Annotated in this window: 59 protein-coding genes and 1 pseudogene (2 of these 60 running past the window's edge); 36 read left to right on the top strand and 24 right to left on the bottom strand. The window is 46.3% G+C overall.

Features of this window, described 5'->3' with window-relative positions:
• A protein-coding gene (locus FJD32_RS20210; protein ID WP_088586198.1) for an MFS transporter crosses the window boundary here: on the top strand, positions 1 to 240 show its 3' end. The gene continues 978 nt to the left of window position 1, outside the view; 240 of the gene's 1218 nt are visible here — the last part of the coding sequence; the start codon falls outside the window, past its left edge; the stop codon is at positions 238 to 240.
• 50 nt (positions 241 to 290) lie between these two features.
• Here FJD32_RS20210 and FJD32_RS20205 read toward each other — a convergent pair whose 3' ends face one another.
• The 4 genes from FJD32_RS20205 to arfB all read right to left on the bottom strand — a co-directional run bounded on the left by FJD32_RS20205 (position 291) and on the right by arfB (position 2435).
• Positions 291 to 968 (bottom strand): SDR family NAD(P)-dependent oxidoreductase, encoded by a 678-nt coding sequence (locus FJD32_RS20205; protein ID WP_037428707.1) that lies wholly within the window; start codon positions 966 to 968, stop codon positions 291 to 293.
• A gap of 27 nt (positions 969 to 995) precedes the next feature.
• Positions 996 to 1451: an acetyl-CoA carboxylase biotin carboxyl carrier protein gene (gene accB / locus FJD32_RS20200; protein ID WP_037428704.1), complete on the bottom strand. Its 456-nt coding sequence runs from the start codon at positions 1449 to 1451 to the stop codon at positions 996 to 998.
• A gap of 34 nt (positions 1452 to 1485) precedes the next feature.
• On the bottom strand, positions 1486 to 1920 hold the full coding sequence (gene aroQ, locus FJD32_RS20195; protein ID WP_037428701.1) for a type II 3-dehydroquinate dehydratase: 435 nt from the start codon (positions 1918 to 1920) through the stop codon (positions 1486 to 1488).
• A 101-nt stretch (positions 1921 to 2021) separates the two neighbouring features.
• Positions 2022 to 2435 (bottom strand): alternative ribosome rescue aminoacyl-tRNA hydrolase ArfB, encoded by a 414-nt coding sequence (gene arfB, locus FJD32_RS20190; RefSeq protein WP_037428698.1) that lies wholly within the window; start codon positions 2433 to 2435, stop codon positions 2022 to 2024.
• Between the two features lie 149 nt (positions 2436 to 2584).
• On the opposite strand from arfB, the gene FJD32_RS20185 reads away from it, so the two are divergent.
• The 7 genes from FJD32_RS20185 (at position 2585) to FJD32_RS20155 (ending at position 10400) form a co-directional block, all read left to right on the top strand.
• Positions 2585 to 2950, top strand: a complete 366-nt coding sequence (locus FJD32_RS20185) for an STAS/SEC14 domain-containing protein (RefSeq protein ID WP_023268861.1) — start codon at positions 2585 to 2587, stop codon at positions 2948 to 2950.
• 36 nt (positions 2951 to 2986) lie between these two features.
• Positions 2987 to 3190, top strand: coding sequence for a DUF3012 domain-containing protein (locus FJD32_RS20180; protein ID WP_037428695.1), 204 nt, complete (start codon positions 2987 to 2989; stop codon positions 3188 to 3190).
• A gap of 163 nt (positions 3191 to 3353) precedes the next feature.
• Positions 3354 to 3803, top strand: coding sequence for a hypothetical protein (locus FJD32_RS20175; RefSeq protein ID WP_037428715.1), 450 nt, complete (start codon positions 3354 to 3356; stop codon positions 3801 to 3803).
• 222 nt (positions 3804 to 4025) lie between these two features.
• Positions 4026 to 5378: a TolC family protein gene (locus FJD32_RS20170; RefSeq protein ID WP_037428692.1), complete on the top strand. Its 1353-nt coding sequence runs from the start codon at positions 4026 to 4028 to the stop codon at positions 5376 to 5378.
• Complete coding sequence (locus FJD32_RS20165) at positions 5378 to 6682, top strand: efflux RND transporter periplasmic adaptor subunit (protein ID WP_088586197.1); 1305 nt, start codon at positions 5378 to 5380, stop codon at positions 6680 to 6682. Before FJD32_RS20170 ends, FJD32_RS20165 begins: the two co-directional genes overlap by 1 nt.
• A gap of 47 nt (positions 6683 to 6729) precedes the next feature.
• Positions 6730 to 9948 (top strand): efflux RND transporter permease subunit, encoded by a 3219-nt coding sequence (locus FJD32_RS20160; protein WP_088586196.1) that lies wholly within the window; start codon positions 6730 to 6732, stop codon positions 9946 to 9948.
• Positions 9949 to 10076: 128 nt separating this feature from the next.
• Entirely contained in the window at positions 10077 to 10400 is a 324-nt protein-coding gene (locus FJD32_RS20155) for an antibiotic biosynthesis monooxygenase (RefSeq protein ID WP_037413966.1), read from the top strand.
• A gap of 85 nt (positions 10401 to 10485) precedes the next feature.
• Here FJD32_RS20155 and mscL read toward each other — a convergent pair whose 3' ends face one another.
• Together mscL and FJD32_RS20145 are read right to left on the bottom strand one after the other, a co-directional pair.
• Positions 10486 to 10896: a large-conductance mechanosensitive channel protein MscL gene (gene mscL / locus FJD32_RS20150; RefSeq protein ID WP_037413967.1), complete on the bottom strand. Its 411-nt coding sequence runs from the start codon at positions 10894 to 10896 to the stop codon at positions 10486 to 10488.
• 204 nt (positions 10897 to 11100) lie between these two features.
• Positions 11101 to 12033, bottom strand: a complete 933-nt coding sequence (locus FJD32_RS20145; RefSeq protein WP_088586195.1) for a LysR family transcriptional regulator — start codon at positions 12031 to 12033, stop codon at positions 11101 to 11103.
• A gap of 97 nt (positions 12034 to 12130) precedes the next feature.
• Here FJD32_RS20145 and FJD32_RS20140 point away from each other — a divergent pair, with 97 nt between their 5' ends.
• The 4 genes from FJD32_RS20140 (at position 12131) to FJD32_RS20125 (ending at position 15777) form a co-directional block, all read left to right on the top strand.
• Positions 12131 to 13186, top strand: a complete 1056-nt coding sequence (locus FJD32_RS20140) for an HlyD family secretion protein (protein ID WP_055648665.1) — start codon at positions 12131 to 12133, stop codon at positions 13184 to 13186.
• A gap of 13 nt (positions 13187 to 13199) precedes the next feature.
• On the top strand, positions 13200 to 14807 hold the full coding sequence (locus tag FJD32_RS20135; RefSeq protein WP_055648664.1) for a DHA2 family efflux MFS transporter permease subunit: 1608 nt from the start codon (positions 13200 to 13202) through the stop codon (positions 14805 to 14807).
• 125 nt (positions 14808 to 14932) lie between these two features.
• Positions 14933 to 15406, top strand: a complete 474-nt coding sequence (locus FJD32_RS20130; protein ID WP_088586194.1) for a GNAT family N-acetyltransferase — start codon at positions 14933 to 14935, stop codon at positions 15404 to 15406.
• A gap of 44 nt (positions 15407 to 15450) precedes the next feature.
• A complete protein-coding gene (locus FJD32_RS20125) occupies positions 15451 to 15777 on the top strand; it encodes a putative quinol monooxygenase (RefSeq protein ID WP_037413979.1) in 327 nt (108 codons plus the stop codon).
• Positions 15778 to 16543: 766 nt separating this feature from the next.
• Here the strand turns inward: FJD32_RS20125 and FJD32_RS20120 are convergent.
• Entirely contained in the window at positions 16544 to 17269 is a 726-nt protein-coding gene (locus tag FJD32_RS20120) for a FadR/GntR family transcriptional regulator (protein ID WP_088586193.1), read from the bottom strand.
• Between the two features lie 252 nt (positions 17270 to 17521).
• Between FJD32_RS20120 and FJD32_RS20115 the strand changes: the two genes are divergently transcribed.
• Positions 17522 to 18457 (top strand): OprD family outer membrane porin, encoded by a 936-nt coding sequence (locus tag FJD32_RS20115; protein ID WP_226871828.1) that lies wholly within the window; start codon positions 17522 to 17524, stop codon positions 18455 to 18457.
• Positions 18458 to 18466: 9 nt separating this feature from the next.
• Here the strand turns inward: FJD32_RS20115 and FJD32_RS20110 are convergent, their stop codons facing one another.
• A complete protein-coding gene (locus tag FJD32_RS20110; RefSeq protein WP_205403058.1) occupies positions 18467 to 19675 on the bottom strand; it encodes an IS4-like element IS10A family transposase in 1209 nt (402 codons plus the stop codon).
• Between the two features lie 110 nt (positions 19676 to 19785).
• Between FJD32_RS20110 and FJD32_RS20105 the strand changes: the two genes are divergently transcribed.
• The 3 genes from FJD32_RS20105 (at position 19786) to FJD32_RS20095 (ending at position 22600) form a co-directional block, all read left to right on the top strand.
• Entirely contained in the window at positions 19786 to 20121 is a 336-nt protein-coding gene (locus FJD32_RS20105) for an OprD family outer membrane porin (protein WP_240199974.1), read from the top strand.
• A 400-nt stretch (positions 20122 to 20521) separates the two neighbouring features.
• On the top strand, positions 20522 to 22189 hold the full coding sequence (locus FJD32_RS20100; protein WP_037413985.1) for an FAD-binding protein: 1668 nt from the start codon (positions 20522 to 20524) through the stop codon (positions 22187 to 22189).
• Positions 22190 to 22255: 66 nt separating this feature from the next.
• Positions 22256 to 22600, top strand: a complete 345-nt coding sequence (locus tag FJD32_RS20095) for a cytochrome c3 family protein (protein ID WP_140907782.1) — start codon at positions 22256 to 22258, stop codon at positions 22598 to 22600.
• Between the two features lie 113 nt (positions 22601 to 22713).
• Here FJD32_RS20095 and FJD32_RS25280 read toward each other — a convergent pair whose 3' ends face one another.
• A complete protein-coding gene (locus FJD32_RS25280; RefSeq protein ID WP_258195922.1) occupies positions 22714 to 22848 on the bottom strand; it encodes a hypothetical protein in 135 nt (44 codons plus the stop codon).
• A gap of 46 nt (positions 22849 to 22894) precedes the next feature.
• Here FJD32_RS25280 and FJD32_RS20090 point away from each other — a divergent pair, with 46 nt between their 5' ends.
• From FJD32_RS20090 to FJD32_RS20050, 9 genes are all read left to right on the top strand, one after another.
• On the top strand, positions 22895 to 23239 hold the full coding sequence (locus FJD32_RS20090; RefSeq protein WP_037413988.1) for a metalloregulator ArsR/SmtB family transcription factor: 345 nt from the start codon (positions 22895 to 22897) through the stop codon (positions 23237 to 23239).
• A 35-nt stretch (positions 23240 to 23274) separates the two neighbouring features.
• Positions 23275 to 23793: an arsenate reductase ArsC gene (locus FJD32_RS20085; protein WP_088586191.1), complete on the top strand. Its 519-nt coding sequence runs from the start codon at positions 23275 to 23277 to the stop codon at positions 23791 to 23793.
• Between the two features lie 9 nt (positions 23794 to 23802).
• Positions 23803 to 24822 carry an ACR3 family arsenite efflux transporter gene (gene arsB / locus FJD32_RS20080; protein WP_088586190.1) on the top strand — a complete coding sequence of 340 codons (1020 nt, stop codon included), beginning with the start codon at positions 23803 to 23805 and terminating at the stop codon, positions 24820 to 24822.
• A gap of 41 nt (positions 24823 to 24863) precedes the next feature.
• Entirely contained in the window at positions 24864 to 25859 is a 996-nt protein-coding gene (locus FJD32_RS20075; protein WP_088586189.1) for a permease, read from the top strand.
• A gap of 9 nt (positions 25860 to 25868) precedes the next feature.
• Entirely contained in the window at positions 25869 to 26105 is a 237-nt protein-coding gene (locus FJD32_RS20070; protein WP_037413994.1) for a thioredoxin family protein, read from the top strand.
• 190 nt (positions 26106 to 26295) lie between these two features.
• A complete protein-coding gene (locus tag FJD32_RS20065) occupies positions 26296 to 27309 on the top strand; it encodes an ArsJ-associated glyceraldehyde-3-phosphate dehydrogenase (RefSeq protein WP_088586188.1) in 1014 nt (337 codons plus the stop codon).
• 9 nt (positions 27310 to 27318) lie between these two features.
• On the top strand, positions 27319 to 28587 hold the full coding sequence (arsJ, locus tag FJD32_RS20060; RefSeq protein WP_088586187.1) for an organoarsenical effux MFS transporter ArsJ: 1269 nt from the start codon (positions 27319 to 27321) through the stop codon (positions 28585 to 28587).
• A 136-nt stretch (positions 28588 to 28723) separates the two neighbouring features.
• On the top strand, positions 28724 to 29461 hold the full coding sequence (locus FJD32_RS20055; protein ID WP_226871922.1) for a DUF2927 domain-containing protein: 738 nt from the start codon (positions 28724 to 28726) through the stop codon (positions 29459 to 29461).
• A gap of 117 nt (positions 29462 to 29578) precedes the next feature.
• Positions 29579 to 31021 carry an MBL fold metallo-hydrolase gene (locus FJD32_RS20050; RefSeq protein ID WP_088586185.1) on the top strand — a complete coding sequence of 481 codons (1443 nt, stop codon included), beginning with the start codon at positions 29579 to 29581 and terminating at the stop codon, positions 31019 to 31021.
• A gap of 44 nt (positions 31022 to 31065) precedes the next feature.
• Here FJD32_RS20050 and FJD32_RS20045 read toward each other — a convergent pair whose 3' ends face one another.
• Both FJD32_RS20045 and FJD32_RS20040 read right to left on the bottom strand, forming a co-directional pair.
• Positions 31066 to 32421, bottom strand: a complete 1356-nt coding sequence (locus FJD32_RS20045) for a flavohemoglobin expression-modulating QEGLA motif protein (RefSeq protein WP_069453686.1) — start codon at positions 32419 to 32421, stop codon at positions 31066 to 31068.
• Positions 32422 to 32923: 502 nt separating this feature from the next.
• Positions 32924 to 33100 (bottom strand): hypothetical protein, encoded by a 177-nt coding sequence (locus tag FJD32_RS20040; RefSeq protein ID WP_011621344.1) that lies wholly within the window; start codon positions 33098 to 33100, stop codon positions 32924 to 32926.
• A 309-nt stretch (positions 33101 to 33409) separates the two neighbouring features.
• Between FJD32_RS20040 and FJD32_RS20035 the strand changes: the two genes are divergently transcribed.
• The 4 genes from FJD32_RS20035 to rimK all read left to right on the top strand — a co-directional run bounded on the left by FJD32_RS20035 (position 33410) and on the right by rimK (position 38781).
• Complete coding sequence (locus FJD32_RS20035; protein ID WP_037428657.1) at positions 33410 to 35563, top strand: CHASE domain-containing protein; 2154 nt, start codon at positions 33410 to 33412, stop codon at positions 35561 to 35563.
• Positions 35560 to 35994, top strand: a complete 435-nt coding sequence (locus FJD32_RS20030) for a response regulator (protein ID WP_037428655.1) — start codon at positions 35560 to 35562, stop codon at positions 35992 to 35994. The genes FJD32_RS20035 and FJD32_RS20030 overlap by 4 nt, the downstream gene beginning before the upstream one ends.
• Positions 35995 to 36003: 9 nt before the next feature.
• Complete coding sequence (locus FJD32_RS20025) at positions 36004 to 37725, top strand: GGDEF domain-containing response regulator (protein WP_037428652.1); 1722 nt, start codon at positions 36004 to 36006, stop codon at positions 37723 to 37725.
• A 150-nt stretch (positions 37726 to 37875) separates the two neighbouring features.
• Complete coding sequence (gene rimK, locus FJD32_RS20020; RefSeq protein ID WP_037414013.1) at positions 37876 to 38781, top strand: 30S ribosomal protein S6--L-glutamate ligase; 906 nt, start codon at positions 37876 to 37878, stop codon at positions 38779 to 38781.
• 45 nt (positions 38782 to 38826) lie between these two features.
• On the opposite strand, the gene FJD32_RS20015 is transcribed toward rimK, so the two are convergent.
• From FJD32_RS20015 to FJD32_RS20000, 4 genes are all read right to left on the bottom strand, one after another.
• Positions 38827 to 39519 carry a TorF family putative porin gene (locus tag FJD32_RS20015; RefSeq protein WP_037428649.1) on the bottom strand — a complete coding sequence of 231 codons (693 nt, stop codon included), beginning with the start codon at positions 39517 to 39519 and terminating at the stop codon, positions 38827 to 38829.
• Between the two features lie 288 nt (positions 39520 to 39807).
• Positions 39808 to 40131, bottom strand: coding sequence for an HU family DNA-binding protein (locus tag FJD32_RS20010; RefSeq protein WP_219848070.1), 324 nt, complete (start codon positions 40129 to 40131; stop codon positions 39808 to 39810).
• A gap of 96 nt (positions 40132 to 40227) precedes the next feature.
• Positions 40228 to 41025: a response regulator gene (locus FJD32_RS20005; RefSeq protein WP_037428647.1), complete on the bottom strand. Its 798-nt coding sequence runs from the start codon at positions 41023 to 41025 to the stop codon at positions 40228 to 40230.
• A gap of 73 nt (positions 41026 to 41098) precedes the next feature.
• Complete coding sequence (locus FJD32_RS20000; protein ID WP_037428713.1) at positions 41099 to 41482, bottom strand: hypothetical protein; 384 nt, start codon at positions 41480 to 41482, stop codon at positions 41099 to 41101.
• A gap of 123 nt (positions 41483 to 41605) precedes the next feature.
• Here FJD32_RS20000 and FJD32_RS19995 point away from each other — a divergent pair, with 123 nt between their 5' ends.
• A complete protein-coding gene (locus FJD32_RS19995) occupies positions 41606 to 42115 on the top strand; it encodes a DUF4240 domain-containing protein (protein ID WP_037428645.1) in 510 nt (169 codons plus the stop codon).
• 6 nt (positions 42116 to 42121) lie between these two features.
• Here the strand turns inward: FJD32_RS19995 and FJD32_RS19990 are convergent, their stop codons facing one another.
• The 3 genes and pseudogenes from FJD32_RS19990 to FJD32_RS19980 all read right to left on the bottom strand — a co-directional run bounded on the left by FJD32_RS19990 (position 42122) and on the right by FJD32_RS19980 (position 44271).
• Positions 42122 to 42436, bottom strand: a complete 315-nt coding sequence (locus tag FJD32_RS19990) for a hypothetical protein (protein ID WP_037414024.1) — start codon at positions 42434 to 42436, stop codon at positions 42122 to 42124.
• Between the two features lie 336 nt (positions 42437 to 42772).
• Positions 42773 to 43788, bottom strand: a pseudogene (locus FJD32_RS19985) (IS110 family transposase).
• A gap of 174 nt (positions 43789 to 43962) precedes the next feature.
• Positions 43963 to 44271: a hypothetical protein gene (locus tag FJD32_RS19980; protein ID WP_037430176.1), complete on the bottom strand. Its 309-nt coding sequence runs from the start codon at positions 44269 to 44271 to the stop codon at positions 43963 to 43965.
• 270 nt (positions 44272 to 44541) lie between these two features.
• Between FJD32_RS19980 and FJD32_RS19975 the strand changes: the two genes are divergently transcribed.
• The gene (locus FJD32_RS19975; protein ID WP_037430174.1) at positions 44542 to 45066 is read left to right on the top strand and encodes a DUF3016 domain-containing protein; all 525 of its coding nucleotides are present in this window, start codon (positions 44542 to 44544) and stop codon (positions 45064 to 45066) included.
• A 13-nt stretch (positions 45067 to 45079) separates the two neighbouring features.
• On the opposite strand, the gene FJD32_RS19970 is transcribed toward FJD32_RS19975, so the two are convergent.
• Both FJD32_RS19970 and FJD32_RS19965 read right to left on the bottom strand, forming a co-directional pair.
• Positions 45080 to 46834, bottom strand: a complete 1755-nt coding sequence (locus FJD32_RS19970; RefSeq protein WP_037430172.1) for a GGDEF domain-containing protein — start codon at positions 46832 to 46834, stop codon at positions 45080 to 45082.
• A gap of 98 nt (positions 46835 to 46932) precedes the next feature.
• Positions 46933 to 47241, bottom strand: a complete 309-nt coding sequence (locus FJD32_RS19965) for a hypothetical protein (RefSeq protein ID WP_037414094.1) — start codon at positions 47239 to 47241, stop codon at positions 46933 to 46935.
• Positions 47242 to 47289: 48 nt separating this feature from the next.
• On the opposite strand from FJD32_RS19965, the gene FJD32_RS19960 reads away from it, so the two are divergent.
• Complete coding sequence (locus tag FJD32_RS19960) at positions 47290 to 48186, top strand: TraB/GumN family protein (protein ID WP_037430171.1); 897 nt, start codon at positions 47290 to 47292, stop codon at positions 48184 to 48186.
• A gap of 140 nt (positions 48187 to 48326) precedes the next feature.
• On the opposite strand, the gene FJD32_RS19955 is transcribed toward FJD32_RS19960, so the two are convergent.
• On the bottom strand, positions 48327 to 49115 hold the full coding sequence (locus tag FJD32_RS19955; protein ID WP_088586184.1) for a methyltransferase domain-containing protein: 789 nt from the start codon (positions 49113 to 49115) through the stop codon (positions 48327 to 48329).
• 658 nt (positions 49116 to 49773) lie between these two features.
• On the opposite strand from FJD32_RS19955, the gene FJD32_RS19950 reads away from it, so the two are divergent.
• On the top strand, positions 49774 to 50604 hold the full coding sequence (locus tag FJD32_RS19950) for a MaoC/PaaZ C-terminal domain-containing protein (RefSeq protein WP_080612392.1): 831 nt from the start codon (positions 49774 to 49776) through the stop codon (positions 50602 to 50604).
• A gap of 69 nt (positions 50605 to 50673) precedes the next feature.
• On the opposite strand, the gene FJD32_RS19945 is transcribed toward FJD32_RS19950, so the two are convergent.
• Complete coding sequence (locus tag FJD32_RS19945; RefSeq protein ID WP_037430162.1) at positions 50674 to 51564, bottom strand: aldo/keto reductase; 891 nt, start codon at positions 51562 to 51564, stop codon at positions 50674 to 50676.
• A gap of 239 nt (positions 51565 to 51803) precedes the next feature.
• Between FJD32_RS19945 and FJD32_RS19940 the strand changes: the two genes are divergently transcribed.
• On the top strand, positions 51804 to 53516 hold the full coding sequence (locus tag FJD32_RS19940) for a formate--tetrahydrofolate ligase (protein WP_088586183.1): 1713 nt from the start codon (positions 51804 to 51806) through the stop codon (positions 53514 to 53516).
• An 81-nt stretch (positions 53517 to 53597) separates the two neighbouring features.
• On the opposite strand, the gene FJD32_RS19935 is transcribed toward FJD32_RS19940, so the two are convergent.
• Positions 53598 to 55250, bottom strand: coding sequence for a mechanosensitive ion channel domain-containing protein (locus FJD32_RS19935; protein ID WP_122040766.1), 1653 nt, complete (start codon positions 55248 to 55250; stop codon positions 53598 to 53600).
• Between the two features lie 221 nt (positions 55251 to 55471).
• On the opposite strand from FJD32_RS19935, the gene FJD32_RS19930 reads away from it, so the two are divergent.
• Positions 55472 to 55801, top strand: coding sequence for a hypothetical protein (locus FJD32_RS19930; protein ID WP_037430156.1), 330 nt, complete (start codon positions 55472 to 55474; stop codon positions 55799 to 55801).
• 84 nt (positions 55802 to 55885) lie between these two features.
• On the opposite strand, the gene FJD32_RS25275 is transcribed toward FJD32_RS19930, so the two are convergent.
• Positions 55886 to 56011 (bottom strand): hypothetical protein, encoded by a 126-nt coding sequence (locus tag FJD32_RS25275; protein ID WP_011621366.1) that lies wholly within the window; start codon positions 56009 to 56011, stop codon positions 55886 to 55888.
• A gap of 244 nt (positions 56012 to 56255) precedes the next feature.
• Here FJD32_RS25275 and FJD32_RS19925 point away from each other — a divergent pair, with 244 nt between their 5' ends.
• Positions 56256 to 56304: the 5' portion of a hypothetical protein gene (locus FJD32_RS19925; RefSeq protein ID WP_037430153.1), read on the top strand. Its footprint extends 242 nt past the window's final position; only the first 49 of its 291 coding nucleotides appear in the window; the start codon lies at positions 56256 to 56258; its stop codon lies beyond the right edge, outside the window.

Here is a 56304-nt window from a genome sequence, read left to right as displayed (position 1 = left end):
TTAATGGATGTGGCCCCCGATGGGCAAGCCATGACGGGCGCTTTAGTACAATGTGCCTTTAACCTTGCTAATGCCATTGGCCCTTGGGTTGGCAGCTTAGTGATCTTATCTGGCCAAGGTATTGCCGCGACTGGCTATGCCGCAGCACTTTTATCCCTCGGCGGTTTAGTCATGTGGTGGTTAACCCACAGAGAGAGCCGCCGCGCTGACAATCTTTGTACTGCAAACTGCATTGATTAAGCTGACCATGACGGCGCAGCTCTATATCTGCGCCGCCTATCGGTTAACTCTTAACTTCTTTGAATGGTGATATCGGCGATATAACCGTGCTCAGTAGCGAGTAGCGCTTGTTTTAGCATGCCTGCGGCCTCATCGGCGGACATAAAGCTTGAGGTATCTAGACTCTTACCACTGCTTGGCCAAAAGCCGGTATCCATACCGCCGGGATAAACTGCTATCAACTTCATCGGACTTTGCTTGAGCTCCAAACGTACCGATTCGATAAAGCCCCGCACCGCCCACTTGGCGGCGCAGTAGGTCGATTCACCCGCTTTGGCGGCGAGGGCGGCGGTGGACATAACGATCACCACCTTAACCGCTTGCTGCTTATAGCGTTTCACCAATTCACGCACCAGCAGAATCGTTGAGGTGACATTGTTATTCAGCAGCGCTTGGATTTCGCTCGCACCTTGGGTTTCCAGTGCGCCAAAGTAACCACTGCCAGCGCAGTGGATAACCGTATCGGGGGCATCGGTAAGGCCATCGAATAGCGCTTCGACACTCGCTTCGTCTGCTAAATTGGCACTGATGGCGCTAATGCTTTGATTCGAAAATGGGCTGAGGGCATTAGCCACAGTATGAAGACGGTTGGCATCGCGTCCCGTCAGTGTAAGTGCTTGGTTATCCTTGGCATACAGGGCGGCTAATGCTGCGCCTAAGCCACTGCTTGCGCCAGTAATCAGTATCATCTTTACCTCTAAATTCTATTTCGAAGTCTAAGTTTCGATCAGAGTGAACAGCGGCTGGTCGAAGGCGACCTCATCTCCGTCTTTCACCCAAATAGCGCCGACTATACCGTCACGCTCGGCCTCGATGGGATTTTGCATTCGCATGGCTTCGATAATGCAAAGCGTGTCGCCGCGAGCCACCCGTTGACCGATGCGCACCAAGGGCGCCTCGGTTTGGCCTTGCGAGGTATGGAAGGTGCCCACCATGGGCGATACTTGCACAAAACCTTCAATCACAGGTAAGGCGTCACGGGTTTTGGCAGGCTTTGGGCTCGATGCAGTGGAAGGCGGAGGATTATGCGCGCCTTCGAGTGTGCTTACTGTATGTGGGCCGTAGCGGGTGATGCGAATGGACTCTTCCCCTTCGGTAATCGCCAGTTCTGCAATCCCAGATTCCTGCACTAATTCAATCAGTTTTTTGATCTTTCGAAGGTCAACCGCCATGGCTTGTGGCTCCCTGTACTCACGCTAATCGCGTTTATGCCTTCAATCTCTTAATCGCCGCCGCGAGGGCAAACTCATAGCCCTGGGCGCCGAAACCACAAATCACCCCAATGGCCTTATCGGACAAATAGGAGTGGTGGCGGAATGGCTCGCGGGCATGGACATTGGATAAATGCACTTCAAAGAAGGGAATATCCACCCCGAGCAGTGCGTCACGCAGGGCCACACTGGTGTGGGTAAAGGCTGCGGGGTTGATAATAATCATCTGCGCATCGGTAGCATGGATCGCGTTGATCAGTTCAAATTCGGCATTCGATTGAATATGCTCAAGTTCAACACCTGCTGCTTGAGCTTGTTCACTCAAAATGGCAACGATATCGGCTAAGGTTTGATGACCGTAAACACTGGGTTCGCGGCGGCCAAGGAGGTTTAAATTGGGGCCATTGATGAGCAGAACTTTATGATTCATTACGCTTTCCTTTTACGACATGCCTTAACGGGTTGAATGCCATTAACTTAACCTGTTCGGGCGGATTTTGCATTATGAATATCGTTACTGTGCAAGCTGGGTTAATCCAACTTAATCTGGCGCATAGCCTTAGTGGCACCACGTTGTTTTTTGGTGTCTAAGCGTTTGGTTTGGCTGCTTTTGGTCGCACGGGTGGGGATACGTTTTTTGGGCACTTCGGCCACGCTGGCAACTAGGGCGATAAATTGTTCCAATGCGGTTTGCCGATTCGCCTCTTGGCTGCGGCTCGCCTGACATTTGATAATGATTTTGCCGCTGGCGGTAATCCGATGATCGGCTTTTTGCAGCAGGTGCTGCTGATAAAACTCGGGTAATGACGAGTTTCTGATATCAAAAATCAATTGGGCGGCGGTGGAGACTTTATTGACATTCTGCCCGCCAGCGCCGCTTGAGCGGATAAATTGCCACTCGATTTCATTTTCCGGAAGTTCCACACGGTTTGAGATTTTTATCATGGCAGACTTAGGGTTTTGTCCAATTGCTTTGAGAAGCGAGCAATAACTGCTTATGGCTTTTCAATAGATTTGTTATCATCGGGCGCATTCTTGCAGGGCAGGCGTGGTTGCCCGTTCGCAAAATAGTGTTCTCGTTTCGGAGTGCCTTTATGTTATGCCAAATCCCCGATATTGCTAAGGGTGTTATCAGTCTTTTCGCCAGTGGTCGACTCTCTTCAACCGATTATCGTACCCGCTTACAGCCGGCCATTAAGAGTTACCGCAAGGATTGGGGACAGGTTTGCCTGTATATTGAGGCGGACGTCTTACTTGAAGGTTGGGAATTTGAGTCGCTAACGGGCAGTGGTGAAGTCCAACTTCCTAATTTTGAAGCTTTAGTATTTGTTGGCGGCCCAGATTGGGTGGGTAACGCTGTGCGCTTACTCGGCCCCTTTATGCAGGGCGAAGTGGCTTGGTTCCCCTTGGAGCAGAAAGCCAAAGCCATTGCGTGGATCGCTAAACGTTCAACTTTTTAATGACCCATGGTGGGTATAACTTATAGGGAATTAACTATGTCTTTGTTGAAAACTATGACTGCCAAACCGACCGCTAAATTAGGCGCTATCGCCCTAGTGTTGGCCTTTACCGCAGGCTTAAGTGCCTGTGCGCCAGAGGTAGGTAGTGATGCTTGGTGTAAACAAATGAAGGAAAAACCTAAAGGTGATTGGACTGCGAACGAAGCGGCCGATTACGCCAAACACTGCGTGTTTAAGTAAGTTTTTCAAGCGAATAGTGTCACAGCTTGACAGATTAATCCTTGCAAGCTGTGAACTTATGCTTAAAATCCCTGTCTTAAGTTTGCACAAGCTATTGCTGAATTATGACTAAATCGTCCAAAGGTGATATTTGATTTCGACCGCTAAGCCATTCTTTAGCCGAATGGTGACCCTACTGATAGCCATTATCGTGCTGCAATTTGCGGGCGCGAATTTGGGTGCCCATCAGTTACATGCGGGCAATGGCGTAGAAGAAGCCGAGAATCATCCCCACCTACAATTTAGTGCTCCTGTGACCACCTTAGCTCAATGTGTGGATTGTGTGTGCCCCAATGAGCAGACTCCCGGATTCAGCACCGAGCAGTTTGGTGAAGCCGCATTCAATGCGGGCGTATCGACTGCCAGTGCTAGTAGCCACTCTCATTTAGTGCAAACCACTGAAATTCAAAACTTTGACCTTTGCCTTGATTGCCAATGCCATGGCGGCCATGTGGCGTTACTATCTCATTTTGAAAGCCAAACCCTAACGGCATTCGAAACGGCTTACATGCCAACGGATTTAGCCTATTTCCCTCCAGATCAATTACCTAAGTACCGCCCACCCATCGCTTAACCCTCAATATCTGCTTATTTCTGGTTGCGTATCTATTGTTCGGGCGCGCCGCAATAAGCCCTTAATTTATCCCCAAAGCAAAGGTTTTATTAACCTCGAACGTGTTTGGCTCGCGCTAGCGCTTTGAGCTTATTCGACATTTTGCCTCTGGGGAGCATTCGATTGGTATCCGCACGTCGATGGCGTAGGGCCAATCCTATTTAGATATTGTTAGGAATTGCGATGAAGAAAACCATTATCGCCCAGACCTTGTTTGGCCTGTTGAGTACGCTAGTGCTCGTTGGTGGACAGGTGAATTACGCTGTTGCAGCAAGCTCAAGCCTAGACGTCAAAGAGCTAGATGCAGTAGCGCAAGGTGAACTTTTAACCCAAGAAACTCAAACCTCGCTGAATCAGTGGTTACCAGAGTTACTCAAGCAAATTAACCAGTTGCCAGAGGTGCAGGCGCAAATTGCTCGGCAGCAACAGGCGGAGCTGGTGATTGCCGCGGCGGATCGCGCCGTCTATAACCCTGAACTTGGACTCAATTATCAAAATGCCGACACAGATACCTACAGCCTAGGGCTGAGCCAAACCATCGATTGGGGCGATAAGCGTGGCGTAGCAACCCGCCTTGCCCAGCTTGAGGCGCAGATCCTGTTAGCGGATATACAGTTAGAACGCAGTCAGATGTTGGCCGAGCGTCTATTAGCGCTGGCCGAGCAGTCGCAAAGCCACAAGGCGCTTACTTTTGCAGAGCAGCAATTAAGATTTACTCAGGCACAGCTCAATATTGCCGAGCAGCGCTTTGCCGCGGGAGATTTGTCTGATGTTGAGTTGCAACTGCTTAAACTCGAACTGGCAAGCAATACCGCCGACTATGCTCTAGCCGAACAAGCGGCCTTAGTCGCCGAAGGTAAAGTGATTGAGTTACTTGGGGTTGATAAGCTCAAGTTTAGGGAGTTCATCTCTGATATTGGCCAATTTGTGTCGATGATTGCCCCGAGAGCGGAATTACCCGCATTGACCAGTGCCCATCAGCAGGTGTTATTGGCAAAGGCCAATGCCATGAAGGTTAAGGCTGATACAGCGGCGGATCCCACCATCAACCTTGGTCTCGAACGGGAAGGCTCTGACAACAAGTTTGGCGTCGGTGTGGCTATCCCCTTGCAGGTTCGTAATAACTACAGTGAGTTACAGTCGGTTGCAGATAAGGGCATCGCTATCGCAGAGCAGTCCTACTTAGCCCGTGAGCGAGTGCTTACTGCTAAACAGGCGCAATTTAACAATGCCTTACCCCGTTTACTGGCTCGTTACCAAGATTGGCGTGAGCGAGTCGCAGCCTCGGGGAGTAAAGCCGCTAAATCCTTAAGTGAACAGTGGCGCTCGGGCGATGTGAGCACCAGTGAGTATTTACAGAGTCGGCGACAACTTGCGGCCAGTTATTTGGTCGGTTTAAACCTCGAAACGGCGATTTATCAGAGCTGGTTAACCTGGATGGGGGACAGCGGTCAACTGCTGCCCTTTATCGATTCGTTAACAGCCACTTCTCCCACTAACGCCGTGCCAGCCAAGTCAATCGTGAGGTCACACTAATGAATTCAACTTTTCCTAAATCTGTTTTTCACTCTTTCGCCAATGTGTCTGCAGCAGGTTTCATATCGGTGTTTACGCCATCACGTTTAGCGTTGGCACTGATGCTCACCTCGTTAACCTTGATTACGCCAACGTCAGCATTTGCTGGTGACGGCCATGATCATGCTGGCGAAAAACAAGTTAACAACGCAGCGAAGAGTACTGCTGCCGAGCAAGCACCGGATGACCATAGCGAGCAAGCGTTAACCTTTACGCCGGCACAGTTGGAGCTGGCGGGAATTCGTTTGTTACCCTTGAGCAGCGATAGCTTAAGTCTTGCCAATTTAAACCTCGATGTTCGAGCAACGGCTTCTTTAGTGGTTGACCGTGATAGAACCGCGACCTTAGCGCCACAGCTCGATGTTCGCGTACAAGCGCGCCATGTGGTACCAGGCCAAGAGGTGAAAAAAGGTGAGCCTTTACTTACCTTGGGTGGCGCAGCCGTTGCGCAGGCACAGGCGGACTACATTAATGCCGCTGCTGAATGGAGTCGAGTCAAGCGCATGAGTGAAGGCGCTGTGAGTGTGAGTCGCAGAATGCAGGCTCAAGTCGATGCCGAACTGAAACGGGCGATTTTAGAGGCGATAAAAATGACCCCTGAGCAAATTCGTACCTTAGAGTCGACCCCTGAAGCTATCGGTAGCTATCAACTGTTGGCGCCTATCGACGGCCGTGTGCAGCAAGATATCGCCATGCTAGGCCAAGTGTTTAGCGCAGGCACGCCATTAATGCAGTTGACCGATGAGTCGCACCTTTGGGTTGAGGCTCAGCTAACGCCTGCCCAGGCAGTCAATGTGAAGGTGGGTGCCCCAGCGCTGATCCAAGTGGGAGATAAAACCTTAGCAGGTAAGATTATCGGCCGCTCCCACGAGCTGGATAGCGTGACACGTACTGAGCAAGTGTTAGTCAGTATGCCTAATCCTGATCATGTGTTGCACGCTGGGCAATTTGCCGAGCTGTACTTTGCCGATGCCTCTCAAAACATGGCTGCGGCGAGTAGCGGGTCAGGTATTTCATCGGGAATTGTATTACCCGATGCAGCGTTAACCCGTAGCAGTGATGGCGATTGGCAGATTTTTATTCAGGATGAGGATGGTTTTGAAGCCATTGAGGTGGAGCTGGTGCAGCGTCAGCGCAGCTTGAGTTTAGTGCGTGGCAGTGAGCTGGATAAAGCACGGCAGGCACAATTAAAGGTGGTAGTTGCAGGGGCATTTTTCTTGGCATCGGAGCAGGCGAAAGCTGGTTTTGATATTCATGCCCACTAATCGCGATGCCTATCACTGTGCCTATGATTCTCGCTTAAGGAATTCTTATGTTGCAAAAAGCAATCGAAGCCGCGATTAAAAATCGGCTATTAGTGGTGTTGGCGCTGCTGGCGGCGGTCGCTGCCAGTGTGGCCATGTTGCCCAAGTTGAATCTCGATGCCTTTCCCGATGTCACCAACGTACAGGTGACCATCAATACCGAGGCTGAAGGTTTGGCTGCTGAAGAGGTAGAAAAACTCATCAGTTATCCGGTCGAATCGGCCATGTATGCTTTGCCAGCGGTGACTGAAGTGCGTTCGTTATCGCGCACTGGCTTGTCCATTGTGACGGTCGTCTTTGCTGAGGGCACGGATATTTACTTTGCCCGACAGCAAGTGTTTGAGCAGTTACAGGCGGCGCGGGAGATGATCCCAAGCGGGGTGGGTGTGCCAGAAATTGGCCCTAACACCTCTGGATTGGGGCAGATTTATCAATATATTTTGCGGGCGGATCCAAGTGCAGGCATCAATGCCGCCGAGCTGCGTAGTCTTAACGACTACCTCGTCAAACTTATCTTGATGCCCGTTGGCGGCGTGACCGATGTGTTATCTTTTGGCGGCGAAGTTCGCCAATATCAAGTGCAGGTCGACCCTAATAAGTTGCGTGCTTATGGCTTGTCGATGGCGCAGGTGAGTGAGGCGCTCGAAAGCAATAACCGTAACGCTGGTGGCTGGTTTATGGACCAAGGCCAAGAGCAACTAGTGGTTCGAGGCTATGGTATGTTGCCCGCCGGAGAGGCAGGGCTTGCCTCAATTGCTCAAATTCCACTCACTGAAGTACGTGGCACGCCTGTGCGAGTGGGTGACATTGCAAAGGTCGATTTTGGCAGTGAGATCCGCGTAGGTGCCGTGACTATGACGCGCCGTGATGAGGCGGGGCAGGCGCAAGCCTTGGGCGAAGTGGTCGCTGGCGTAGTGCTTAAGCGCATGGGCGCTAACACTAAGGCGACGATTGATGATATCGATGCGCGGATTAATCTGATTGAGCAGGCGCTGCCGAAGGGCGTGTCCTTTGAGGTGTTTTACGATCAAGCGGATTTAGTGGATAAGGCCGTTACCACAGTGCGCGATGCGCTGCTGATGGCTTTTGTGTTTATCGTGGTGATCTTAGCGCTGTTCCTTGTGAATATCCGCGCCACCCTGTTGGTGTTGCTGTCTATCCCTGTATCCATCGGTTTGGCGCTGATGGTGATGTCCTATTACGGACTGTCGGCCAACTTGATGTCCCTTGGTGGTTTGGCGGTAGCCATTGGTATGTTGGTCGATGGCTCAGTGGTGATGGTTGAGAATATTTTCAAACATTTAACCCAACCGGATCGCCGTCATTTAGCTGAGGCAAGGGCGCGTGCCGATGGTGAAACTGACCCGTACCATGGTGATGAGGATGGGGGTGTTAACGCTGATGATGACGAACATCAGGGGAATATGGCCGTGCGCATTATGCTGGCAGCGAAAGAAGTGTGCAGTCCTATCTTCTTCGCGACCGCCATCATCATTGTGGTGTTTGCGCCGCTATTTGCGCTGGAAGGAGTTGAGGGCAAGCTGTTCCAACCTATGGCCGTCAGCATTATTTTGGCGATGATTTCCGCCTTGCTGGTGGCATTAATTGCGGTGCCAGCCTTAGCGGTATATCTGTTTAAACGTGGAGTTGTGCTGAAAGAAAGTGTGATCTTAAGGCCGCTGGATAGTGCATATCGCAAACTGCTCAGTGCAACGCTAGCGCGTCCTAAAATGGTGGTACTCAGTGCGGCGCTGATGTTTGTCATGAGCATGACATTGCTGCCTAGACTCGGCACCGAGTTTGTGCCCGAGTTAGAGGAAGGCACGATTAACCTGAGGGTAACGTTAGCACCCACCGCCAGCCTTGGCACCTCTTTGGATGTCGCACCTAAGCTTGAGGCTTTGCTGCTGGAATTCCCCGAGGTGGAGTATGCCTTAAGCCGAATCGGTGCGCCCGAATTAGGCGGCGATCCTGAGCCTGTCAGCAATATTGAAGTCTATATCGGCCTAAAACCCATCGAAGAATGGCAATCGGCCAGTTCGCGTTTGGAGTTGCAACGGCTGATGGAGGAAAAGCTCAGTGTCTTCCCTGGGCTGCTACTCACCTTCTCACAACCGATTGCGACTCGGGTCGATGAGCTGCTTTCGGGGGTTAAGGCGCAGTTAGCGATTAAACTCTTTGGCCCCGATTTAGAAGTCTTATCTGAAAAAGGCCAAGTGCTGACCGATCTGGTGGCGAAAATCCCTGGTGCTGTGGATGTGTCCCTCGAACAGGTGAGTGGTGAGGCGCAGCTGGTAGTGCGGCCTGACCGTTCGCAGCTTGCCCGTTATGGCATCAGTGTTGATCAGGTGATGACACTCGTCAGCCAAGGTATTGGTGGCGCCAGCGCTGGCCAAGTCATCGACGGTAACGCCAGATACGACATTAATTTACGCCTTGCCGCCGAGTTTCGCAGCAGTCCAGATGTGATTAAGGATTTGCTCTTGAGTGGCACCAATGGCGCAATTGTGCGCTTAGGCGAAGTGGCCAGCGTTGCAGTGGAAATGGCGCCGCCGAATATTCGCCGTGACGATGTGCAGCGCCGCGTGGTAGTGCAAGCGAACGTGGCGGGGCGAGACATGGGCTCTGTGGTAAATGATATTTACGCGCTGGTGCCAAAGGCCGATCTACCTGCTGGATATACTGTGATTGTGGGTGGTCAGTATGAGAATCAGCAGCGGGCACAGCAAAAGCTGATGTTGGTAGTGCCAGTCTCAATCGCCTTGATTGCCTTGCTGTTGTACTTCTCCTTCGGCGCGGTTAAGCAGGTATTACTGATTATGGCGAACGTGCCGTTAGCACTCATCGGCGGTATTGTGGCGTTGTTTGTTAGTGGTACTTATCTGTCGGTGCCAAGCTCCATTGGCTTTATCACGCTGTTTGGGGTGGCGGTGCTCAACGGAGTGGTATTAGTGGATTCGATAAACCAACGCAGGCAGAGCGGCGAGTCGCTCTATGAATCGGTTTATGAAGGCACTGTGGGCCGCTTACGACCAGTATTGATGACGGCATTAACCTCTGCCTTAGGGTTAATTCCGATCTTAGTGTCATCGGGTGTGGGCAGTGAAATCCAAAAGCCGCTAGCGGTGGTGATCATTGGCGGTTTGTTTAGCTCAACGGCGTTGACCTTATTGGTATTACCGACCTTATACCGCTGGTTATATCGACACGATAAATTGCTTGACTAGTTGGGGCTGAGTCTTGGCATGATTTTGTGGTAAGTCTCAATGTTAAAGTTTAAAAATCAGCGAGCTATAGTGTGTGATATAGGCTAGGCTTAGCGCTGGTATTAAGGATAAGTATCTCTGGAGAGAGTATGATCGCAGTCATTTTTGAAGTCGTTCCCACGAAAGAAGGAAAGGAAGAGTATCTGCATGTGGCCGCTGAAATGCGCCAGTATTTAGAAGGCCGCAAGGGATTAATTTCGATTGAACGTTTTCAGAGCTTAACCGACGATGGTAAGGTGCTGAGCTTATCGTTTTGGGATGATATGGCCTCTATTACCCAATGGCGTAATCAAATGGCCCACAGCATTGCCGAGCAGACTGGCATAGTTCCTTGTTTGTTTAACGCTTATCGCATCCGTGTCGCCGAAGTGGTGCAAGATTATAGCGAAACCGTGCACGAAGCCGCAGAGTAATCGATACCTGACAGGTTAAAAACAAAACCCATCGAAATCGATGGGTTTTTTATGTTCAATACTCTGCCTAAGTGACTTTTGAGGCTTATTTTTCCTGTTGAGCTTTAAGCAGATCGCGGATCTCAGACAGTAGTTCTTGATCTTTGGTTGGTGCGGGCGGAGCAGAAGGCGCTTCTTCTTGTTTACGTTTTAAGCTGTTAATGGCTTTTAAGCCCATAAAAATCGCGAAGGCGATAATGGTAAAGTCGATAACGGTTTGGATGAATTTACCGTAAGCGATGACGACCGCAGGTGCATCACCTTGGGCAGCGAGGAGCACAACGCTCAGATCACTAAAATTCACCCCCCCTAAAATGATCCCAATCGGCGGCATAATGATGTCGGCCACAAAGGATGAGACTATCTTGCCAAAAGCGGCACCGATGATTATACCCACCGCCATATCGATTACATTGCCACGGGACGCAAAAGCCTTGAACTCTTTAAGTAAGCTCATTAGGTTTCCTCCGAAAATATGATTAAATGTTAAATTTTATTGTATTAACTGTATCAGGAAAACCTTAGGGTCTTTTGCTGCCTGTTACCTTGCCAAGCTTATAGGGGCTTAAGGATTAAGGCAATTCTGAGATTAAGGATTTATTCTGTACTGGCAGATTTCACACTCTCAAGGTTACAGTTGTTAATTTGGGTGTGAATGGGTCTATTTTTGCTGACCGATAAATTCTGGCACTTCTAATACTTGTGATCCCCAGCGTTTAAACAAAGAGGCGTAGATAAACTCGATAAAAACGCGGTATTTGCGCGGCAGATAGGCTCGCTTGGGATAGCTGAGTACCACCTTGGTTTGCACCATAGGATAATCGTCAAGGAGTCGCACTAAATAGCCTTTCTCTATCGCCTCTTGGGCAATAATCGACGGCACGGCCGTAATGCCAAGCCCTGCAATGGCAGCTTCGCGGGCAATGGTGACATTATTCACTGTTAATTGCGTGACGGGCTCAATGACTACCCAAGTTTTACCATCAAATAGCTTCCATGCCCCTTCAATATGGGCCGACTGTAAACGAATCGCTTTATGTTTAGCCAAATCCTGTGGCACTTTGGGCGTGCCATGTTCGGCCAAATATTTAGGGCTGGCCATTAAGGATTTATAGGCGTTAACTAAGGAATAACTTTGTAGGCGGGTATCACTCGAGTCAGCGATTTGGAATAGCAGATCCACACCTTCTTCTATCACATCCACTTTACGGTTAGTGAGCTCGGCTTCTATGGTGATATCGGGATAAAGGGTTAAAAACTGGGCGAAGATCGGCCCAAGAAACAGTTGACCTAATTCAATAGGGCATACGATTCTTAGGTTACCTTTGATTAATTGCTGGTGGGCACTGAGCTGATTTTCGGCGCTTTGAAGATCACTTAAGATCTTATTGATTCGATTGTAATAACTCGAACCCGCTTCTGTGAGTTTGAGTGCGCGAGTCGTTCGGAATAATAGCTGAGTACCCGTATCGGCTTCTAGTTCGGCAATTTTGCGACTGACTGTTGCCTTAGTGAGTCCGAGGGCTTTAGCTGCCCCAGTAAAACTACCTTGCTCTACCACTTGAGCAAATATTTGCACCCGATTGAGATCCATGATTGTTACACCTGTGAAACAGTGGGTTGATTTTTAACTACCTAATAAACTTGATGAGACAGTAGTACACTAGTACTCACTAATCAAGGAGTCATTCATGTCCAAAAGTAAGCTTATTATCGCCGTTCCACTTTTACTCGCCGCCGCTGCGGGTGGCGGCTATTACTGGTGGACGCAAGTACGTTTTATCGAAACCACTGATAATGCTTATGTTGAGGCCGATATCTCCCATGTGAGCGTAAAAGTACCAGGTTATGTGGTGTTATCCGATGTGACCGATAACCAGCATGTGCGTAAGGGCGAGTTATTGGCGCAACTTGAAGATAACCAGTTTAGCGCCAAAGTCAGCCAAGCTGAGGCTGCACTTGCCAGTGCCAAAGCCGATCTACAAACCTTAGCCGCTAAGGTGGATCTGCAACATGCGCTGATCAGCCAAGCGAGTGCGGGTGTGGTGGCGGCGCAGGCTGATAAAATTCGTGCCGAGCAACAATTAAGCCGAGCGAAAAAGTTAAAAGTCAGCAATTACAGCTCACAGGACGATGTCGACCAATTACAGGCGGGTTTTGATTCTGCTGCTGCGCGCCTCGATGAAGCCAAGGCGCTGTTAGTGGCTAAAGAACGTGAGCTTGCTGTGTTTAATGCTCAGCTTAATCAAGCCAGCTCTGTGGTTGAGCAGTCGAATGCGGCATTGGAGCTAGCTAACATTCAGCTCAATGATACCCGTGTGACCGCGCCCTTCTCTGGGGTGATTGGTAAACGCGGCGCGATGGTGGGGCAGTATGTGCAGCCCGGCCAAGCACTCTTTAGTTTGGTTCCGGACGGGGCTGTGTGGATCTCGGCGAACTTTAAAGAAACCCAAATCCAACATATGCAACCCGGGCAGTCGGTGCAGGTCAGTCTCGATGCGTTTCCCGACAAAACCTTTACAGGTGTAATCGATAGTCTGTCGCCAGCGTCCGGAGCCAAATTTAGTCTGCTGCCCGCCGAAAATGCCACGGGTAACTTCACCAAAATCGTGCAGCGTATTCCAGTGCGGATCCGTTTAGAGCTCTCAGAAGAAGAGGCGCGAGTGGTCCCCGGGTTAAGTGCGGTGGTGAAGGTCGATACTGCGTCGCATCCGACGACAACTATCGCTGCAAACGTCGGTCGCTAAGTAGGTCGTTAACATGAGCACAATTGCTGCTGCACCTGAGGCTATCGCCGCGGGGGCTACGCCGAGCGAATATGAGCGCGGTAGTCGCCGTTCGTGGATTGCCGTTTTTGGTGGTTTGATTGGCGCCTTTATGGCGATCCTCGATATTCAAATCACCAATGCCTCGATGAAGGAAATCCAAGGCAGCCTTGGGGCAACGCTTGAGGAAGGCAGCTGGATTTCAACGGCTTATCTGGTTGCCGAGATGATTGCGATTCCGCTCTCGGGCTGGTTAAGCACAGGGCTCTCGGTCAGGCGTTATCTGCTGTGGACCACAGCTGCCTTTATCTTTGCTTCTATCCTGTGTTCGATTTCGTGGAACCTCGAGGCCATGATCGCCTTTCGGGCGTTGCAGGGCTTCTTTGGTGGCGCGTTGATCCCGCTGGCCTTTCGGCTGATCTTAGAATTTTTACCCGAGAATAACCGTGCCGTGGGGATGGCGCTCTTTGGTGTGACAGCCACGTTTGCGCCCTCGATTGGCCCAACCTTAGGTGGTTGGTTAACTGAGCATTTTAGTTGGCATTACCTGTTTTATATCAACGTACCGCCCGGATTGCTGGTGATGGCGATGTTGGCCTATGGTCTCGAGAAACGGCCTGTGGTGTGGGATAAACTGAAAAATGCCGATTTAGCGGGCATTGTCACTATGGCGCTGGGCATGGGTTGTCTCGAGGTTGTGCTTGAGGAGGGCAACCGTAAGGATTGGTTTGGCTCGGATTTGATCCGCAATCTCGCCATCATTGCCGCGGTGAATTTAGTGCTGTTTGTGTGGATCCAGCTCAACCGTAAAGATCCTTTAGTGAATTTACGCTTACTCGGTAAACGTGATTTTGTGCTTTCAACCGTGGCGTATTTTTTACTGGGGATGGCGCTCTTTGGCGCGATCTATTTGATCCCACTTTATTTGTCTCAAGTGCATGATTACACACCACTGGAAATTGGTGAGGTGATTATGTGGATGGGCTTTCCACAGCTGTTGGTATTACCCTTAGTGCCACGTTTAATGCAACGATTCGACGGACGTTACTTAGCCGCCTTCGGCTTTTTTATGTTTGCCCTAAGTTATTACATGAATAGCCAAATGACCGCCGATTACGCTGGGCAGCAGATGATTGCCTCCCAAGTGGTACGCGCCTTAGGCCAGCCGTTTATTTTAGTGCCTATCGGAATGCTCGCGACTGCGCATTTAAAACCCCATGAAAACCCATCAGCTTCGACCGTACTGAACGTGATGCGTAACTTAGGTGGGGCCTTTGGTATCGCGTTGGTGGCGACCTTAACCGATAACTTGGCTCGCAGCCATTTGGCCCATGTGAAGGAATCTTTGCCAGCGGTCAGCACGCAGGCGCAGGACTATTTGAATCAGAGTGCCAGTATGTTGCAACAGGGTGGCTCGGATCCCTACACCGCCTCTATGCAGGCCAAGGCATTGTTAGGGCAAACCATGAGTCAGCAGGCCTATATTCAAGCCTATAACGATGTGTTTTTGATTATGGGGGCCCTGTTGTTAATTGCCGTGGTGGCTGTACTGCTTATCCGTAAACCACAAGGCCCAGTCGCCCACGATGCGGTGATCGAATAACACTGAGTCAGTTTTCGCAATGCGTAACCCTTGCGTCTTAATTCCCCCCAGAATTAAGGGCGCTTTTTTATGCGCTGAGCTGTGATAGACTCGAGCTCTTTTCCTGTTGTACGCAGAGCCTTTTTATGTCTATACAAGATTCAGTTGAGTGGCACATTCTTAAATTTAATCAATTAACTGCCAACACCTTATATGAAATCCTTAAACTGCGAGTCGATGTGTTTGTGGTCGAGCAGGCCTGTGCTTATCCAGAGCTTGATGATAAAGATAGACACCCTGAAACCCAGCATTTAATCGGCCTATCACCTGCGGGCGAGTTACTCACCTATGCCCGTATTTTGCCTCCGGGGCTGAGTTATCCCGAGGCCAGCATTGGCCGAGTGGTGGTGTCACCTGCTGGACGAGGTAAAGGATTGGCAATGCCGTTGATGCAGCGGGCGATCAAATCTGCACTCAGTACTTGGCCCAAGGCGGGGATCCAAATTGGTGCTCAGGATTATCTGAAAAACTTCTACCAAAAACTCGGGTTTAACATCTGTTCTGAAATGTATTTGGAAGATGGCATTCCTCATATCGACATGCGCTACCAGCCTAAGTAATCTAGTTTTAACTAGCTGAATTTACATCTTATTAAGGAAATCAAATGACTACTGTTGCGGACTATAAAATCAATCAACAACAACTCGTTTGCGTCGCGAGCTTTTTAGCTAAGGAAGGCAAAACCGAGGCCTTGATTGCGGCGCTCGCCTCGCTGATCCCCGATACACGCCGTGAAGCCGGTTGTATTCGGTATGAGCTCAACGTCAGCCGTGATGAACCGCGCCGCGTGACCTTTGTGGAGAAGTTTGTTGATATTACTGCCTTCGATGAGCACTGCGCTAAAGAGGCTATTCAACATTATTTCCACCAAGTGATGCCTGAGTTGGTTGAGTCGTTCCAAGTCGAAACCTATCATCAGGTCATCGTCTAAGTGTTTTACCGTGTTATCGCTTAATAAACCTTATGTCGTCAGTAGAATGTATTAATTTACATTGTCTTTGCAGTTTATAGCATTGTATCAGGAGATTTTATTGGTTAGCTTACTGTCTTCGCTATTCAATGCCGCAACAAAATGTTAAAAACCAATTAACTCACGGATGTATACAATGCTAAAAACATGGACACTGAGCCTTATTCCCCTCGTATTTCTCGGTTTGAGCGGTTGTGCATCGACAAATGCTGATACTAACTCTAACTCGAAAGTTACAAATACTGCTGAAAAGAAAGCTGCCAAGGAGTGTGACAAAGTTGCATCTATTGGCTCCAATATTGGACGTTGCAAAAAATAACATCCTGAAGCTTTGGGTTATAAGCATTCTCAATTCAGCTAAATCTGCAATCAATTAGATCAAATTTGTGCGACTGTCTGGTTTGCGATCAGCAGCTACTGATTGACTCCTAAAACACCTGATGAACCCCATCGGGTGTTTTTATTTAAAGGTGTAATTCGGCGGTTAATCGCTCAAAGGAAATGGCAAAACCTGACGCATCAATCAGCTTTATTTATTAAAAATCAATTGTTTAATTTTTTGTATGGTTGATGTTTAAGAGTATGGTGCAGAGAATTGAGCTTAACTTATTAGATAATACTGATATTGAGTTGATTCAATCAGTCGTCAAGAGTTGTAATGGAAGAATTTGGCATTACAGTAAGTAGGCTTATCAAACTGTAATGCCAAAATTTATCGCGGGCAGTACTAAGCGTTATTTTGCCGCTTGATATACCTTAATTCGATTTCTTTCAAACGACGATTAAAGTCTTCTAAATGTGCCAACATGGCGGCTTCGGCTTTGGCTTCATCTTTTTCGATAACGGCTTGAACGATAACATCGTGTAAGCCTAAGGGATGGATTTCATCCGTTGGTGGCTCAAACTTTATTGTTTGATTTTTAAGTAAAATCAATAGTGATTTTACAATTGCCTCTAAGAAACGGTTGCCTGACATTTCTGCTAATAAATAATGCACTTCAGAGCGTAAAGCGACAGTCTCGGGATATGCGTACGAGTCATTTTCATGTCGCAATGCTTCATGCAGCGCAATTGCTTGTGCTGGTGTGCAATTTTTAGCTGCCATTCTGGTGACTTGAGGTTCAATCAAAATGCGCGCTTGGCATAATTCGGGGAGTGATAACTTTCCCATCATAAACATGTCATGGCAGGCATCACTTAAACGCTCAAATGTCAGATGTTTAACAAATGCACCACCCGTTGCACCTTGGCGAATTTCTACCAAGCCGCTCGCTTCAAGGCTCTTAATGGCTTCCCTGACAACGGTTCGACTCACTTGGAATAATTCTATGAGTTCGCGTTCGGATGGTAGTTTATCACCAGCTTTATAATCGCCACCTAAAATAGCATTTTTTAGCTGTTGTCCAACTTCACTAGATGCTTTTATCTGCTTAATTGGCTTGAAGTTATGCACTAGTTTGCCCTCAATATGCTTAGTTCCGCCATCTTAACATAAAAGTACTTTTGAGGCAGAAAATGTACTCTCGCATTTCCTATATTAGTGATTAAAAAACATTCATTTTTGTTGATCGAAGTAACATCTCTATAAATTTCGCAACTAGTTTCTCATATTTGTTCAGTCTTCATTGTTAAGTAAGGTTATACGTCATACATTTCTCCAAAGTGGTTTGGAGTCTGTTTCTTAACCAGTATAGGCATGGCAAACATGTCAACTAATAACAGGAAGATGATGATGAAAATGAAAAGCCTATCTTTTTTTGTGCTGTCTGCTCTTTCTGTATCTGCGTTCGCAGATACAACGATTGATAAAATGTTTAGCGATGGAACTGTTAAAGGAGAATTGCGGTTATTTGATTTTACGCGTGATTATGATGGCGCAACGAATAAAAAACATGATACGTCATTAGGTGGGCTGTTTTATTATAATACTGCTAAAGTTAACGGAATTAGTTTTGGTACTAGTTTTGCCTCTGCTAATCCTATTTGGACTAATGATTCTGATAGTGTTTATGGTTTGGTTGCTCGAGATGAAAATGGCGACCATGATAGTGTCAATCGATTACAAGAATATTTTATTCAAGGTGATTGGTGGAATACTAAATTTAAACTTGGAGCTCAAGAATTAAGAACTCCGATGATGAATCCTCACGATATTAGAGCCATTCCAAGAACCTTTCGTGGTTTTTCTGTTGAAAATAATAGCGTAAATAATCTCACTCTTTCCGCATTGTATATTACGGATTCAATGGGATGGTCTGATAACAGCTTCATATCGGTTAAAGAAGCTGTACAAAGTGAGCTAGCCAGAGCGGGTGTGATTACTGAGGTGGCAGATAACCCTGTTTATGCTCTGGGTGCTAAATATCAGTTACCTTTCGAAGCGGTCAAAACCGAGGTTAATCTTTGGCATTACCGCATGGAAGATGTTTTTAATCAAACCTATGCAAAAGTAAAATTTTCCACTGACATCAGTGCAGTTAATTTTTATCTCACTCCATCTTACTTAACTCAGAAAGCAACGGGTGATGAAACTGGCGGCCCACTAGACACATATCAATATGGTTTCCATCTCGGTGCCAAGTTTGCTGGTGCTGATATCACTTATCTATATGCTAAAACTGGTGATGACACTGTGCTCTGAAGGATCCCCTCATAAATCAGCCATAGCATAGCCATATTTGAGCAACTGATTGGCGAATAATACCCAGGCCGCCAGCAATTCTTTCTCCGTGATTTGATAATCAGGCCGCCTGAGTACCTCCAATCCCAAGCGAATCGTTGAGAGTACCGTTCGATGCCCAATGGTATTGGCCTGAAAATGCTTATCCCAGCCCTGTTGCTGTGCGTGTAAACCAACTGGCCACAACAGGCATTGAACCATCAACGCTATCAGTAGGATGATGTCGAATCGCTCTGGACTGTTGGTACGACTTTGGCGTAAGCCAAAGCCGTATGCCGGGCTTTTGAGGTCACGAAAGGTTTCCTCTATTTGCATACGTTTGGCGTACAGGTTTACCAGCTGCTTTGGGCTCCGAGATTCTGGTGGTAAATTGCTGGCTAACACCCAAGGCTCTTTCGCCGATGTTGAGTACGTTTTTGCCGATGGATGGTGGCAATTAGTCCTCGTTGAACGCTGATTTGTACGCCCCTTAGGTTTGCTACGATAAAGCGTGAGATGGCAATTGATAGGGTTAGTTTTGGTCAAGGTCTTACAACCCAGGCTCTTCGCTTGACCGTTGGCCAAGTCATGTGTACTGCGAACTGCACGCCAATTTTCAGCGCCAATATCTGCAAATTGAACTGTACCGCGAATACGGCTTAGCCAAAACCAACCATGCGCCTCAACCTCTTTGTACCAAGGCACTTTGAACCCCGCGTCAGTCACGATGAGAGGGGTAACATGCAAAGGTAAAATCTTGGCTAAGTCCGCTAAAAAACCGTTGTGGGAGGCCTTAGAGCATTGTTCTGATAGGGGATAGGACTTCTCATACAGGGTAATAGAGCGGCCGTTGAAGGCTATTGAGGCGCGCAGAGCCATGATGCGTTTATGCTCTCGGATGTCTGACCAATCGACGAGCACAATCGGCATAGGGTTACCAGAACAGATGAGGCTGGCATGCCATTGGTAGACAGCTAACCGTTCTTGATGCAGATGCGTGTTGCCGAGCAAACGATCAATGCGCTTGATGTTGTGCTTGGTTCGGGCCGTGGTTGGTAAATTTCGACCTAACTCAGTCAAGGTCAGTGTCTTACATTCAATCAGCGCCTTAGAGGCCAGCATCAAGCTGTTTAATCGTTTTAGGTGAAGTTCTGGGCAGTATTGGTGTAAAGAATGTAGTAGGATATTGGCTTCGCGCATCTTGTTGTCCAAGTGTAGTTTTTGGCGAAACCATTTGATCATGCAACAAGATGCGCTTCCACCCTAATTTGATGATTTATTTGTAAATCATCAGGGGATTCTTCAGCACTGTGCTCACTCCATGGGGAGATGAAAAAGTGGTTATTCAACAGGTATATCAATCTGCGCGTGCTGATGAAGAAGTCAATGCATTAAAACTAGCCTATGATTTTGAGAAACTGGGCCTTAATGGATTAGAGGCCTATGCATATTATGGTCAATATGATGTGCCAGAAAATGCTGGTAGTGATTTTAGCGAAATGAACTATTCAATTAGTTATAAATTCTCTGGAGCACTTTCCGGTTTAGGGTTAAAAGCTCGTTATGCCACTATTGATTTTGATCAAGGTGAGAATTTCAATGATGTTCGGTTCTATATTAACTATAAATTTACTTTAGGTCATTAGTACTGAAAACTGCTCCCCTGCAACTTTTTAAGGGTATACCATTTTTTTGGGTATACCTATTTTTTCTTGTGAAATGAATTTTAAATTACTTTTTAATTAGATAATTAAAATTAGAGTATTTATCTATTAAATGGTGAGTTTGAAAATAGTCTGAAGTTGCTTATTAAATAAGGTTAGTTTTTCCATAAATTAAATATTTTGTGAAGTACTGCAAAGATGTTGCTAATACCTCTTTTTATGTATTGTCATATGTCATACATTTAATTGTCGATTGATTGGGTGTTCTTAAGTCAACGCAGCGGTTTTTAGCTTCTAAATACACGTAAAAAATCTGGGCACGAATAGACCCAGCACCATTGTGAGTGCAATACCACTCGCAATGAGGGCAAAGGAGTATCAAATGAGTAATAAATCGAAAGAAATTGATCAATACACAGCGAGTGTGCTTCAAAACGGGATCTCTCGAAGAAGTTTTCTGACTCGGGCGGCAATGGGCAGTGGTGGTTTAGCTTTTGCCTCTTTAGGAATGGGGTCTGCCAGTGCTGCACCACTGCAAGTGGGTGCTGAATGTGCCGAGATTGGCGGTGCTGCCTTAAGTTTTTTACCTAAACCTAAACCGATCGCAGATAAAGATATCGCAACGACTCAAACCTTTGACGTTGTTGTTGTTGGTGCCGGAGCTTCTGGTGTTCCTGCGGCATTATCTGCCAGAGAAAATGGCGCCACAGTTGCCTGTTTACAGAAACAAGCCATTCCTGTTTCACAGGGAAACACTGGTGCTGGTATTGATCTGAAAAACAGTGATAAAGCGGCTATTGAGGCGTTAGTAAGCCGTTTGATGGCTGATAATGCTCACCGCTCGCATCCTGGTTTATTAAGACAATGGGCTTACAACTCCGGTGAAGCAGTCACTTGGGTGATTGATCGAATGAAACAAAGTGGTGGCCAAGTGGTCGATCAGGGTACCAAGGTACAACATGGTATTCGTGGTATTGCGGACCAATCTGATCGTTTAAATTTTGTGACCTCATTCTGTGGCCCTAAACCCTACACAACCGGTGATGGTATTCGTGCACTGGCAAAAACAGCGGAAAAGGCAGGTGTAAAATTCTTCTTTAACACTCCTGCACAACAACTGATCCAAGACGAATCAGGCAAAGTGATCGGTGTTATTGCTCAAACTCGTGATGGTAAGTACCACAAATACATGGCGAAGAAAGGGGTCATCCTGTCTTCTGGTGATTACCAAAATAACAAGGCCATGTGTGATTTCTTTATTCCAGATTTGAAAAACTTTGAACGCAAACAAATGGACCGTACGGGTGATGGCTTTGCCATGGCGTATTGGGCCGGTGGGGTTATTGAACCTGTTGGTCATACCAAAATGTTGCATGACTTCGACGCGGGCCCTGCTTCAATGTGCGATATGCCTTTCTTAGCCGTTAACCGTAAAGGCGAACGCTTCGTTAATGAAACAGTTGAAATGTCATTAATGAATAACTACCTGAAAGATGAGTATAACGCGGGACATTACTCTCAGGTATTTGATTCGGATTACATGACACAAGCGAAGGATTGGCCTGGTCATCTTTATTCTCCAGAGGAGCTTAAGGTTTATATGCCTGAAGTGCCCGGCGAGAAAAAAGGTGTATTCCCTTCTTTGACCAATACCTACGCCGCCAACACCTTAGAAGAATTAGCTGTGAAGCTAGAATGTGATCCCAAAACCTTTGTTGCAAGCGTGAATCGTTACAACGAATTGTGCAAAAAAGGTAAAGACGAAGATTTTGGTAAACCAGCCAGCAAAATGGTTCCAGTGCTTAAACCGCCGTTTTACGGCATTCATCGTCGTATGAGAATTTCAACCTTATGTTCAGGAATTCTGGTGAACGAAAATCATCAAGTACTGGATGCGGATGGTAAAGAAATTCCTGGCCTGTTTATTGTCGGCAACTTGGGTGCGGGCTTCTATGGTGGTGTTGATTACCCATTAACAGTATTCGGTCTGTCTCTGGGACGTTGCTACACCTTTGGCTACTTAGCGGGCAAATACGTCGCGAAACTTTAAACGCCAAATTATCAATAGCGGCTGCTTTTAGTTGGCATCCAGTGACATGAATGATGGAATTTAAAAATGAAAAATCTCACAATTATTTTGGCTCTTGTCTTGGGCATTTTCGCAGCAAGTGCGATAGCAAAAGACAATGTTCTACTCGATCAAACCCATGCTGCAAAAGGGATTAAATGTAACAGTTGCCATGGAGCAGGAGAGCGCCAAGCTGTGCCTATGCTTAAGTGTGTGCAATGCCATAACACTGAAAAGCTGGCGCTAAAAACTGAAAACCTGAAACCGACTAACCCCCATAACAACCGTCACTTTGCTACCGAGACGGATTGTGCTAAGTGTCACCACGTACACCAAAAGTCAGAAAATTTATGTGTAAGTTGTCACCCAAGGTTTGATTTGGTTACTCCCTAGAACCTTATCAGCATTAACTTGATATAAAGTATTGCAAATCGAAAATGCCAGTTAATGCTAACTGGCATTTCTTTTGGTCGGGTTTCACGACTTTATGCCTGAGTAACCATTTTTTAATCGCCTTTCCAATGGGTTATTTTCGTACCTACATCATCATCTTCAACGGTTAAGGTATTTATTTTTATGTTTGTTTTATTAAGCCAGTGAGTGGTTTCTACAAAAATAACTATACATATATGTTTTTTCATATATATTAAATTCCATATGTAATTTTATCTACCTTTGGACTAAACCATGCAACCTGTCGCATTTTTTAAGGCGCTTGCCGATGAAACTCGGTTGAAATGTCTGCTGCTGATCCAGCGGGAAGGGGAATTATGCGTGTGTGAACTGATGGCTGCGCTGTCTGAAAGTCAGCCCAAGGTTTCGCGCCACTTGGCTCAGTTAAAAAAAGCCCGGCTGTTAGTCGATCGACGTCAAGGACAATGGGTGTTTTATCGGATTAATACTGAGATCGCGCCTTGGTGCCAGCAGGTACTTGCCCAAACCTGTGATGATAACGACATCTTTTTGCAGGAGAACCTGCGTAATCTCTGTCAAATGGGTGGGCGGCCTGAGCGAGCAAAAGCGTGTTGTTAATATAGCTTTTGAAACGTACTGGATTGGAGTTTGTCATGGCGGCTATAGAACAATATGTGGAGCTAACCCCCGATTTTAACGTGCTTTTTTTGTGCACACATAATGCTTGTCGGAGCATTTTAGCGGAGGCTATTGCTCGGCAACTGGCATTGGGGTTGCCACTGACTTTTATGAGTGCTGGCAGCGCTCCGTCGGGCAAGGTCCATCCTATGACCCTGAAACATCTTCAGCTACAGGGGTATTCAACCGCAGGCCTTCACAGTAAAAGTTGGGAGGCGTTAGCTGACTTCTCGCCGGATCTGGTTATCACCGTTTGTGATAGTGCAGCGGGCGAAACTTGCCCTTTATGGCTAGGAAATACCCCGAAATTGCACTGGGGATTACCCGATCCAAGCCAGCTGAACGTTGAAGATCAGGATGTCTTATTTTTTAAAATAATCAGATTGTTAGAGGGACGGATAGGTGCTTTGCTGCGTGTTGATTTAAAGGCCGAGCCTAGGGTTTTATCGGCAGCATTACAGCAAATTGTACTTGCCCACCCGTTAGTCGATTAAGAGGTTTATATGGGAATTTTTGAGCGTTATTTAAGTGTTTGGGTCGGGCTGAGCATTATTGCTGGGGTTGTGTTGGGGAATGTTGTCCCCGGTGTATTTGCTGCTGTAGCCGCGCTTGAATATGCCCATGTTAATTTAGTCATCGCCCTGTTTATCTGGGTAATGATTTATCCCATGATGGTGCAGATTGATTTTTCTGCGGTGAAAGATGTTGGCAAAGCGCCGAAGGGATTGATGTTAACGCTTTTCATCAACTGGCTCGTTAAACCTTTTACTATGGCATTGTTAGGCTGGTTATTTTTCAAGTTGCTATTTGCCGACTGGGTTGATCCACAAACCGCCAGTGAATATATCGCGGGAATGATATTACTCGGTGTGGCGCCTTGTACTGCAATGGTGTTTGTGTGGAGTCAACTGACGAAAGGTGACCCGAACTATACGCTAGTGCAAGTCTCTGTTAACGATATCATTATGGTGTTTTTATTTGCGCCACTCTCGGCATTATTACTCGGTGTGAGCGATATTCAAGTGCCATGGGAAACTCTGTTACTTTCGGTTGTCCTCTATGTGTTATTGCCTTTGATTGCGGGTGTTGCGACTCGAAAACGCCTTGAGACGCGCCATGATACGAGTGCTGTGCCGCTGTTACTGGCTAAACTCAAACCTTGGTCTGTGATTGGGCTACTCGCGACGGTTGTGCTGTTATTTGGTTTTCAAGCGAAGACCATTGTGAGTCAACCACAGAATATTCTACTCATAGCTATCCCTTTGATTATTCAAAGCTATGGCATTTTTATCTTGGCCTATTGGCTAGCCTTAAAACTAAAACTTACCCATGCGATTGCGGCACCAGCGAGCATGATTGGCTCTTCTAACTTTTTTGAGCTGGCGGTCGCTGTGGCTATTTCATTATTTGGTCTGCACTCGGGAGCGGCTCTCGCGACTGTGGTTGGGGTATTAGTTGAGGTGCCTGTGATGTTGTCGCTGGTGTATTTTGCGAATCGCACTCGGCACTGGTTTCAATCTTAATAAATCGCAGGGTGTAGGTCTGCATTGTTTTAAGGAGCGCTATGTTCCAAATATTTACTGATTTTGCGACTTGGCTAGTGTTTGGCGTGTTTGGCCTCGATGCTGGTTCGGCCTTGGGCGACGCAGTGCATTTTTTTGTTGAAGATGTCAGTAAAATTTTCGTATTGCTGGTGGTGATGATTTATGTGATCGCCCTGCTGCGGGCGTCCTTAGATGTTGAGCGAGTCCGCAATTATTTAGCGGGCAAGAATAAGGGCATGGGTTATTTGCTGGGGTCGATTTTTGGCGCCATCACGCCTTTTTGTTCTTGCTCTAGCATACCAGTGTTTTTAGGTTTTACCTCGGCGGGTATTCCCCTTGGGATTACTATGGCCTTTTTGATCACTTCACCTTTGATCAATGAAGTCGCTGTCCTATTACTCATGAGTTTACTCGGTTGGAAATTTACCTTGCTCTATGTGGCTGTGGGGATGGCAGTGGGTATGCTCGGCGGATTATTGCTAGATGCGATGAAGGCTGAGCGTTGGTTGCAATCCTTCGCCGCCGAAGCCCTCGTTCGTGGGCGTCAGATGACAGCATCAAATGCTGTTTCAACGACTCAGCGAGCCCTCTCTTTTTCTGAACGTCACCAATTTGCCAAAGCTGAGGCGATTGATATTTTTGGCCGCGTCTGGAAGTGGGTCATTATCGGCGTAGGTCTTGGCGCTGCCCTGCACGGTTTTGTACCTGAGGGTTGGGTTGAAACCCACTTAGGTCAAGGCCAATGGTGGTCAGTGCCCGCGGCTGTATTAATCGGCATTCCCCTTTATTCGAATGCGACAGGCATTATTCCTGTCATGGAAAGCTTGCTAGCAAACGGTCTGCCAATTGGCACTACGCTAGCATTTTGTATGAGCACTGTGGCAGCCAGTTTCCCCGAATTTATTTTACTCAAACAAGTTATGCAGTGGCGCCTGTTGGCGCTGCTGTTGATTGTGCTATTAACGGCATTTACGTTAGTAGGTTGGATGTTTAATTTTGCAGCACCGTATCTTTAAGGAAATAACATGAAACAAGTCAAAGTATTAGGTAGTGGTTGCGCTAAATGTAGTAAAACCGCTGAAATGATTGCGGATATATCTGAAGAAATGGGTATAGATGTGATTGTGAAAAAGGATGCCGATCCGCAAACCCTATTGAAATTTAACGTAATGAAAACCCCAGCGGTTGTGATCGATGGTGAGTTAATCCACAGCGGCTCAGTACCGACCCGAGATGAAATTGAAGGATGGCTAAGGGAGTAAATTAGTAGCCATTATCATTGAGCAAGACTTGCTTTTGGCCTAGCAATAATCGTCGTTAACAAGATGCGCCATTGTCATCCAATAGGGTTGGCAATGGTGATGTTATCGATTAAGTAAAAAGTCCGTCTTATTCATAACATATTAAAAATTAATAATATAAAACTCACAATCAGCATATTGGAATATCAGCATGGCAATCAAAATCGGCATTAATGGCTTCGGCCGTATGGGGCGTTTAGCCCTGCGCGCGGCATGGGAATGGGATGAGGTGGAGTTTGTGCAGATTAACGATCCCGCGGGGGATGCGGCCACCTTAGCCCATTTGCTTGAGTTTGATTCTGTCCATGGCCGCTGGTGTTATCCCGTGACAGCGAATGCCGATGCGATCCAGATCCAAGATAAAGCCATTCGCACCACACGTAATAAAACGATTGCCGAGACCGATTGGTCTGGATGCGATGTAGTGATTGAAGCCTCTGGGGTGATGAAAACCAAAGCCTTATTACAAGCCTATTTAGATCAAGGTGTTAAGCGGGTTGTAGTCACTGCGCCAGTCAAAGAGGAAGGAGTGTTAAATGTGGTGATGGGGGTGAATCACCAGTTGTACGATCCGGCTATTCATCCGATTGTGACCGCGGCTTCCTGTACCACCAACTGCCTTGCGCCTGTGGTTAAAGTGATCCACGAGCAGATCGGCATCAAGCACGGTTCTATGACTACGATCCACGATATTACTAACACCCAAACCATTCTCGATGCGCCACATAAAGATTTACGCCGCGCCCGCGCCTGTGGTTTGAGTTTAATCCCCACCACTACTGGCAGCGCGACGGCGATTACCCATATTTTCCCCGAGCTTAAGGGCAAGCTAAATGGCCACGCCGTGCGGGTACCACTGGCTAATGCCTCGCTGACGGATTGTGTATTTGAGCTTGAACGCAGCGTGACCGAAGAAGAAGTGAATGCGCTGCTACAAACCGCCGCTGAGGGGGAGCTTAAGGGGATTTTAGGCTATGAAGAGCTGCCGCTGGTGTCGGTGGATTACAAAACCGATCCGCGATCGAGCATTGTCGATGCGCTCTCGACCATGGTGGTGAATGGTACTCAGCTAAAACTCTACGTGTGGTACGACAATGAATGGGGATATGCCAACCGCACCGCCGAGCTTGCCCGTTTAGTCGGTCAGCTTGATGTGCCACGTTAGGAGAGCATAGTGCCTGCTGCCAAGCTATTTGAACAACTGATGCAATTGCCCGCCGCCGTGCGGCAATATTTGCTGATCACCTTCAATTATTGGAGTTTTACCTTAACCGACGGCGCGCTGCGGATGTTGGTGGTGCTGCATTTTCACGATCTCGGTTATACGCCATTCGCGATTGCGATGTTGTTCTTGTTCTATGAGATTTTTGGCGTAGTGACTAATCTGCTTGGCGGCTATCTCGGTGCGCGTTTAGGGTTAAATCGCACCATGAACCTAGGTCTTGGGATGCAGGTGTTGGCATTAGGAATGTTATTGGTACCTGCCGCCAGTTTACCGCTGTGGCTCGCGGGCGTGCCTTGGGTGATGGCGGCGCAGGCGCTTTCTGGAGTTGCTAAAGATCTCAATAAGATGAGTGCTAAAAGCGCGATCAAACTGCTAGTACCAAAAGGCGAGCAGGGCAAGCTTTATAAGTGGGTTGCCTTGTTAACGGGTTCTAAAAATGCCCTCAAGGGCGCGGGATTTTTCCTCGGTGGTGTTTTGCTTGCCTTACTTGGATTTGAGCTGGCGATCGCCACTATGGCGAGTATGCTCGGACTCGTATGGCTACTTAGCTTAGTGATGCTGAAGAAGGATTTAGGTAAAGCCAAGAATAAGCCTAAATTTACGGAGATTTTCTCTAAGAGTCGCAGTGTGAACATTCTCTCGGCGGCACGATTATTCCTGTTTGCCGCCAGGGATGTGTGGTTTGTGGTGGCGCTGCCTGTGTATCTAGCGAGTAAATTTGGCTGGGATCATTGGGCGGTGGGCGGCTTTTTAGCTGTGTGGGTTATCGGCTACGGTATAGTACAAACCTTGGCGCCTAAGATCACTGGGAATCACCAACACCAAAGCTTAGCCGTCGGTGCTGTACCCGATGGTCGCAGCGCGTTAATTTGGGCCAGTATCTTGGCCTTTATCCCAGCATTGATTGCCAGCGCGATACAGTTCAGTTTTTACCCTGAAGCCAGTTTGTTGCTGGGCTTAATGCTATTTGGTGCTCTGTTTGCGGTGAACTCGTCGCTGCACAGTTATTTGATTGTGAGTTATGCCAGCGAGGAGGCGGTATCCCTCGATGTTGGATTTTATTATATGGCCAACGCTATGGGGCGTTTGGTGGGAACCGTGCTTTCTGGCTGGGTGTATCAGAGTCATGGGCTGGTGGCCTGCTTATGGATGTCGACAGCCTTTATCGCGACTACGGCCTTGATTTCTATTAAGTTGCCTCGACAATCGAAGGAATAATAAGATGTTAATCTGGCGAAAGCACTTCAAGGGGAAGAGTTCGATTGGCTTAGTCTGTATTGTTTCGCTACTTGCAGCCTTTGTTGCGCCACTCTGTGCATCGGTTTCCCCAACGTTAAGTCCCAAAGAGGCCGACATGCCCAATCTCGCTTCAACATCCATTCGAGATTGGAAAAATCCAGCCTACATCACCCAAGCTTTCGATGAGATAGCCCTTAAAAATGAATACGATAAAGATAAGCACCGAGTACGAAAATGGCATAAACCCGTGCGCGTCTTTGTTGAGCACCAAGTTGGCGACAATGTGCTGCATGCGCAATTGGTGCAGATGCATCTAAGTCATCTTGCGCAAATCACGGGTCACAGTATTTTGCAGGTAGATAAGCTCGAAGAGGCTAATTTACATTTAGTCTTTACCCGCCAATCCCAATGGGCCGATGAGGTGATGCGCCTCATGGGCGCGAGTGCAGCCAGTAATATTCATGGCTCTGTTTGTATGGGTAAATTTGCCCTCAACTCTCAGAATGAGATTGAGCGCGCCTGGGTAATTATTCCTGTGGATCAGGCAAAAATGCATGGTAAGTTAGTGGCTTGTATCGTCGAAGAAATCACTCAAGTACTTGGGTTACCCAATGATTCTGAAAAAGTATTTCCGTCCATCTTTAACGATAAAACCCCGCAGGACTTACTCACTGGGCTCGATTATATTTTGCTGAAATTACTCTACAGTCGCCAGATTAACGCGGGGATGACGGCAAAAGAAGTGCAACCCATCATTCAAGAGCAACTCGTTCAATGGCAGCGTGATGGCACCTTAATCAATGCCGATAAAACCGTGCGCCAAGGTGAGTTGTACCCGCTATTAGGTTATTGATGCTTGAGTGTTACGGCAAAAGTTGACATTGCTCGCATGCGACTAATTATTGCTTTTTGTTTTAGGAATAAGGGCATAGTCTAGCTTTATACGAGGTAATCACGTTGGAGGCACACCATGCGGATGACACTGCAGTTTTTAGGGGCGACAGAGGAAGTGACCGGCTCATGCCATTTGCTCTCGGTCGATCATGAACACTTATTACTCGATTGTGGTTTAATCCAAGGTGGTAAAGCGGATGAATTGCGTAACCATGAGCCCTTCACCTTCGATCCTGAGTCTATTTCCGCAGTTGTACTCAGCCATGCCCATATCGACCATTCAGGGCGTTTACCACTCTTAGTCAAAGCGGGTTTTGATGGGCCAATCTATACCCATAAAGCCACAGCAGATCTGTGCGCGATCATGCTTAAAGATGCGGCAATGCTGCAGGTGCGCGACACTGAAAGAACCAATAAAAAGCGTGCTAAACATGATCTTGACCCCCTAGAGCCACTATTCACCGTCGAAGATGCCGAACAGGCCATTAGTCAATTTGTGTCGCTGGAATACGGCCAAGTGACTCAGGTTATTCCCCATGTGGATATTTGCCTCTCAGATGCGGGGCATATTTTAGGTTCTGCCTTAGTCGAGTTATGGTTAGGCGAAGGTAAGTCCCAGAAGAAAATCGTCTTTAGTGGTGATCTTGGCCGGGCGGGTATGCCGATATTACGTAATCCCACCTTAGTCGACACCGCAGATTTAGTGTTAATGGAAAGCACCTACGGCGATCGTTTCCACCGAAGCTGGACTGATACTCTGGCCGAATTAAAGGCGATTTTTGCTAAGGCAGTCACCGAGAGCCGCGGTAATATTCTTTTGCCAGCCTTCTCAGTAGGGCGAGCGCAGGAGCTTTTATATCTATTTCATTTATATGCTAAAGATTGGGATTTATCTCGCTGGAAAGTCTGCCTCGATAGTCCAATGGCGATTGAGGCAACACGGGTATATGTTAATAACTATCCGTTAATGGATGATGATTTTAAGCGTTTTACTCGCCAGCATCCGGGGCAACATCCCTTATTATCGAATGTCGAATTTATTCAAACTACTGAAGAGTCTATCGCATTAAACGATGTGCATCAGGGCTTGATCATTATTGCGGGTAGCGGCATGTGTAATGGTGGCCGTATCCGTAGTCATTTGGAACATAATCTGTGGCGGCCAGAATGTGATGTGATTATCTGTGGTTTCCAAGCGCTTGGCACGCCTGGACGAGCCTTGGTCGATGGCGCTGAGGAGCTCACTATCCATGGTAATAGCGTCAAAGTTGCCGCCAAGTTACATACCGTCGGAGGCTTATCGGCCCATGCGGATCAGGCAGAGTTGCTACGTTGGTATCGGCACTTTGAAGATCAACCACCTTTAGTGCTAGTGCATGGCGAGGCCCAAGCACAACAGGGATTAGTGACCGTCATGAATCAAGATCCGAAAACTAAACCTAAGGCACTGGCTATTGCCACCCGTGGCGATAAGTTGGATTTGAACGCCTTACCCAAACTGATGTGGATAACAACTTAAGCGATAGGCCACAGCCCGAAGAGGGCTGTGGCAAAATGACTTGATTAGTCCGAGTTATTATCAAACTCTGTATCGTCGAATAACTCTAAGCTTGGATCGATACTAGGCACATCTTTAAATAGGCGAGTGAAGTGACGTTGCACCCCTTTCAGATCGATACCTGCCAATCCTGAGGCGAAACCAAACCAAGCATACAAGCCGCTAAAGTTGTCGAACATGGGCGGTAAATATTTTGGCGGCGTAATTATACCTTCTTGGCAGGCTTGATAGAGAACGGGAATATCCTCAATGGCGAGTTTGCCCAAAAACAGCATAGGGATAAGTTCGGGTAAACCCGATGTGATGGCGCTGCGGATAAAGTTGATGTTCTCAACATAACCACGCACATAGGAAATATCTTTGGTAAAAAAGCTGCCGCCTTCGACCATACCGCCACGAAACACCCTTTGTGTGACTCGATAACTATCCTTAGCGCTAAGATTTAACTCTCTAAAATAGTTAAATACTTCAATAAAGTTGGCCCCATTTTCCGCCATATCTACCGCTGCGACACGGTCGCTAATACGGCGGGCACGGCCTGGGTTTGAGCTTAGGGTGAGCATTTCGAGTAATACAGCAAGCCCTTCTTGGGTGGCAGCTACGCGGGGTGAGCCGACGCTGAGCCAAGTAGCATGGGGTTGAGCCCGACCATTCAGGGTGGTGCCCACATGCACCCAACCTTCATGAACTTCGTACACATTGAGATCTGACTCGCTGAACATGGCCTTACTATTGAGTTTGACCGTATCGCCCCCCACTGCGGCGTCAGACACAATCCCGTCACTCAAACGCACCCGCATATCATCGCTATGGAAGTATTTTTCCAATCGCTGGCTCAGCACATTCACGGCTTCGGGGGCACTGATGATTTTAGGGTGATGCTTATTCATATGCCGCGCAGCGGGCAATGAGAAGATATAACTGAGTTTATCGCCCAATTGACGTAGAGTGTGGCGATCGCCATGTAATCTGTGGCTGGCGCTGCCGTAGAGTTCTTGGCTAAGCTGACCAAAGACAGGGGTCCCTCGATGACCCAGCATATCGACCACCAGACGATACTGGTCTACGTTAGCGACTAATATCTTGCCCAGCTTGTCTTTTTTGCCTAAACGTCGATGAATGTCTTGTTTGAGCGAAAGTAATTCAGCCTGTGTTTTTACGGGATCGAAGGGCAGAGCAATTTTTTGATAAAAATCCTGTGTAATTGCTGGCAGAACCGTGCCTTTACTAGAAAGAAAACGCTCCTCCATTTCCCGCGGCCATTTGATGGCGTCTAAAATCTTGATCGGGGTTTGAATGCGGATCAGCTCATCGGAAAAGCGACGTAAATCTTCTTGGTACTGGGCTAATGACTCTGACATTCCCGAAATCCTGTTGCTACTTAGGCGCTAAAATTAGTTCAATCATAGCGGTAAAGTCGTTGTTTTTATAGGTTTCTTACCCAGAACAATTAAATCTTGTCGATTAAGTATCTTATCTGCTATCGATTTAGTGAATCATTTTGGTGCAATATGAATTGTTTTAGCCTGAAAATGGCGAATATTTTTTATGCAAGTAACTGTTAAATATTGTGTTATCCCAATGAGATTAAGACTAATTAGTTTATGCTAAAAGGTTATAAAGTCTGTGTGAGATGATTATGGCTGCACTGTGCTATTTGAGAAACGATGCAGCAGTGCATGTGTTGGTTGTGTCGATTTAACGGTAGCTGATAAAACTAGGCTGACACAGGTTTATAAAATGAGGAAAAGTCGGCTTGGTAAATCAGTGTTAACGTTTGCACCCAGCCCCAAGGAGCTGGGTGAAGGTTTGGATAACAGTCGTGAACTTAAACGACCATAATGCCTTATGGGAGTAGGAAGTTTAGAAAAAGTCATCATCTCCTAATGCGCGTCGTAATTCGGCACGTTCGAGATAATCTTCTAAGCGTTTCTTGATTTCACGCTTATGCTGCATTGCCTCTGCTGCTTTGCTATTTCTAGGGGTGGTCATTGCCTCAATTTCAGTATCGTTGGGCACGACTTCAGTAATATGAGCCATAACGAATTCCTCATGTTGTTCCTAACGCCTTTCTATCTAAAAAGAGTGTGGCAGAAAAGCAAAAAATTTTACTCATAAACGCAAATTTTTTTTCCCATACGACAGTGTGTTACTCCTATGGCATTACTGGATTTTTAGGGGAGTTAAGGCTATTTAAGTTTTTGCTGAATTTTGTGATTTAGCGCATAACACTTTCTTTTTATATTGATGTTAAGTCCTACTTAAATAGTCGGATAAACTTGAATTTGCATAAAAATCGAACAACACTTGGGGAAGACACTCAAATGTAACTTTGCTAGGGAAGCTAATATGGACACGGACCGTTTTCCTGAATCTTTCGGCCCCCCAAAAAGTTTTTTCGTTAGTGTGATTCGTTCAAGTTGGCTGATGTTATTTGCCGCGCTGACTTTTATGGGTATTTCTTGGTTTGTTTTAGAGGAATATTTAAGAGATCGAGGCGAAGAGCGGTTTAATAATAATGTGCAGGATTTGTCCGAAGCCGTTACCCGAAGAATGACGGCCTATGAGCAAGTTTTACGTGGTGGAGTAGGGCTTTTTTTGTCCTCCAACGGCGTCACCCGCAGTGAGTGGCATACCTATGTAACCAATGCTCGTTTATCTGATTATTACCCAGGAATTCAAGGTATTGGTTATGCTGAGTTAGTTACGCCTACTATCTTGGATCAATTTACCCAGCAAGTCCGAGAGGAGGGATTTACTGATTTTCGCGTCACTCCCACAGGTAATAGAGAGCTTTACTGTGTTATCAAATATTTAGAACCATTCGACTGGCGAAATCAACGGGCATTTGGTTTTGACATGTGTTCCGAATCAACTCGTCGCACTGCAATTCTAAACGCTATTGCTTCGGGACAAGTTAAGGTGTCTGGCAAAGTTACCTTAGTGCAGGAAACACCCGATAATTCTCAGGCTGGTGTATTGATGTATGTTCCTTTTTATCATGGTCAACCCGTGACAGAAGCGGAACGTCTACAGCAAGCGATAGGTGTGGTTTACGCACCTTTTCGGATGGATAATTTAATGCAGGGCATTATGGGAAAACGTTTTTCCGGTCTAAAACTTGCCATTTATGATGGTTCAGAGGCAAATCATGCCAGTTTAATGTTTAGTTCCCACAAAGCGCTTCCCTCTCCGAAGGATGTTTTTTATCAATCAAAACTAGAAAACATGGAAGGGCAAGTTTGGCGAATAGATGTTTCTTCTGAGTCGCGCTTTATTTCAATTGCAGAGCAAACCCAAAGTATGTGGCTGCAAGTGATTGGCTGCGCCTTTATTCTTGCCTTACTTTATGCAGTGATCAGTATGGCTCGTAACCGTTACCAAGAGTCAATGTTAACCGCCGAATTAATTGCCAATGAAAAACGCTTTCGTCTAGTCATCGAGGCTTCTCCGAGTGCACTGTTTATGGTTGATAAAACAGGCGCGATTACCTTAGTCAATACCCATGCCGAAAGGCTTTTTGGTTATACGAGGGAGGAGTTACTTGGACGTTCAATTAATATGTTACTACCTGAATCGCTTAGGGAAATTCATAAAAAGCATCTATCTCATTACCTGCTTCATCCCATCGCGAAGAATATGTCGATGCGGGATGATCTGTTTGGTTGCTGCAAAGATGGTACACGTTTGGCGATCGAGGTCGGATTAACTCCTATTCACTTTAGTAATGGGATCTACATTTTAACGACGATCAATAATATTTCTGAACGTAAGCGGATTGAAGCGCAGCGTATCGAGCATACGACAGAGTTGGAGCGTATTAATCAAGAGCTAGATAGATTTGCCTATATTGCTTCCCATGACTTGAAGTCGCCCCTCAGAGGTATTGAGCAACTAACCCATTGGTTAAGTGAAGATCTTGCTGATAACACTAATGAAAATGTCCAAAAATACTTAGGTTTAATTCAGAATCGTATCCAGAGAATGGTGTTATTACTCGACGGGTTGTTAACGTTTTCACGCATTGGGCGTGTTGATATTGAAATGGTTGACACTGATTGTCGACAACTGGTCGAAGATATGTTCGCTTTGGTCGCTCCGCCTCAGGGATTTGAATTGGTCATCGAAGGTAATTTTCCACGATTTAAAACGGTTAAAACGCTCTTAGAACTAGTCGTTCGGAATTTAATTAGCAATGCCATTAAACACCATGATAGAGGTGGTGGTGTACTTAAGGTGCAATGTGAAACAAAAGGCCACTATTACTGGTTTAGCGTGATTGATGATGGACCTGGAATTTCTGCCCCGTTTCACCAGAAAGTATTTGAAATGTTTCAAACTCTTAGACCAAGAGATGAAGTCGAGGGAAGCGGTTTGGGATTGTCGCTTGTCAAAAAGACGGTTGAAAGTCTAGGGGGAGAAATTCTACTTGAATCAGCGGGGCGAGGTTGTTGCTTTAGGTTTAGCTGGCCGATGCACATAGTCAACAAGGAGGCGGTATGAGTAATAGCCATGACTATAAACAAGTGACCATTCTGTTAGTTGATGATGATGATGTGGATTATATGGCGGTGCAGAGGTCGATGAAGCAACTGCGTTTGCTTAATCCTCTTGTGCGAGCGAGGGACGGGCTTGAAGCACTTTCAATTCTGACGCATACCAACGCTATCAAGGGGTCATACTTGATCTTGCTCGATCTCAATATGCCCAGAATGAATGGTTTTGAATTTCTTGAACATATTCGTTCTGATCCGACGTTGTCTTCTTCCGTTGTGTTTATGCTGACGACTTCTAGTACCGATGAAGATCGGATGAGAGCCTACCGTCACCATGTGGCTGGTTACATGGTTAAAACAGATATTAAAGATGGTTTCCACAATATTTTTAATATGTTGGAAGGCTACTGGCGCATCGTTGAGCTTCCAAGCGTATAGGATGTGTATATGGATTTACTACTTATCGATGATGATGAAGTTGATAGAACCGCTATTATTCGAGCGCTACGACAGTCCAAGTTAGCTTTTAATGTGGTTGAGGCAAACTGTGCTTTTGATGGATTGAATCTTGCCTTGGAGCGTCATTTTGACGGGATTCTACTCGATTACCTATTGCCCGATGCTAATGGCTTAGAAGTGCTTATCAAGCTCAATTCTATGACTCAAGATCAAACTGTGGTGGTGATGTTGAGCCGTTACGAAGATGAAAAACTCGCTCAGCGTTGTATTGAGTTAGGTGCCCAAGATTTCTTACTTAAAGATGAAGTTAACTCAAGAATCCTGAGTCGTTCAATTCGTTACGCTAAACAGCGCGCCTCAATGGCACTTGCCCTACGAAATAGCCATCAGAAACTGAAAGAACTGGCGGAGCACGATTCACTCACCAAGTTGATGAATCGTTATGGATTTGAGCTGTGTTTAAATCGCGCCATTGCAAGAGCAAAACGCAGTAATGATTTTTTAGCCGTGATTTTACTTGATCTTGATGATTTTAAAGCGATTAATGACACGTTAGGTCACCAGACTGGTGATATTTTGTTGGTGAAAGTCGCATCTAGACTCAGTGCCGTGTTACGGGATGGTGACGTCATTGCTCGTTTAGGCGGGGATGAATTTGTGGTGTTAGTGACTGACAATGACTACAAATATTTCCCCATGATAGTGGCTAACCGTCTACTTAAAGCTTTTGAAGAAGTGTTTTGCCTTGGAGATAACGATGTGATGATTGGCGCCAGTATTGGCGTGGCATTTTATAATGAAGCCGCCTCCGATAGCTCTGAGTTAATGAAATGCGCCGATATCGCCATGTATCGTGCTAAGAAAATGGGGCGCAATCAGATCCAGTTTTATTCCGAGGCGCTAGATAAAGAAGTCCGCTACCGCAATCATATCGAGTCCAGCTTAAAAATGGCCTTAAGGCAGAATCAGTTTAAGGTTTATTATCAGGTGCAAGTTGACGCGCAAACACACCATATGGTGGGAATGGAGGCGTTAATTCGTTGGCAGCATCCCGAAGATGGTTTGATTTCTCCGGACCAATTTCTGCCCATAGCGGAAGAAATTGGGTTAATGGAAGAAATCGGTGACTGGGTATTGTATGAAGCCTGCCGACAGGCCCAATATTGGCTGAGCCAATTAGCATCAACAGGGCATCGCTTTACCATTGCAGTGAACTTATCTGCATCTCAAATTGGGCATATCAACTTATATGAGAAAATCGCCCATGTTCTTAACGTGACAGGGCTAGCGCCCAGTGCACTTGAGTTGGAAATTACTGAAAACTGTTTGATTGAAGAACCCCACGAACATGCCAAGATCCTCGATAAAATAGCCCAACTTGGAGTGCGATTTGCGTTGGACGATTTTGGTACCGGATTTTCATCCCTTGAACATATAAAGTTGTTCCCCATCAGCGTGTTAAAAATCGATAAAAGTTTTATTGCTTCCTACGATAAGGACGAAAAGGACACTCGTTTACTCACAGCGTTGCTTAACTTTGCCTATGGCTTTAACGTCACCTCTGTTGCCGAGGGAATTGAAACCCTCGAGCAAGCGGAGTTTTGTACAGTAAGGCACTGCAATCTATTACAGGGATACTTCTTTTCTCGTCCTCTAGAGGCAAGCGAATTTGAAGCAAGGTTCATTACACCGTTAGTCACTAAATTGTGAAGATTATCTTACGTTTGACTAAGGCTTAGGTTTTCGTCTGGTGAGGAATATTTTCTTGCTTTACACTGAGCAATAGACAAATATCAGCGCCCCTTTCTGATGCAATGTGCTCAGAGCTTCAATCACTGTGTTTAATTTGGTCATTTAGTAATGAAAATCGGTATTTTATCTCAGTTTCCAGAATTGTATTCCACCCGACGTTTAGTGGCCGCCTGCGAAAGCCGTGGTCATGAGGCTGTGGTGATTAATACCTTGAATTGCTACATGAATATTAATTCCGTTAAACCTAGCATTCATTATCAGGGAGAAGAATTAACAGGGTTTGATGCCATTATTCCGCGTATTCATGCCAGTGTGACCTTTTATGGCTGCGCAGTGGTGCGCCAGTTTGAAATGATGGGTGTATTTGCCGCCAACGATTCAATTTCGATAGCACGCTCGCGGGATAAGTTACGTGCTCTGCAATTACTTTCACGCAAAGGCATTGGTATGCCTATCACTGGATTTGCCAATAAACCCAATGATATTCCTGATCTCATTAATATGGTGGGCGGTGCTCCTTTAGTGATCAAGTTACTCGAAGGTACGCAGGGGATTGGGGTGGTATTAGCGGAAACGAAAACCGCCGCTGAGAGCGTGATTGAAGCCTTTTTAGGGCTCAAAGCCAATATTTTGGTGCAAGAGTATATTCAAGAGTCCAACGGCAGTGATATTCGTTGTTTTGTGGTGGGTGATAAAGTGGTGGCCTCGATGAAGCGTCAGGGGCCAGAGGGCGATTTTCGTTCAAACTTACACTTAGGCGGCTGTGGTGAAAAAGTGAAAATTACGCCAGAAGAGCGCAAGATGGCCGTTGCCGCTGTTAAAGCGATGGGATTAGTCGTTGCAGGCGTGGATATTTTACGTTCGAATCGTGGCCCGTTGATCCTTGAGGTGAACTCAGCTCCCGGTATCGAAGGTATTGAGCAAACTACGGGTATTTCGGTAACTGAGCCTATTGTGGAATATATTGAGAAAATGGTGTTAGCACGTAAGTCGAATCGGGCGGTGATCGCTTAATAAAATACGCCGCGATTAACGCGGCGTGTTTCTTAGTTCTTTATTTTATAAATCAAAGCTATAGGAGTAACCTAAAGCGATTTTAGCATCGTCATCAGCCAGATCAGTATCTGATACCATAAAAGAGACTGTGCCCATGCTGGTATCTGCACTAAGTGTTAGGTTGTAATCGGCATAGTTATCCTCACCAAACCAAGCTTCAACCACATCTCCTGTGGAGTAGCCATAGTGGAATGACAGGCTAAGTTTCTCGGTTAAAGGGAAAGATGCTGTGGCGGCAAGATAACTCATATCTTTGTTATCGAGTGGTTCCGCCGCTACGTCATCACCCGCATTGATCACGTGGGAATAACTAAGTTCGACCCACTTCCAGGTAATAGCCCCGTGGAGCTCACCAAAATCGATGCTGCCTTCGGCATCGGGGTAGGCATAATAGAGATAGCCAAAATCATAGCTGAGATCGTCGGTGATGTTGCCACCGTAACCAGCATAGAGGTCTAACTCGTAGCTAGTGTCATTGCCAAAATCGACATTTGATGCCCACGTACCCGCATAAAATCCTGAGTCATGACTGTAGTCAAGACCGCCTTGGATCGCCACCGCATCATTGGTTTGAGTCACTCCGCGCCATAGATAGTTTGATGTGCCGCCAATATTGCCGGATACCGCCGCAAAGACGTTAGTGGTTAGTAATAATCCCGTCGATAATGCCAAAACGCTGTACAGTGATTTTCTCATACTCATCCCCTCGATTGATTTATTTATCGATTCACTCATGCCACTTAAATACGGCGGCATTGGTGCATCATGGTTTTTTCTGATAAGGGAGTTGCTAATCACATGCCATTATTTGAACATCTTTAAAAACAACTGGTTACATAATTTATGTTAATTAAATGTTTTAAAGCGCTCAAAAATGGAGCGGTGGACGCACTGTGTTTGTGCAAAAAATCATCTTTTATGCTTTCGTGAGGGAAAAAAAACGCCTCACAGAGGAGGCGTTTTATAAAATCAATGTCGAGCGAATTAGTTCACACTATCACGCAAGGTTTTACCCGCTTTAAACTTAGGCACAGTGGCTTCAGCGATCTGGATTTCTTTGCCCGTTTGTGGGTTACGACCAGTACGAGCTGCACGAGTCGCTGTTTCAAAGGAGCCAAATCCGACGATAGAGATTTTGTCACCGTTTTTCATTGATTCAGTAATCGCCGCTTCGAAAGATTTCAATGCTCGTGCTGCTTCAGCTTTAGTGATATCGGCATTTTCTGCAATTTTGGCGATAAGTTCAGTTTTGTTCATTTTTATTGTCTCTTCTTTCCGTAGATTTATGTAAGTCAGCGAGCCTAACATGCCACAAGGTTAAAGCGTTGGAAAGCCCTTTGCTGCGGGCTTGTGTCATCGAAGTAACAAAATTGGAGGGTATTTGCGCCATTCGTGACTTAGGTTTTATTCTTCGAGCAACTGATATAAGAGTTGCTTAACCAATTTGGGTTCGAAGGGCTTGTCGCACAGGGCATTCACCCCAGCCTGAGATACATTACTTAAATGTGTATCGTTAGCCTCAGACGAGACCATTAAAATAGGCACGTGGGATTGTTGACTTTCATTACGGATAAATTGCGTTAATGCCAGTCCATCAACGCTGGGCATATTGTAATCAGTGATAATTAAATCAAACATATTATGACGCATTAATTCAATGGCTTGCGCACCATCTTCTGCTTCGGTAATCAGTTTTATCCCCAAATTACCAATAGTTCGCTTGATCACATTACGTGCCATGCGACTGTCATCAACCACAAGCACGCGTACATCGTGCACATCGAAGTGGCTTAAGTCGAGTTCATCGTGGCTGAGCAAATCGATGGTCGCATTTAGCGCCTTGCCTAAGTGTTCGGCATTAAAAGGTTTTGGCAGAATCGCGACTACGCCAGACTGGCGGAAAATCTCCAATTGTTCACGGCGACATTCACTTGAGATCAGCATAAATTGAATATCTTTATATTCACTTTTGCTGCGCAGGTAGTTCAAAAACTCGGTCGCTGTTCCATCTTCAAAATGCATTGCACTGGCAATGAGATCGGGTTTGTGTCGAGCAATGAGTCCTTTAGCCTCTTCAATATTGGCAGCATTTTCGATGCTAACAATGCCTTCTTGCTGTAAGCGCTTGATGATAATGCGGCGCTGGGTTTCCGATGGCTCAATAATAAGCATCGATAATTCGTTAGGCGATAAATGAGTCATAGTCACAAGCTATTGGGCTTTTTTAGAAAGGCGTTAACTTAGGCGAGAAATAACTGCTTCGCAACACATTAAATCAAGCTTTCAATTTTGCAGTTAAATAATCACGGGTTACCCGTGAAAATGCGATCCAATACTGTACTAATAGCAGGGCAATGATAGACAGCACCAGCGGTAACATCGGGATGTTATGACCCTCTACCACCACTTTAACGTCTTGAGGTGTAATCTGATAGGCGATAATGGCAGTAACCCCAAGTGCTGACAGGCCTAAGGTTTGTAATCCAATATAAATTTTGAGCACTAAGCTAGACCAAGGTGCTTGTGTCAGTATGCCAAACAAAACGGGTAATACACCTAAGGTAAACAAATCGAAGGAGGTGGTGGCGACAGCCCGTAATAGGGCAACAATGGCAAACAGAGTATAAAGGGTTATCAATAGGATTAGGCGTTTAGGCATAAAGTTAGGGTTACTGGCTAATGTGAAGTGGAGCAAGTGTAGGAAATGCCCCGAACTGAGTCCAGCATAACCGTATTATCATGTAGAATACGCCTTTGCTTGGGCATTAAATTAGGTTAAGTGATGACAGAAGTAGAATTTTGGGACTTAGTGACCCGCAGTGAACCAGCGCAATCCCAAGAGTCTTTGGTTGAGGCATTAAAGCTGAAACTGAGTAAACTGAGTGATGAAGAGCTAAAAGTCTTTGATAAGCTGTTTGGTCAACAGATGCGCCGAAGTTATTTATGGTCGGTTTGGGGGGCGGCTTATATCATTACGGGGTGTGATTCTGATTATGCCTTTGCCGAATTTCGCGCTTTTCTGATTTCACTTGGACAAGCCAGTTATGAGGCTGTGATTGCCCAGCCTGATTCGTTAGCGAAGTTAACTGCATGGCCAGAAAAGGATGGTTATGCCTATCCCTTTATTGAAGATTACGATCTTATTGCAGGGCAATTATACGAAGACCGAACGGGTAAAGAGTTGCCTTTTATGCCTTCGGGTAAAGCGACTCCCGTAGGCAAAAAATTTAGCACTAAACCCAAAGACTTAAGACAGCAATATCCTGAGCTTAGTGCGCGTTTTCCGTTTTAATTCGCCCTAAGAGCGCAAACATGCGTTACTGGTAACGTCGAAGGTCATGCCGTATTGGGTACACGTTTGGCGCATGAACTGATGCTCCTCCTGTGCTAATTGGCGGGTAAATTCTTGATCGAGCTGCTCAGTCAGGCGTTGCTCTGCAACTTGCTGTGACTGGGCCAGTTTATCGAAGTGCGATTTTACTGCTTGTTGCTGTTCGGCCGTCAGTGTCGCTGCATGGCTAGATAAACTGATCAGTGTGCTGAGTGTGAGCAGAGTGCATAAGGTAAACTTTGTTATCACTGCATGGCGTATGGGGGCCGTTTTTAGCTTCATAGATAAACTCCAAATTAAAATCACCAGAACTCGGTTGGTTTTTAAATCGTCGTTTGGCTTTCATCGTGCATATATGGACCCATCCGGTTTGCAAGACATTCGATAACGATTTTGAGAAGAGTTCATTGCACCCATATATCCGGCCTGTTATTGAGGGATCCCTCTGGCCCTGATGGATATCTGCTTCTACAGTCCTTATCATCCCTGCGGCTTCGTAATGAGCCTATGCCCGACTAAGGTTTTTAGTAGATCAGTCTGACTGTCTCATCATCAAATCAAGTGTCTTAGCAACTTGCTGGTTGGTTAATTATTCACGTTTATTGAATCTATTCAGTACTATACTGGAAGCCGATACTCTTCCTCACGCGCCGCGATAACCCATGCCATTCTCGCGAGTTTATTGGCGACGGCCACACAGGCTCGATTAAAACCTCGGCGCTCTGCTAACTGTATTGCCCAGCAGCTAAATTTATCCTGTTTATGACAACTGTGCTGCAACACCGCTCTGGCGCCGTGAATAAACAGGGTACGTAAATACGCATTTCCCCGCTTGCTTATCCCAAGGAGGTTATCTTTACCTCCGCTGCTGTGTTGCTTGGGAACCAAGCCACACCAAGCTGAAAAGTGTCTACCATTACTGAAGTCTTTACCCTCTCCAGCAGCCGCATAAAAGGCCGTAGCGGTGACGGGACCAATACCTGGGATAGTCTCTAAACGCTGGCAAATCACATTGTTTTTCGTTTCAGTGAGTACTTGGGTATCACAATCCTTAAGCCGTCTTTCTATATCTGTAACCTCTTCATATAACTGATAAAAAATTGTTCGACCTTTGGTAGTCAGCGCATTGGTTTCGTTAGTCAAAATCTCAGGAAACTGTACTTTAAAAGCCGATTTACTTTTGGCTATCACGATGCCGTATTCAGCTAACATACCTCGCACTTGGTTGATTAAGGCTGTTGATTGCTTAGTTAATCGTTCGCGCATTCGGTGGAGCAGTTGCACATCTTGCTGCTCGACGCTTTTGGGTTTTACAAACCGCATGTTGGGTCGCTGCGCAGCCTCCGCGATGGCTAAAGCATCATTGTAGTCATTTTTGTTACCTTGCCGAAAAGGCACGACAAATTGAGGAGCAATTAACTTGACGCTGTGGCCCAACAGCTCAAATTCTCTGGTCCAGTAATTTGCGCCACTACAGGCTTCCATCACAATCAGCAAGGCTCAATTTTCGCGATAAAGGGAAGCAAGTCTTTGCGTCTAAGCATTTTCTTTTTAATTAACTTGCCTGCTTTATCGACGCCAACAGCATGAAAAACAGACTTTGCGATATCTAAACCGATTGTAGTAATCTTCATAGGTGGACCCGTCCTCTTTCTGATGAGTTTTAGCGACTACATCGTGGCCCATTGCGAGGCCGATTTAAAGTGGATGGGTCCATTCCATTATCCATCCATGACCAACAAAACCAAAGGTATTGCTTAGAAATTAAGCTTACCTAGGATATCTTGAACCTTGGCTGAACCATAACCTTACTGCTCGTTACGCATCTCTTGGCATTGAAATCCCTGTTTACGGGAGTCAAAACCACATTTTAGACCGCATTCCCAAGGCACGTTATCGTAAAAAGATGATTGCTCTTTGGCAAAGTCTCGACAGGCCTCATAGCTGTTGAAATTATCAGTTTTTTTATACTTACCAGAATCATAACCATGGGTATAAATAAAAGATGACCAAGTTTCTGGGCGCGTGTCTTTCTCCCCTGAGGAGATAAACCAAATCGCGCTGGTAAAACAGGAAAGTAGGATCAATACAAATACAGGTACAACGGGGAATTTCATTTTTAATTAGAGGTCATAAAACAGTGTGCGAAGGATAATACTTTTTTAGGTAATATGCGCGTTAAAAAGTCACAAATTAATAACTTTATCCCTTATTGGGTATTGGATACAAAAAGATACGATATCATCTGAAATTTTCTATCATATTTACTAATTTATACAAAAGCTTACTGATTATGTGCTGTTAAGGGGAGCGTTTTGCATTAAGCTCGAGTTCAGGTTAGATTTTGTACGGTATAACGCAGAAACTATTAGGCTTAGGAGGCAAATATGAAAGTCCAGTTCCTATTACTCGCCGGTGTGTTGAGTTGCAGTAGTGTGTGGGCCGCCGATGAGGCGAAAACTGACCCTGTGACTGAAGACGGAGTGGTGAAGATTGTTTGGCAAAATCCAAAAGATTTTCGTGATATTAAATCTTCGGGCGAAATTCAGTCCCGTTATGAAAAGCGTTTATTCGATACCTTAACCACAAATATCAATAAAGAAGCCGTAAAAGTCTTAAAACCGAACCAAAAGTTGGAGATGACAGTTACTGATGTCGACTTAGCGGGCGATATGCGTCCAACCTTTGGGGCGACAGCTGATGATTTACGGGTGATAAAAGATCTTTATCCACCCCGTATAACCTTTAGTTATCAAGTGCTTGAAAATGACAAAGTGATCATCGCGGGGGATGAAAAACTCTCCGACATGGGCTTTATGTCCGGCATTCAGTCAGTGAATGACAAGCCATTTATGTATGAAACAAAAATGCTCAGCGATTGGTTGAAAAAAACCGTTGCGCCTAAGTTGTAGGCATTAGTCCCATCTAAGCACTCAAGGCTTGAAGAGTCTCTTCTTGTTCTTCTAACAGGCAAAATCCGTTACTTGCGGATTTTGCCTGTTTTTTTGCCTTGGCACTTAAGGTCGATAGGCTGTGTTCATTGCAGTTAAAGGTATGGGCTGGTGTGAGTACGCCGACGCATAGGCTGATCAACTTGTGATAACAAGCTTGTCCTTGCCTGTCATCTGCCAGCATTTCTTGGGCTTGCCAATGTTCGGCACTATAGAAGAGAGGTTTATTGGTTTCAAAATCCGTCAATATCCGTTGGCAACGATCGATAAGTTGATTGCAGGTACTGATCACCACAAAGTCATCGCCGCCCACATGGCCAATAAAGCAGTTGTCCGTCTTGTATTTCACTAATAGATTGGCGACCTCGCAGATCACCTCATCGCCGCGGCAAAAGCCGTAAATATCGTTGTAAGGCTTGAACTGACACAGGTCAAAATAGGCCAAGTAGAAAGGCTTTTGTTGAGTTCTGAGACGTTTTAGTTCTTCTTGGATCGGCACATTACCGGGTAAATCAGTTAAGGGATTGGCATGCCTTGCCATCTTGATCCTGTGCTCGGTGATCCGCTGGAGCAAATCTTTGGTGTGGCCAATCCCGAGTAATTGCCCTCGGCGCAGAATAATAAATTGCTGGGCGACGGTATTGGCGCTCTCCGAGGTCAATAACTGACTCACAATGGAGAGCGGTTCGTTAGCTTCAATTTGTAGCACTTGGTGATCCATCACCTCGCTAACCGCATGATTTTCATGAAGCGCCCGACCATAGGGGGTACTGAAAAGTTCGAGCAGAGTGGCTCGGCTAATAATCCCCAGCGGCAGTTGATCTTGCGCCACAACGACAGCTTGTAAGGTGGGTTGGGCGCTAAAGGTGTCGCTTAGGTGCTTCAGCTTGAGTGTCGGCACCACTGTTAGTGCACTGGTACAGAGGCTTTCAGCGGATTCGCTATATCTTGGCTGAATTTGGGTGTTGTTAGGGACTAAGGTCGCTTTCATTGCGCGACTTGGTTGTGCCTCTGGACGTCCAAGCAAATAACCTTGGCAATAAACAATTCCTAGCTGTTTAAGTACGGCTAGTTCTTCTTGGGTTTCAATTCCTTCGGCAATCACTTTACAAGTAAGGCTTTGACAGAGTTCGACAATCGAGCGCACAAACTCTTGTTTAACTGGGGTCGAATCAATTTGGTGGATAAAGTGCCGATCGATTTTTACATAGTCGGGGGATAACTCTGACCACAGCCGTAAACCCGAATAGCCTGCACCTAAATCATCAATAGCCGTCATAAATCCTTGGCTACGATAGTGATTCAGGCAAGATTTGAGTAAATCAATGTCATCGGCGGGATATTGCTCCGACAGCTCAATTACCACTTGTGAGGGTGAAATCCCGAGTTGTTGCAACAGTTGCAGCGTCATACCTTTAGGGTGAGCCGGATCGAGCAGGGCTTTTGGGGAAATATTGATAAACAAGCGCCCTTGAAACTGACGTAGCTTAAATTGCTCCAGCGCAATACGGCGGCATAAGGTTTCTAACTCACTCAACTTGCCTTGATGCTCGGCGGTTTTAAAGAGGGGAACGGGTGAATAAAGTGGGCTGTGTTCTGGCCCACGACTGAGCGCCTCAAAGCCGTGGATCTTATGTTCCAATATATTGAAAATGGGCTGAAATAGGGGGCTGATTGCCCCCTTCGCAATTATCTTATCAAGCTCTTGTGCTAGATCTAAACTCGTCATTACTTCTGCCCCCGCAACAATGTTTGCGGAGTCTATGACTTAGAAATGACAAAATGATGACAATTTGTGCGGCTGAAAATCCACTCGTGGAAATGGAATTAACTTTGCTTTTTAAAGGCGTGCAGCGTTTGCAGCAGCGCGGCCAGTTGACGCACTAAGGTTTCGAGTGCGACGGGGTCAAGGCTAGTGTGTTGCTGCAATTTAGTTAAGTCATCGACCAGTTCTTGCACGTATGGCAAAAAGCGATTGCTTGAAACCATAAACCCTTGTTCGGCTGTAAAGATACTCGTGAATTTTCCATGGCCAGCTTTTTTCAATTCATCTAACTTAGCGTCGGCATCGATGGCTTGGCGATAGGCGATTTGAAGATTTTCTTTCAGTTGCTCTATAACCTTAGTGTGTGGCATAACAGCGTCTCATTGCAAAATTTGCAGGAATTATAAGGGGCAAAGGATATGGCAACAAGTCGGTGGCGACTATTACTCGTACTCTTAAGTGTTACGCTGTTTGCAGGTGGGATAACTTGGGCTGCACCTTCGGATAAACCGCCATTTTATCGTGTGCAATGGCAGGGGAAATCAGCTTATCTGCTGGGCTCTATTCATATTGGTCGTGCTGATTTTTATCCTATGCCTGCACAAGTTGAGGCGGCGTTCGCCAAATCCAAAGGACTTGTTGTCGAAATCGATATGAATAAGGTTGATAGCCGTGCCTTATTGCAAAAATACGGTATGGCAAATTCAGCGCAAGGGCTTGATTGGCAAAGTAGAGATAAACAAACAGTCGCTACAATGAACCAATATTGTGGGGATAAAGCGAGTTTATGTCAGTCAATTCAAGCTTTCGCGCCTTGGCTACAGGCATCTCAACTTAATCTATTACGCTACAATGGCTTAGGTTTTAGCACCGATTATGGTGTCGACATGCAGTTGCTTGGGCGCGGGGATAAGCCGGTTTATGAGTTAGAGACGGCTGACTCACAGTTTCAATTACTTGCCTCCTTCGATAGTCAAATCCAGTGGGCAATGGTACGTGAAGCTATTGATGCGCCGGATGCTGAGCTGCTCTCACTGGTTGATGCATGGCGCAGTGGTGATGAAGCCGCGCTGGATACGCTAATGCAGGAGCAACTGGGTGGCGAGGGTGATACACAGATGCTGGATAAAATTCTCTGGCAGCGTAATAAAGTCATGGCTGATGGGATAATAAGATTGATGGGTTCAGTAACTGCTAGCGAGCCTTTATTTGTAGTGGTGGGAGCGGGCCATGTGGTTGGCGATAAGAGTGTGGTGCAACTCCTTAAGCAGAAGGGCGCGACAGTAACCGCCTGTTGGCGTGAGCAATGTGACTGATCATACTGATATTTAGTGATTTGACTGGGATTGTGCTTGGGACTCTGAGTTTTAACGCACTTGGTGCACTGAGTTAGGAGCAAATCATCGGGTGATTTAATAATACAGGACGCCAAGGCGTCCTGTATTATTTCGCGATATTACTCAGATGCTTGGGACGTTGCAGCGCTTTGCCCTAAAAAATGCACATAACGACCGAGCGAAATATAGGGCTCGCGTTGCGAATATTCGAGCTCCATCGCCAGCAGTTTTTGATAGTCAAAATCCGCAGCTTGCTGTTTTTTCAAATAATCGTGAATGACTCGCACGCCCGACTCGCGCAGCAGGGTCATGTGCCATTCGGCAAACCATTGTTTAACATCATGGATATAAAGCGGGTGCGTTGGCGTGAGGCGTACCTTCTTCTTCACTTTTAGATCGGCGGCCACATAGTCGAAATTACCCGACACGAGCGCATGGAATCGCATCGCTTCTTTATTATAAAACATCAGCGAAAACAGCCCATTGGGCTTAAGCATGGTCAATAAGCCTTCCATGGTGGTCTTGGCATCGACTAGCCATTCAACCACGGCATGACAAAGGATAAGATCGAACATGCCATGTTCAGCAATCGATAAGGCTTGAATGGGCGAATGTACTAAGCTGATGGCCAATGGCGTGTCGCTGGCATCGATTTGCTCTTTCGCTTGGGCGAGCATTTCGGCGGAAATATCGCACAGTACGACTTCATGTCCGAGGCGTGCTAGCTTTTGGCTGAAGTAACCAAAACCGCCGCCGGCATCTAAAATTCGTAATTTTTTATCGCCAAATTGCGCTAATGCAGGAGCAAGATCGCGCCATAGCACGGCAGCACGGATTTCACCTTTAGGCGTGCCATAAATATTCTTCGCGAATTTTTGCGCGAGTTTATCGAAATTCTTATCTTGCACGGGTTAACTAAGTTAAAGACTGGGGGCGATAGTGTCGCACAGGCGGCATATTTTCGCACTTTTCCTGTAGCTGCGATGATTGTTGCTTTAGGAGTTGAGTGTAACTTTTTGATTTTAAAGGTAGTAAAAAATCCTACTTTACTTAGGGATACCCAGAACTCGATCCTCTAGGGTATAATCATGCCGTTTTCGATAAACCTGACTCTAATATACCCAAGCGACCTGAAGATATGAGTTTCAGAGCGTCTAGGGGGCTTCAATTCAAGGCGCATCAATGAAGGAATGTGAACACCTTGTGAATTGATGCAACACCGAAGTGGAGTGCCCTAGGCGCTCCGTCTCGGCGGGTTTTAACGCTCTTTATGCTGTGTTGGTTATTTTTAACTTAGTCCACTAGGTCCGCAAATAACCGCCTTGCCTAAAGAGCGTTACATTCCCGCTGAATCCTCATCTTCAGGTTGTTTGGGTATAATTGTCCATTCGGAGAGTCAGCATCAGCCCTTTTAAGACACTGTTTTGCCTGTTTTACACTCGTGATTTTTTGATTTTCCAGATGTTATGCATCTGTCCGAGGGTATTGCTGGCTATCCGTGCATAGGGATAGTTAATTAAAAGGTACTCAGACTTGAATAATGCATATTGTGTTGAATTGAACGCGATGCCGTCGCTGTTTTCTCTTTATCGCAAGATTTTCTTTGGCCGTAAACCCGGTTGGGATCAACAGCCGCTGCCTTATATCAAGGTGAGCGCGCCCAATGTGAAGGTGTCCGAGGCAAAAGTCAGCCAATATGCGCAAGTGTGTGGTTTTGATTTCGACGGTAAAATATTACCTCCCACCTACCTTTATGTGATGGCATTTCGCCTGCACGCGGTGATTTTTACCCATGATGGCATTACCTTCCCGTTACTTGGGATGATCCATTTAAAGAACCGTATTCAAGTTTATCGCCCGACGACGGTCGATGACGTGTTTTCCCTGGAATGCGCGCTAACAACCAGCCGTGAAACTGATTCGGGCTTAGAATTTGAGTTTGTTTCTAAGGCCTTTGTGGGCGAAGAATTGGTGTGGGAATCGCTGTCGACTTACCTCTATCGCATAGAGACTGCCGGTCGTCGCGTTCGTCCTCCAAAGGCACTTGAAATGGCTTGGGACTCGCCTCAATCATGGGAGTTGAGTGAAGATTTAGGTCGTCGTTATGCCAAAGCGTCGGGTGACTATAACCTGATCCACTTGCATCCGGTGCTGTCGAAACGTTTTGGTTTTGACCGAGTGCTGGCCCATGGTATGTGGTCTAAGGCGCGCTGCTTAGCGGAATTGATGCCTGAGATTGGTGAGCGCCCCTTTGTGGTCGATGTTGCCTTTAAGCTGCCGTTACTGATGCCTGCCGAAGTGGGATTTGGTTACGAAAAGTCGCCAGACAAGTGGGTGTTTGAGCTGCGAGACAGTAAAGGTCGCAGACCGCACCTCAGTGGTGAAGTACAGCTTTAAGCAGGATCAAGATAACGGCGCCAAGTGCGCCGTTATTGTTGGTGTTGTTTGAGGGGGGGGGGGCGTGGGTTAAGGCACGCTGTGTCCGGTTGATGCTTGCCAGATACTAAACCATTGCTGCCGGTCTAATGTGAGCGTCCGTGCGGCCACCGCGGTTTTTATCCTCGCGATATTACCACTGCCAATAATCGGTACGGGTCGACTCGGTAACATCCGCACCCAAGCATAAATCACTTGGCTGATATCTTGGGCGCCAATCTCATCGGCGATGACTGCTAAGGTTTGTTGCAAGCGAATGGCCTGTGGATGGCTATTGTCAAAGATTTTTCCGCCGCCTAAGCAGGACCAAGCCATCGGCCGAATGCGCCGCTCCTGACATAAATCGAGACTGCCATCGTGTAAACTCGCCATCATTAGCGGAGAGATCTCCAGCTGATTAGTGACTAAGGGCTCAGTTAATCTCGACTGCAATAATGACAACTGCGCATTGGTGAAGTTAGATACCCCAAAATGTTGCACTTTCCCAGCTTGTTTTAAGTCAGCAAAGGCATCGGCCACTAGATCGGCGTCCATTAAAGGATCGGGTCTGTGGATCAGCAACAGATCTATATAATCGGTTTTAAGCGACTTTAGTGATTGCTCCACGCTGGCAATAATATGCGCTTTGGAGGTGTCGTAATGGTTCACGTAGCGCTCGGGACGGCAATTGAAGGCGGGTTTTATGCCGCATTTGCTCACTAATTGCATCTGCTGTCTTAAGGCGGGTTTTAGCGCTAATGCTTCGCCGAACAGGGCTTCGCACTGGTATTGGCCGTAAATATCGGCGTGGTCCATAGTGGTCACACCTAGGTCTAAATAGTGTTCTATCAGATTAAGTCGCTCGGCGGGTGACATTTGCCAATTGTGCATTCGCCAAAAGCCGGCAACAAACTCTGAAAAAGTAAAAGGGGATCCGTTCATGTTGTTTCTCTTTTGGGAATCTGTATTTTGTAGGGTGAAGGGCCTTGGTCGATTTATTTGATGCAGATTAAGGAATCGCTCATTAACCCTTTCGATGGCTATATATCTTAAAGCTAATCACCTACTATCCGCCATATTCAATCAGCGGTGGCTGATACAAACTGTTTGCACGCTTTTGTTCCGTATACTCATTTCCTATAAAAGTTTGTATACCAAAGTTCCAGAGGAAAATATTACCCATGCTAACCGATATGGAGATTTCGCGCCGCGCGCATCTAAAAGATATCGCACAACTTGGTGCAGAGTTTGGGTTGTTGCCCGAAGAGATGCAGCTATTTGGTCATACCAAAGCTAAGGTGGAGCCACAAGTACAGCAGCGCTTAGCCGGGCAACCAAAGGGGAAGCTGATTATTGTGACCGCAGTGACGCCAACGCCCCATGGTGAAGGCAAAACCGTGACGACTATTGGTTTAACGCAATCGCTCAAGGCGCTCGGCAACAAAGTCTGTGCCTGTATTCGCCAGCCAAGTATGGGGCCTGTATTTGGGGTGAAAGGTGGCGCCGCAGGCGGTGGTTACGCCCAAGTGGTGCCCATGCAGGAGCTGAATTTGCACCTAACAGGCGACATTCATGCTGTGAGTAGCGCACATAATCTTGGTGCAGCGGCGATTGCTTCTCGGCTTTACCATGAGACGCGTTTGGGGCGGGCGGAATATGAGCGTCAATCGGGATTAAGGTATTTAGATATTGAGCCTAAGGGTATTCGTTGGCACAGGGTGGTTGATCATAACGACCGTTGCTTGCGGGAAATTGAGGTGGGATTGGGTGAAAACAACGGTCCTGCTTATCATTCAAGATTTGATATTACTGCCGCTTCAGAGTTAATGGCGATTCTGGCGCTGAGCGGCAATCTGGCGGATATGCGCGCACGTATAGGTAAGTTAGTGCTAGCCCTTAATCGTCAAGGGGAAACCATTAGCGCGCAAGATCTTGGTGTCGCAGGTGCGATGACAGCGATTATGGCGGAGGCGGTAAAACCCACTTTAATGCAGACCTTAAACGGTGCTCCTTGTCTTATTCATGGGGGCCCCTTTGCCAATATCGCCCACGGTAACTCATCGGTGATTGCTGATGATATTGCGTTAAAGTTAGCCGATTTTGTGGTGACCGAAGGTGGGTTTGGTTCCGATATGGGCTTTGAAAAGTTCTGTAATATCAAGGCGCGTCAGTCGGGATTAACCCCGAGCGCCGCGGTATTAGTGACCACTTTGAAAGCACTTAAGGCCAATAGTGGCCTATCGTCCGATGCGGATATTAATGCACCAGACCAAGTCCGTCTTGAGGCGGGTTTTGCCAACTTAAACTGGCATATCAACAATGTAGCGCGTTACGGTATTCCCGTTGTTGTTGCTATCAATCGTTTTGCCACCGATACGGACGCCGAGCTTAACTGGTTAATTGAGGCTGTAAGTGCTACCGCGGCATTTGGTTGCGAACTTAGCGAGGCTTTTAGCCAAGGTGAAATAGGCGCCATTAGCCTCGCACAAACCGTAATCCGTGCCTGTGAGCAGCCAAGCGAGTTTCGGTTGTTATATCCTGATGATATGGACTTAGAAGCTAAATTATCGATCTTAGCTGAAGTGGGTTATGGCGCCGCAGGGGTGAGCTTATCCGATGCGGCTAAGCTGCAATTACAGGAACTCAACTCGCTTGGTTATGGGCATTTACCTGTTTGCATGGCGAAAACACCCTTATCCATTAGCCACGATCCTCAGCTTAAAGGTGTGCCCCAAGGTTTTATCGTGCCTGTGCGTGAATTAGTGTTAAATGCGGGCGCTGGGTTTATCACTGCGCTGGTGGGCAATGTGATGACCATGCCAGGGCTTGGGTTAAGTCCTGGTTATTTAAAGGTAGATATCACCGTAGATGGTGAGATTACTGGATTAGGTTAGTTTGTTAGCCATTTGAATGTAAAGATGAAAAGGCGCAATCAAAGATTGCGCCTTTTGTTAAGAATTCGCTTTGACGAAAGACTATTTACTGGTTTGGTAAATATGCACATCGCGCTGTGGGAAAGGAATGCTGATACCCTCAGCATCGAAGCGCATTTTCACCTCACGGGTGATATCCCAATATACATCCCAATAGTCTTCTGGTTTTGCCCAGGGGCGGACGATAAAGTCGACCAAGGATTCTCCTAATACGTGCAACTTAATCAGTGGTGCAGGCACTTTTTGTACTTTAGGATGCGCCTCAACAATCGATTTTAGTACCGCTTCGGCCTGCTCAATACTATCGCCATAGCCGATGCTAAATGTCATATCGACTCGGCGCTGGTGCTCGGCGGTAATATTGTTGATGGTATCCCCCCAAATCTTATTGTTGGGAATGATAAGTCTCTGGTTATCTAATGTTTTAATGGTGGTAGAGACTAGGCTCATATGGCTAACGCGCCCCGATACGCCAGCCGCATTAATCAAATCGCCGACATCATACGGACGATAGATCAAAATCATCATGCCTGAAGCGAAGTTGGATAGAGTATCTTGCAGGGCAAAACCGATGATCACACCCGCGATACCAAAGCCAGCCAGTAAGGGGCCTAATTCGATACCAAGCTGGGATAAAGCAATCAGTACGCCGATAGTAAATACTGCCTTGCCCGAGAGTGAGGTAAAGAAGTCTTGTAGTAACTTGCTGAAATTCAACTTAGAGTTGCTAACGGTATTACTGACTATTTTTTTCACCAGTTTGCCTGCAAGGCCAGCGACAAACAGGATCAGAGAGAAGATAAATAACTTAAAGACCAATGTTGGTCCATGATTAATGGCTTGATCCTTCGCAGTATTTAGCCATTGCTCTATTAAGCTCGATGCCACATCAATGTTTAATACGTCCTGCGTAATATCACCTGAAATACTAAACAAGGTCTTTTTGAGCAAGGCGGTATTTTGCCCTAGTGCATCCAGTAACTCGATATTGGTGCTGAGGCTCTGGCTGTTTTGTGCTAAACGTTCTTTTAGTTGTATCACGCGACTGGTTTGCGCTGCGGTAACGTCTTTCCCTGCATTGGTGGCATCATTGACCGCATTTTGTAACTGTTGTTGGGTGTAAGTGACAAAGCTGTCGAAGTTATCGGCGCGGTTAAGCAGGAGTTGGGTGAGCTGTGTTTTTTCAGCTGTTACATCTTGGCCAATTTGGATTAGCCAGTTTAAGGTCTCAAGCCGTTGCTTATAGTTATTGTCTTTGTCGAGTTCACGTTTTGAGATCTCGAGTAAGGTGGCTTCATCATCCGCCGTGCCAAGTTTTTGAGCCAACTTGGTGATGAGATCATTAAAGTAGTCGTTAATTTTCAGATTAAACTGCAATTGCTCTTGGATTAGAGCCAGCATAAAAGTTTTATCGTAAGTATTATCATCCAAGAGTGCTTTAATCTTATTGCGTAACTGTAAGGTCTTATTTTGAATGCGATATTCAACAATGGTGCGTAATTCACCTTGGTATTGACCTAAGCGCGCAATGTCCTCTTTAATGGCGGTCTGAAGTGTGGTTAATTCACTTTGGGTTTCGTTTGATGCCGAAGCGGTTGGGCTGGTTGTAATGGGGTCTGGATCTGCAGCGAATACCTTGGCACTCATCAGTAGTGGAAAGCTTAGGGCAAGTATCAATATTAGCGAGCGGCGCATAGACGTTATCTTCCACAAAAAGAGGTAGGTATATGATAGGTGTCGAGCTAAACCCTGTAAAATATCAACAGCATAATAGACTAACAATGTTTAAAATTTGTGCGCCAGTTTACAGCTTTAGGCCATAGAATGAAGCTCTGAAACCTCGACGCTAATTAGTTCGACGGAATGGGATAAGGATCTGATAAACTTAGCGCCCCATAGTTAGGAATGTACTTTACATGCTGTGCTCCCATTGTCATCAGTCGATTAAAATTGCCCAAATTACCCAGCAGCGCGGAAAGGGCTTTCACGCCCAAGTCCAATGTCCCCATTGTTCAGCGTGGCTTGGTCATAGTCCTAAATTATTGAAGTTAAAGTTGTTTGGTTTTTATGCGAGTGTTCTGACGGGCTTATACAGTTACTTCGATGCCTCGACGCGGCATTTTTTGATCCCTGTGATGATCTTCTGTGTGATGTTGCTGTTGGTGAGTCATTTTATGGATCAGCTGCAAACGATTGAGGCACCAGAGAAGGAAGACGATAGCGATCAACGGCAAAAGTATCGCTAGAGATGGGATGACACTGGTTTAACCCTGTCGAGCCGTTTAGGGGCCTACCACTGAGGCTCGACATTGTTTTACAGGGTAAACCTGTTATTGAATAACCTGTTCTTGACTCTCTAATGAGTGTTCTACGTAATAAATCCCGCCCAAAATGACTGCGCCGAAAATCACTATCCCTAAGATTAATCCTAAGTTTTCACGAAAGAATGCTAGCATTTTGGTTGCCTTTTGCTGGGTTGAATAGAATTAAATATTTAGCCTGTATAACACTGGGCACATAATAGATTCACTGACTTAAGCTAATCTTAAATAACTCTTTTTGCCAATAATGTGCTCTTTTTAAGGCGTCATCAGTTGCAATGGTAAATATCTTGTAACGCATTGCTTGACCATTACCTTATTGCAACTTACTAGCGGCCTGACTTAAACTTGTGCCACTTTTTACTATGGGGACGACTGAGTGAGACTAGATAGTCACTTAAGACGCACAATTTCGATATGGCTTGCCG

This window comes from Shewanella sp. LC6 (assembly GCF_006385735.2).
In the GTDB taxonomy this organism is placed as follows: Bacteria; Pseudomonadota; Gammaproteobacteria; order Enterobacterales; family Shewanellaceae; genus Shewanella; species Shewanella xiamenensis.
This window is presented reverse-complemented; position numbering and strand designations above follow the sequence as displayed.

Coding starts and splice junctions, on each gene's coding strand:
- FJD32_RS20205 (WP_037428707.1), bottom strand. CDS start 968: ATGATACTGATTACTGGCGCAAGCAGTGGCTTAGGCGCAGCATTAGCC.
- accB (WP_037428704.1), bottom strand. CDS start 1,451: ATGGCGGTTGACCTTCGAAAGATCAAAAAACTGATTGAATTAGTGCAG.
- aroQ (WP_037428701.1), bottom strand. CDS start 1,920: ATGAATCATAAAGTTCTGCTCATCAATGGCCCCAATTTAAACCTCCTT.
- arfB (WP_037428698.1), bottom strand. CDS start 2,435: ATGATAAAAATCTCAAACCGTGTGGAACTTCCGGAAAATGAAATCGAG.
- FJD32_RS20185 (WP_023268861.1), top strand. CDS start 2,585: ATGTTATGCCAAATCCCCGATATTGCTAAGGGTGTTATCAGTCTTTTC.
- FJD32_RS20180 (WP_037428695.1), top strand. CDS start 2,987: ATGTCTTTGTTGAAAACTATGACTGCCAAACCGACCGCTAAATTAGGC.
- FJD32_RS20175 (WP_037428715.1), top strand. CDS start 3,354: ATGGTGACCCTACTGATAGCCATTATCGTGCTGCAATTTGCGGGCGCG.
- FJD32_RS20170 (WP_037428692.1), top strand. CDS start 4,026: ATGAAGAAAACCATTATCGCCCAGACCTTGTTTGGCCTGTTGAGTACG.
- FJD32_RS20165 (WP_088586197.1), top strand. CDS start 5,378: ATGAATTCAACTTTTCCTAAATCTGTTTTTCACTCTTTCGCCAATGTG.
- FJD32_RS20160 (WP_088586196.1), top strand. CDS start 6,730: ATGTTGCAAAAAGCAATCGAAGCCGCGATTAAAAATCGGCTATTAGTG.
- FJD32_RS20155 (WP_037413966.1), top strand. CDS start 10,077: ATGATCGCAGTCATTTTTGAAGTCGTTCCCACGAAAGAAGGAAAGGAA.
- mscL (WP_037413967.1), bottom strand. CDS start 10,896: ATGAGCTTACTTAAAGAGTTCAAGGCTTTTGCGTCCCGTGGCAATGTA.
- FJD32_RS20145 (WP_088586195.1), bottom strand. CDS start 12,033: ATGGATCTCAATCGGGTGCAAATATTTGCTCAAGTGGTAGAGCAAGGT.
- FJD32_RS20140 (WP_055648665.1), top strand. CDS start 12,131: ATGTCCAAAAGTAAGCTTATTATCGCCGTTCCACTTTTACTCGCCGCC.
- FJD32_RS20135 (WP_055648664.1), top strand. CDS start 13,200: ATGAGCACAATTGCTGCTGCACCTGAGGCTATCGCCGCGGGGGCTACG.
- FJD32_RS20130 (WP_088586194.1), top strand. CDS start 14,933: ATGTCTATACAAGATTCAGTTGAGTGGCACATTCTTAAATTTAATCAA.
- FJD32_RS20125 (WP_037413979.1), top strand. CDS start 15,451: ATGACTACTGTTGCGGACTATAAAATCAATCAACAACAACTCGTTTGC.
- FJD32_RS20115 (WP_226871828.1), top strand. CDS start 17,522: ATGTCAACTAATAACAGGAAGATGATGATGAAAATGAAAAGCCTATCT.
- FJD32_RS20110 (WP_205403058.1), bottom strand. CDS start 19,675: ATGCGCGAAGCCAATATCCTACTACATTCTTTACACCAATACTGCCCA.
- FJD32_RS20100 (WP_037413985.1), top strand. CDS start 20,522: ATGAGTAATAAATCGAAAGAAATTGATCAATACACAGCGAGTGTGCTT.
- FJD32_RS20095 (WP_140907782.1), top strand. CDS start 22,256: ATGAAAAATCTCACAATTATTTTGGCTCTTGTCTTGGGCATTTTCGCA.
- FJD32_RS25280 (WP_258195922.1), bottom strand. CDS start 22,848: ATGAAAAAACATATATGTATAGTTATTTTTGTAGAAACCACTCACTGG.
- FJD32_RS20090 (WP_037413988.1), top strand. CDS start 22,895: ATGCAACCTGTCGCATTTTTTAAGGCGCTTGCCGATGAAACTCGGTTG.
- FJD32_RS20085 (WP_088586191.1), top strand. CDS start 23,275: ATGGCGGCTATAGAACAATATGTGGAGCTAACCCCCGATTTTAACGTG.
- arsB (WP_088586190.1), top strand. CDS start 23,803: ATGGGAATTTTTGAGCGTTATTTAAGTGTTTGGGTCGGGCTGAGCATT.
- FJD32_RS20075 (WP_088586189.1), top strand. CDS start 24,864: ATGTTCCAAATATTTACTGATTTTGCGACTTGGCTAGTGTTTGGCGTG.
- FJD32_RS20070 (WP_037413994.1), top strand. CDS start 25,869: ATGAAACAAGTCAAAGTATTAGGTAGTGGTTGCGCTAAATGTAGTAAA.
- FJD32_RS20065 (WP_088586188.1), top strand. CDS start 26,296: ATGGCAATCAAAATCGGCATTAATGGCTTCGGCCGTATGGGGCGTTTA.
- FJD32_RS20055 (WP_226871922.1), top strand. CDS start 28,724: ATGCCCAATCTCGCTTCAACATCCATTCGAGATTGGAAAAATCCAGCC.
- FJD32_RS20050 (WP_088586185.1), top strand. CDS start 29,579: ATGCGGATGACACTGCAGTTTTTAGGGGCGACAGAGGAAGTGACCGGC.
- FJD32_RS20045 (WP_069453686.1), bottom strand. CDS start 32,421: ATGTCAGAGTCATTAGCCCAGTACCAAGAAGATTTACGTCGCTTTTCC.
- FJD32_RS20040 (WP_011621344.1), bottom strand. CDS start 33,100: ATGGCTCATATTACTGAAGTCGTGCCCAACGATACTGAAATTGAGGCA.
- FJD32_RS20035 (WP_037428657.1), top strand. CDS start 33,410: ATGGACACGGACCGTTTTCCTGAATCTTTCGGCCCCCCAAAAAGTTTT.
- FJD32_RS20030 (WP_037428655.1), top strand. CDS start 35,560: ATGAGTAATAGCCATGACTATAAACAAGTGACCATTCTGTTAGTTGAT.
- FJD32_RS20025 (WP_037428652.1), top strand. CDS start 36,004: ATGGATTTACTACTTATCGATGATGATGAAGTTGATAGAACCGCTATT.
- rimK (WP_037414013.1), top strand. CDS start 37,876: ATGAAAATCGGTATTTTATCTCAGTTTCCAGAATTGTATTCCACCCGA.
- FJD32_RS20015 (WP_037428649.1), bottom strand. CDS start 39,519: ATGAGAAAATCACTGTACAGCGTTTTGGCATTATCGACGGGATTATTA.
- FJD32_RS20010 (WP_219848070.1), bottom strand. CDS start 40,131: ATGTTAGGCTCGCTGACTTACATAAATCTACGGAAAGAAGAGACAATA.
- FJD32_RS20005 (WP_037428647.1), bottom strand. CDS start 41,025: ATGACTCATTTATCGCCTAACGAATTATCGATGCTTATTATTGAGCCA.
- FJD32_RS20000 (WP_037428713.1), bottom strand. CDS start 41,482: ATGCCTAAACGCCTAATCCTATTGATAACCCTTTATACTCTGTTTGCC.
- FJD32_RS19995 (WP_037428645.1), top strand. CDS start 41,606: ATGACAGAAGTAGAATTTTGGGACTTAGTGACCCGCAGTGAACCAGCG.
- FJD32_RS19990 (WP_037414024.1), bottom strand. CDS start 42,436: ATGAAGCTAAAAACGGCCCCCATACGCCATGCAGTGATAACAAAGTTT.
- FJD32_RS19980 (WP_037430176.1), bottom strand. CDS start 44,271: ATGAAATTCCCCGTTGTACCTGTATTTGTATTGATCCTACTTTCCTGT.
- FJD32_RS19975 (WP_037430174.1), top strand. CDS start 44,542: ATGAAAGTCCAGTTCCTATTACTCGCCGGTGTGTTGAGTTGCAGTAGT.
- FJD32_RS19970 (WP_037430172.1), bottom strand. CDS start 46,834: ATGACGAGTTTAGATCTAGCACAAGAGCTTGATAAGATAATTGCGAAG.
- FJD32_RS19965 (WP_037414094.1), bottom strand. CDS start 47,241: ATGCCACACACTAAGGTTATAGAGCAACTGAAAGAAAATCTTCAAATC.
- FJD32_RS19960 (WP_037430171.1), top strand. CDS start 47,290: ATGGCAACAAGTCGGTGGCGACTATTACTCGTACTCTTAAGTGTTACG.
- FJD32_RS19950 (WP_080612392.1), top strand. CDS start 49,774: ATGCCGTCGCTGTTTTCTCTTTATCGCAAGATTTTCTTTGGCCGTAAA.
- FJD32_RS19945 (WP_037430162.1), bottom strand. CDS start 51,564: ATGAACGGATCCCCTTTTACTTTTTCAGAGTTTGTTGCCGGCTTTTGG.
- FJD32_RS19940 (WP_088586183.1), top strand. CDS start 51,804: ATGCTAACCGATATGGAGATTTCGCGCCGCGCGCATCTAAAAGATATC.
- FJD32_RS19935 (WP_122040766.1), bottom strand. CDS start 55,250: ATGCGCCGCTCGCTAATATTGATACTTGCCCTAAGCTTTCCACTACTG.
- FJD32_RS19930 (WP_037430156.1), top strand. CDS start 55,472: ATGCTGTGCTCCCATTGTCATCAGTCGATTAAAATTGCCCAAATTACC.
- FJD32_RS25275 (WP_011621366.1), bottom strand. CDS start 56,011: ATGCTAGCATTCTTTCGTGAAAACTTAGGATTAATCTTAGGGATAGTG.